Here is a 57,671-nt window from a genome sequence, read left to right as displayed (position 1 = left end):
GAAATACATTGTATAGATTTCATAGGCAAAATAGATAATCCTAATGTCACTAAAATATCTGAAAGTATGAATATGACTAGAGGCGCCATAAGTAAAATTTGCAAAAAACTTTTAAATAATAATCTTATCCATAAATATAAAAAACCTGAGAATGATAAAGAGATATATTTTAAATTAACAAAATCAGGTGAAGAATTATATAAACGTCATGAAATAAAACATAGGGAGTGGGAAGAAAGAAATAATAACTTTTTTAAAAATGTAGATAAAGAAGAACAAGAAATTGTAGATAGTTTTTTAAAAAAATTTAATAGCTATTTAGATAAAATAATAGAATCAAAAGGAGATATATAATATGAATTTACATTTAAAGGAATTTAATATTCCAGAAAAAATATTAAAATGGGGAGATTCTCAACCAGCACATCAAAGACAACATATAGGAACTCATATAGATTGCTATAATCTATCAAAAATAGAGCTACCGTCAAAAATAGATGTTAAGGTAATAGATGCTAGAAAATTAGATATTATAGACATTAATATATTAGATAATATATCGATTAAAGAGGATTCTTTTGTAATATTTAGAACAGGATATCTAGAAAACTATGAGTACGGAAGTGAAGAGTATTTTAATTCTAAATCAAGTCCATACTTAACTAATGATCTTGTAGATAAATTACTAGATCTTAATGTAAAATTAATAGGGATTGATTTAAGTGGAATACAGCATGGAAAACATCACGTAGCCATAGATAAATATGTTGAAAATAAAGGAGCTTATGTGGTAGAAAATATATGTAATTTAGATAAAGTTGATTCAGAATTTAAGGCAGATTTAAAATGGTTTCAATTAGAAGGTGCTACAGCCATAAAAGTTCAAATTGAAACTTTATAAATAATATTAAAAACCGCTAATTAACCCTTAACAGTTAATTAGCGGTTGTCCTATTTTTATATAATTCTTATTTACTATTTATACTCTTTTGCAAGTTTTTCAAAAGCAGGCATAGAGTTCTTTATTTGTTCAGTTGTAACACAATAAGAAATTCTTACATAGCCCGGAGCTCCAAAATCATCAGCAGGAACTATTAATAATTCCTGCTTTTTAGCTTTTTCATAGAAAGCATAAGCATCTGGTTCCATTGATTTAACAAATAGATAAAATGCACCATCTGGTTTTACACATGTATAACCTAATTTAGTTAGTCCATTATATAATAAATCTCTATTTTTCTTATAAACTGAGATATCAGCAGTTTGGCCAATACATTTTGCAATTACTCTTTGGAATAAACTTGGAGCACACACATATCCTAATGATCTACCTGCTCCACATACTGCAGCATATACGTCTTGCCAGTTTTCCATTTCATTAGATACAACTATATATCCTATTCTTTCTCCTGGTAATGAAAGAGATTTACTAAATGAATAGCAAACGAATGTATTAGCGTAGTATTTTGTTAAATAAGGAACTTCAATATCATCATAAACTAATTCTCTATAAGGTTCATCTGCAATTAAATATATTGGATGACCATATTCATTTGATTTTTCTTCAAGTACCTTACAAAGTGATCTAATACTTTCCTCAGATATAATAACCCCAGAAGGATTATTAGGAGAATTAATAAGAACAGCTTTAGTTTTAGGTGTTATTGCTTCAATTAAATTATTTATATCAATTTGAAAATTCTCTTCATTGGACTTAACTACAACAGGTGTTCCACCAGCATTTTGAATAAATACACGGTATTCAGGAAAAAATGGAGTGAAAACAATAAATTCATCTCCTGGAACAGCTAATGCCTTTAAAGATATACTAAGTGAAGCTGCTGCTCCAACTGTCATATATATGTTATCAGGGCTCAAGTTTGTAGAATATTTATTGTTAATAGAATCTGAAATTGTTTTTCTAACACTAAGATCTCCTTGGGCTGATGTGTAGCTGTGCAAACGTATAGAATCTTCTTTTTCTAATAACTCTTTAATAGCTTCATTTACACAATCTGGTGCTGGAATACTAGGATTTCCTAAGCTAAAATCGTATACATTTTCTGCGCCTATTTCTTTTTTTCTAGTTGCTCCGTATTCAAAGATATCACGTATTATAGAGCGTTTTTTTCCAAGATTAAGCATTTCATTTGAAATCATTTTAATTTCCCCCTAAAAACAATATAGTTTGAACTTATTATCTTTAACATCTTTTATAAGATATTAGTTCCTTAAATTTTTAAATATTTTTCATCATCTATTTATTTTACTTTATAACACTTTCCCCTGGTATAGAATTTTTGAATTTTCTGACATTTAACAAAATATCCATACCTCTTCATATTTATAAAAGCTCCGTCTATTTTAAATATAAAAAATTATATTTAAAATAGACTTTGCTTTCATGTGTAGATATATATTGAGAAAGAGATAGATGATTTTTATACAAATTCTACATTTCTACATGTTTGTTATTATTATAACATATAAAATTGATTTTGACTAATTTTTTATTAGTTTTATGTTGAAATTTAACAATATATATATAAATATAATACTAATAATTTAATGTCTGGTAAAATGTAAAGCTTTTTTCTCAGTAAATTTTAATAACTATAAGATAAATTGATTGAAGAGTTTATTGATTATTATATTAATATTAGAGTTATTTAATATTAATGTATATTTTCAAATATTATAATGAAATTGGCTTAAATGAGCCAATATTTGCAGGCATGGTTAACACTTATACATATGATTTAATAGAAGAATTTTAACAATTAAATATAATAAAGTATTTAAAATTTTTTTATGTAATTACAAATAGTTAATTATGATTAAAAAAAAGAAATATTCATAATATTATTAAATATTATTAAATTATTACTTTATTTTTGTTAAAAGATTATTACAATAAACTATGAAATTATGTTTTCGACAGGGAAATTAATAAATTTATTCCATATAAGTAAACCTTTGAAAAGATACATAATATATCTTTTATATTTATATTGGTTAGGTAACAAGCTACTAAGCTTGCTACCTAATCAATGGTTTTCTAATCCCAGAAGCTTTGATGTTATTCTTTTTAATCCAGCGGCAAGGTTACCATGTTTAGGAAAGAGTATCTAATATTTAGTTCACACAAAATTATTTATACAGTATTATATGTTTTTATAGTTCAGCTATAACTCTAGATGTAAGGCCCGTTACACCTTTTATATTAAGAGGAAAAGTGTACATGGTGAAAGAATTATTTTTAGCTTCTGACCATAATAGATCAAGATTATTCATATTTTCAATAATAAATACATTTCTATCCGCACAATACTGATCTATGTACCTATGCTCAGAACCTTTTTTTATTCCAGTTGTATCTATACCTATCATACTAATTTTTTTGTTTATTAAATAATCAATTAATTCTTTAGAAAGCTCAGGATAATCTTTTAAGTATTCAGATGTTCCATATCCTGTTTCTTTTAAGTATCCAGTGTAAAAAATAATAAAGTCATTTTCTTCAATTTCATTTAAGTCTATATCATTTAAAGAAATCTCATTATTTCTTATGTGGCATACATTAAATATTTTTCCTCTTCTTTTTATATAATCAAGAGGAAATTCTTTATCCATAACATCAAAATGTGTTGCTAAATGGCCTATAGAACCAAATGCTTTATCTTCATTTATTGCTTTTTTTAGAGTTGAAGAAAGTAATTCCTTTCCAATTTCTAATGTTAAATCAATTTTCATTTTTAAAACCTCCATTAAATTCACAGTAGTTTCCCAGGAAACTACTTAATAGTATCACAAAATAGTTTCCTTGTAAACTATTTAGATATAATTGAATAAAAATTTTTTTCAATTATAATATATATGAGTAAATAAGAAACAAAAAGAGGAGAGTAATTTATGATAATAGAAGAGAAAAATAATAAATTAGTAGAATTATTTGAAAAAGTTATTTCTTTTATAAACCATTTAAGTGAAATAGAAAAAGATCAAGAGAAAAATTTAATTGAAGCAATTTTAAATATAAAGGAAGATAAAGAAGAAGGAGATAAGGAATTTAAAAAAATAACAGATAATGATATAAAAGAAATATCCTTATCTGAGTTCCACGTTATAGAATGTATAGGTAAAAATAATATGTCTAATAATATATTCATAGCGAAAGAGCTTAATATGACCAAAGGTGGTATATCAAAAATAAATTCAAAACTTCTTTCAAAAGATATTATTAAAGCAGATAAGATTGAAAATGATAAAAGAGAAATTTATTATAGCTTAACAGAAAAAGGTATAGTTTTGTTTAAACTACATGAGTATCTTCATAAAAAAGAACAAGAAAAGTTAATGAAAATTTTAAGTAACTATAAACAAGAAGAAATAACTACTATTTTAAAATTTTTAGATGATTTAGAGAAAGTTATATAATCTAAATTATTTATCTAAATAAGGAATGTTTGTTGTTGATAGATTTTAAAAAGTACAATAAAAAATATAAGTAAAATGTACAAGAGTATACTTATAAATATAAAAAAGTATAAAAGCATTGTAAAAACTAATTAGGTAATAAATTTCATAGTTTTTTCAATTTATAAAATATACTAAAGGACAAGCTATGTAAAAATATTAAATTAACTAAATGAATTTGATATAATCTAAATATGCATAAATCATCTATTAATATAAAAATTATTTTTTTAATAATTAGGAGATAAATTAAATGAAAGATTTATTTACAATTGGAGAAATATCAAAATTATTTAATGTTAATATAGGAACATTAAGATATTATGATGAAATTGACTTATTTAAGCCAATATTTATAGATAGAACTAATAGTTATAGATATTATTCAACAGATCAATTTGAACAATTAAACACAATAAAGTATTTAAAAGCTCTTGGAATGTCATTAAACACAATAGATTATCATTTAAAGAAACGTAGTATTGATAATATTATTGAGTTATTTGAAAAACAGAAAAAAATTACGGAAGAAAAGATAAAAGAATTAGAATTTACAAAGCAAAAAATTCAAAACAGAATAAATCAAATTAACTATGCAAGGCAATACCATAACTTGGACGTGGTTCGAGAGATTGAATTTGAAGAGAGAAGTATTGTTTTATTAAAAGAAAAAATAAAATCCAATAATGATTTAGAATTATCCATTAGACATTTAGAGAATAAGACTAATAAAAATGCTTCTATTTTTAACGGGAAAATAGGAGTATCAATCTCTATAGATAAATTGAAGAATAGAATACTTGATGAATATGATTATATTTTTTTATTTACAGAAGGGGAAAGATATAATAAAAATCTGATAAAAGTATTACCAGAAGGTACTTACATTAGTGTTCGTTTTACTGGAACTCACGAAAATTCTCCAGTATATTATGATAAGCTTTTAAAATACATTGAAGAAAAAGGATATACAATCATTGATGATTCAATAGAAATAACGTTAATTGATTTTGGATTAACTACTGAAAAATCAGAATTTATAACGGAAATTCAAATATTAATAAATAAATCTTGACACTCTAGTAACTAGAGACTTTATAATTTGTAAAATAGATAAATTGTTAATCTATAATAACAATAGTGAAATCTATTTAATTATTATACTTAGTATTTTAGTTGTAGTTTTTAAAGGATAATTAAACTTAAAAGATAATTATACATATTGATATTATTTTGTTTTTGTTAAATGTCATTACAATGAACTAAATTATATTTTAAGGGGGATAATTATGAAGTTTATAGTAGCAAAAGAAGTTTTTGAGAATCTGGATAATGTATGTTTCGGTATTGTGGTAGCTAAGGGAATTAATAATAAAGAGAGTATGGAGGCTACTCAGCTTTTAAAAGATAGTATAGAATTAATTGAAACAAAATTTAAAGATAAAAATGTAAAAGAAACAGAAGAGATGGTGTATTATAGAGAAGCATTTTTGAAATTAGGTATTAATCCTAATAAATTTAAAAGCTCCATTGAAGCAATAACTACAAGAGTAGCAAAAAAGAAAGGATTCCCTAATATAAATCCAGTTGTGGATATAGGAAATGCAGTTTCATTAAAATATCTAGTTCCGCTAGGTGCTCATGATATAGATACTGCCAAAGAAGACATTTGTCTTAGATTTTCAAAAGAAGGAGATACATTCCTTCCTTTTGGTGAAAATGAATTGGAACTTTTAGGAGAGGATGAACTTATTTACTCTGTAGGTAACAAAGTAAAAACAAGAAGATGGATATGGAGACAAAGCGAACAAGGTAAAATTACTGAAGAGAGCAGGAATATATTTTTCCCTATAGATGGATTTAAAGATAAAAACTATAATAATGTAATTGATGCAAGAAATGAACTGGCAGAAATATTAAAAAAGAATTTCAATTGTGAAATAAAAGTAGGATTTGTAGATATAAATAATACTGAATTTGAATTTTAAATAATAAATATAAGGGTTTAACTTTTAAGTTTACGACCGTTTCAAATTTATAGATATAAGTATAAGCATAAAGAGATTAGGGGAGAGAATTCTAATCTCTTTATGCTATATTGGAGATGCATTTTATTTTCTTACTAAATTTTATATGAATTTTAGAGTTTTTATATTTATAATTACTTAGGGAGTAAATTATTAATGTTTCTCCCTAAGATACTTATGAATAAATAAGATATTAAAATTTATAAAGAGCTAGGAAAATAATTGTGATAATAGAGTAACTTTAAGGAAGTAAACGAGTTCTATCTCTTGTAATTAATGCAGCTTCCCTAACATTTTCTAATCCTAAAAGCCTTGCTGTCAATCGCTCTAAGCCAATGGCAAGGCCACCATGCTTAGGCATGCCATACTTGAAAACAGATAAATAACTCTCATAATCCTTAGGATTAAATCCTTTAAATTTCATATTGTCTATTAACATGTTATAGTCATGAATCCTTTGGCCCCCTGTAGTAATCTCTATACCTCTAAATAACAGATCAAAACTGTGAGTGCCATCTTCACCTAGAGGCATAGTATACATTGGTCTCTTCTTTCTAGGATAGTTAGTTAAAAATATGAAATCACTATTTAACTTTTCCTTTGCATACTTACAGATTAGTTTTTCACTTTCTGGATCTAGGTCATAAGTTAAGTTATTTTTATTATATTCCCGACTTAATATACCTAATGCTTCCTTAAATGTAATTTTAGGTATTCCGCCTTGAATCCTTGGTAATTCTGCCTCCAATAAATTAAAATATTCTCTACATTCATTATTAAGCTTCTCTAATATGAACTTTAATAGCCTTTCTTCAATTTCCATGATATCTTTCTCATCTTCTATAAATCCAATTTCTAAGTCCATACTAATATATTCATTTAGATGTCTATTAGTATTATGCTCTTCTGCTCTATAGGCATGACCTATTTCAAATACTCTTTCAAATCCAGCTCCTACCATCATCTGTTTGTAAAATTGAGGGCTTTGAGCTAAATAAGCAGTATTTTCAAAGTATTTTACCTTAAATACTTCTGTACCACCTTCAGCTCCTTCCCATACAATTTTTGGAGTATAAATTTCTGTAAATCCTTCTTTATTTAAAAATTCTCTAAATCCATTTACTATTGAGTTTTGAACTTTAAATATTGAATTAACTTTACGATGTCTTAAGCTTAACACCCTGTTATTAAGCATAGTATCTAAATTAATCTCTAAATTTTCTTTGTTTATCTCTACTGGAAGTTCATCTAAAGCAGCATTTATAATTTCTAGATTTTCTACTTGTATTTCAAAAGGATTTAAATTATTAGTACTTTCTTTAACAGCTCCTGTTATTGATACTATGGATTCTATCTTTACCTGGGATAAATCCAATTTATTATTATCTACAATACATTGAACCAATCCTGATCTATCTCTTATGATTAAAAATGTTATATCTTTCAACTTTCTAATTTTATGAATCCATCCTTGGAGATTTATTTTTTTATTCATAAAATTTTTCAATTCACTTATTAATGTTCGTTTCATATTTATTACCTCCTAAATAAAATAAGCCCCTTGAGTAAAAACCCAAGGGGCAAAATAATTTGCGGTGCCACCCTTTTTAACAATGTTTATACAAAATTAGAATAGGTATCACATATAGAATGAGCTCAAATTTCTATATAAAAAAAGCTCTCGCTCCTTGTAGGAGTGAAAGCTTGTGTTCACGGTACCATCCTAATTTAACAACGTATTAATACTTTGTTATCTCTATTCCCTTTAACGGAGGAAAGCCGGCTTACTCTACTTAATATTTCTGTTCAAATAAGCATCTCCGGGATGTCTTTCAATATTATTTTTCTCATAGGCTCACACCAACCCTACTCGCTGTGGATACTAAATAAATATCTACTCTTCCCATCAAAGATTTTAATCTTTATATTACTCTTTAATATTTGTTTTGTCAATAGAAGTTATTTATAATATCAATTAAGTTTATTGACAAATAAGGATAAATAATTATAAAATAATATTGAACAGTATTTAATATTATTACAGTGTTTAATTATATTTGTAAATGAGAGGTGGAAAATGAAAAAAGGCTTTAAAATTATGAAAAGAGTTTTTCTTAGCTTTATAGTGTTATTAATTTCAGTAATGTTATTATTTTCTTGGTTTATAAAAGGAAATAGTAAGGATTATGGTGAGAATTCTAAAGTATTGAAGTCAGATAAGGTAAGTAATAAAAAGGCTTTAGTAGTATATCAACCATCTAAAAGTAAGTTAACTAAAAAAATTGCGGAACAAATTGCCAGGGGGATAAAAGATGAAGGCTATGAAATTACTATTAATTATCCTGGAAAGCATATGGCAGAGGATATTTCACAATATTCAATTATAGTTTTTGGATCACCAGTTTATGTTGGAGAAACATCATCTACTTTAGCTGATTATATGAAATCTATAAAAGATTTTTCTAATAAAAAAATACTTTTATTTGCTACTGGAGCTCAACTAGAAAATAATGAATTGGACAAAATGGAGCAAAATCTTAGCAAGATAAAAGCTACAGAAAAAGTAGGGTTTAAAAAGGGAATAGATGATGAAAGTAAGGCTTATGAAATAGGGAAGAAAATTGCAGGAGAATAAATTATGAAAATACCAAAATGTACGCCTAATGTTTTAACTGGATTACGTATAGTATTAACTTTTATATATCTATTGCTCTTGGATAATTTGAATTTTTATAGTAATAATAGATTATATTTTGCATCTGCTGGAATAGTATTTTTTTTAATATGTGTAACAGATTTTATAGATGGAAAAATTGCAAGAAAAATAAAGGCGGAATCTCTTTTAGGAAGTTTTTTAGATGTAACTGCAGATTTTATTTTTATCATATCTTCACTAGCTCTTTTAAATCTTAATAGTAGGATTCCTATATGGTTTACAGTGCTTACGTTAATTAAATTTATGGAGTTTTTTATTACATCTTACATTATTAAAAAGTACTATAATGTTTCTAATAATCTCTTTCAATTTGATTATTTTGGTCGTATTGCTGCAATGAACTTTTTTTTAATACCTGGAATGGTTTTATTGACTTATATAGGATTGGATATTATCTATATAAATATGCTTATATGGATAACTTTAATATTGGTTATTATATCCTTTTCAGTAAGATGTACAAAAGTTATAAAGTGCTTAAGTTAAGAAAAAGTAATATCTTCTAGTGCACTAAATAGTTTCTTGTATTAGTTGTAAAGTATTTAAGTTATCCAGGTGCGTAGCAGTGATTAGATTCTACTTTTATAGAAAATCAGATATCCTAAATCTTAAGTAGAGAATCCAAATCTTAAGCAGAGACTCCAAATCTATGATTTGGAGTGAGTCGCTTACACAGAGAAAATATTGGGTGTGAGATGCTTAATAGAGTATTAATTTGGTGTAGGTAAATGAATTACATGAGCAGGATTGAAGGATTGAAAATGGCAACAGCGAGATAAATAACTATAATGAAGGAGGAGTTTATGGGTATTACAGAAAGAAGAAAATTAGAAAAAGAAATCATAAGAAAAAAAATAATAGATACTGCCAGTGAAATATTAGTTGAAGAAGGGTACGAAAATTTATCAATTAGAAAGATAGCAAATAAAATAGAATATTCTCCAGGTATTATCTATCATTACTTTAAAGATAAATCTGAAATAGTAACTTTTGTTGTACAGCAGGGGTATGGCAGGATATTAAGAAGCATAAATGAAGTTCCAGTAGATACTGAAAATCCAGAAAAGACCATAGAGCAGGGATTAAGAAAATATATTGAACTTATGTTACAGTATCCAGAGCAATTTAGAACAGTTTTAATGAATGATATTAAATCTATACAAGAAAAAGTAAATATGCTTCATGAAGGTGTTTCAAAGGATAGAAAGAGCATACAACAGCTTTGTAGATTAGTAGAGCTAGGGATTGAAAAAGGCAAGTTTAGAGATATGGATATAGAGCTCACTGCACAAATAATATGGACTTCAACTCATGGACTTTTGTCTAGGTTGATATTAGAAAAAAATATATCAAAGCAGCAAAGGGAAAGACTTATAGATCATCATTTTCAGATTCTTATAAGTGGATTGTTAAAATAAAGGGGAGAATAAGAAATGAAAACACTTATTGTTTATGGAACTAAACATGGCATTACGGAAAAATGCAGTAATTTTTTAAAAGACAAAGTTAAAGGAGAAGTTGTAACTATAAATATAAAAAAAGAAAATATGCCAGATATAACCGAATTTAATAACATTGTTATTGGTGGATCAATTTACATGGGACAGATTCAAAAGGAAGTAAAAAATTTTTGTATGGAAAATATTAATGCGTTAAAAGAAAAAAGAGTGGGGCTTTTTATATGTGGACTGAATGAAAAAAATGTAGAGTCACAGTTAAACAATGCTTTCCCAAAAGAATTATTAACGAATGCTGTTGCAAAGGAATGTTTTGGTGGTGAATTTATATTTAAAAATATGAATTTTTTTGAAAGATTTATAGTGAAAAAGGTTGCTAAAACCCATAAGGATATATCAAAAATTTCAGAAGAAAATATTAATAAATTTGTTCAGTTAATAAATAAAATAGGATAGATTTTTGCGATTATAATAATAAATATTGAGTATAAATTTCACCTATAGATAATAATAAATCTATAGGTGGAATTTTATACTGGCTATAGTAATTAAAAATAAAGGGATTAACGTAATTTTTTCATTTACATCTATTTTTCAAGTATATTCTTAAGTTCCATTAAATTAAAAATCTCATAAGTAGGTTTTATTCCTGTTTCATTCACAATTTTATTAGGATTAAACCAGCAGGTGTCTATACCAAAATTTATACCACCTAGTATATCAGAGGTTAAGCTGTCACCAACCATCAAAACATTGCTTTTATCTGTATGTTTCATATTATTTAGAGCGTGTTCAAATATCTTAGGATTTGGTTTTGATACTTGGATCTCTTCAGATATTACTATATCTTCAAAGTATTTTCCTATAATAGATTTTCTGATTCTGTTATTTTGAACATCCTTAAGACCATTAGTAACTATAGAAAGTCTATAATTTTTATGTAAACTTTCTATAAGATTTATGCTATCATTATACAAAAATGATGCATGGGATAAATGTTTCATATATGATTTTGCAAAATCATACTCATTAAATTTAATATTTAATTTATTGGACAATCTTTTAAATCTTTCAATTTTTAATTCTTCTTGGGTAATAAGTCCATTTTCAAGCTCTTTCCATATAGCTTTATTTATATCCTTGTACACTTTTAAATGATGGTTTTCATCATATTTCATATTAAATTCCAGCATAGCATTTTTAAAAGCATCTCTTTCAGATTTTTTAAAATCAAATAAAGTTTCATCTGCATCAAATATTATAATATTGTATTTCATAATAATCCTCCTGATACGTCTAATTTTTTAATTATAACATACAAATTTTTTATAAAAAATCTTAGATTGTTGAATAAATTAATGCATTTGGATATCGTCATATAATTTAAGATTTTTTGTTTGTATTTATAAGGTCTTGTCATTCTTGCTAATATCTCTTTAAAAAAATAGTTATGATAAGTATAATGTCATTTATAAGAGACAAGTTTATATATATAAATTACTCCTATGTTTTGGTTTACAATAGGTTATAAATAAATTACAATAATTATATAGATTTTAATATGACATATGTCATGTTAAGGAGGACTTATGAAAAAAATTTTGAATAATGACCTTTTAAAGCATTATATTGATAAGCATAATATAGAAAGTATATTTGATAAGGATATATTAAAATATGCACAACTTCATTTTTATGAAAAAGAGGAATATATATTAAAAGCAGATTCTAATCTTGAATACTATTATTTGATTGTAGATGGGAAAATCAAAATTTCTTATCCCTTTGAAAACGGTAAATCAATGCTTTTAAAGTTTTATAAAGACTTTAATACTATAGGAAATCTAGAGTTTTTAAAAAATATTCCAATACTTTGCGACGTTGATGCAGTAGGGGATACTTATTTGATAGCAATACCTTCAGATATACTTAGAAAAAAGTATTTAGATAATATAAAGTTTTTATACCACTTAATAGACTCTTTAAGCGAAAGCCTTTATGAAACAATTAATAATAGCTCATACAATTTTGTATATCCGCTCATAAATAGATTATCTAGTTATCTAGTTGAACATATAGAAGATAAAAACTATATAATTTTAAATTCATCATTCTTAGAAATTGCTCAATTCCTCGGAACAACCTATAGGCATTTAAATAGAATCTTTAAAGAGCTTGAACTAAAATCAATTATAAAATGCGAGGGTAAAACAATATATATATTAGATGAGGAAAAACTTCGAGAATTATCTAAAAACGTGTATATAAAATCTTTATAATGTTAGGATATTGTAGTAAGTATGAGTAAAGGTGATCAATAGAATAATAGATGATGCCATTGAAATATGGAATTATAATCCAATGGAGAATTTCAATAATATTATTGAAATATGTTATAAAATAGATGACGAAGACTTTTTATTATCAGCATTATAAGACTCCGGATTTATAGTAAAGTAATTATAGATAACGTTATTAAGATAGACTTAATAAAATAGGACCTACCATAAAAAAGTAAGTCCTTGTTACGTCTTTTAAGAATATTGCTTTTGTTCTAATATAGTAGATTTGGCACCTTATTATTTTGCTAAAACCCCATTAGCCTCTTAACATTAACACAGTTTTCTTTAGAGGTGAGCAGCTCTAAAAGTTTGAAAGCTACATGGAAAGCAGTTGAAGGATTGTAGGAAGTAATTATATTTTTATCTATAACAATAGATGTATCAGCAAGAACATTTGCACCAAATTTAGATAATTGATTTTGTCTTTTACCATTTCCTAGATTGTAAGTTGTGGCATTTCTATCAACTAGCACTCCACTTTTCCCAATAGGCAGCGCACCAACACAAATAGAAGCTATTGTTTTTCCTGATTTGTCAAATTCTCTGATTATGTTTAGAAAATCTTTGTTATAAGCATCTTCATAAAATCCTGCTTCTTCAAATCCACCTGGTATTGCAAGTGCATCAAATTCATCAATATTAACTTCACTGACATGCATTTCAGGAATTACTGTGAAATTAAAGGTACATTTTAATTTTTCTCTAATCCCAACAGTTATTAATTCTGTAGTACCATCACCTTCTAATTTATTCCATCCTATAACATCTGCAAAAACACTTGCCTCTACGGCTTCAAAACCATTGGCAAGAAGCAATAATACTTTTTTCATACTTTAATACCTCCTCTTAATTATATATTTCATATTTGCTTTTCTTAAGTATAATCCCATATATATCATCAGTAAAATTGAAATAAATGAAGTGAATAATCGAAATATATGATATTATAATGTCTATATGTTTAAAGCATCGAGGAGTGAGATTAATGGAGATTAGGCATTTGCAGACATTTATAACTATAGTTGAACTTGAAGGATTTACAAAAGCAGCAGATTATTTAGGATATGCTCAATCCACTATAACAGCTCATATTCAAATTTTAGAAAATGAATTAGGAGAAGTTTTATTTGATCGTTTAGGTAAAAAAATTGTTTTAACTAATGTAGGTAAAGAATTGGTTCCATATGCTAAACAGATGTTACAAGTATATAAAGAAATTAAAAATATAACATCAGAAAAAAGAGAGATATGTGGTGATTTAATTATTGGAGCAGGGGAATCGCTATCTATATATCGTTTAGGGAAAATTTTAAAAGAATACAAAAAGAAGTTTCCAAAGGTGAATATCATTTTAAAGAATTCAATTTGTAGTGATTTAAGAAATAAATTGCATAGTGGAGAGTTAGATATTATCTTTACTATTGAACCTGAGATTATGGATAGATATTTAATTATTAAAAATTTAAAAGATGAAAATATGGTTATTGTTGGTGCACCAGATGCAGACTTAGAATTTTTATCAACAAATTATAAAGGTGGAATGGCAAGAGAAAGTATCATATTTAGTGAAAAAGGATGTAGTTTTAGAATAGCTTTTGAAAAGTATCTAAAACAGAAAAAAATAAAATATGTAAATCCTTTAGAATTTTCAAGTATAGAAGCTACTAAAAAGTGTGTAATGAATGGTCTAGGCATTTCACTTTTGCCTTTTTATGCAGTTAAAAATGAGATAAAGGAAGGAAGTATTAAGACAATAGAAGTAAAAGAACCATTTGATAAGTTTAGAACTCAACTTGTGTATCATAAAAATAAAAGTATATCCCTGCCAATGAGTAAATTAATAGAAATTGCATTAAAAAATTCTGCTAATTGGAAATAAATTACAAAATGGATTTATAATTTTATTAAAAATCATAGAAATGAGGTGAGCTAATGGATATTGAAAGAATTATAAATACATATGGGAGTTATGTTTTCAACTATGCTCAAAAAGAAAAACCAAGATATTAATTGGGAAAAGGCTTAGTAAGCTTTTGTGCTAAAAGACATAATGAAGTAGAATCTTTAAATAATAGAGATTCTACTTTTTTAAAAAAATTAAATGTTAGAGGAAATGTATTCATACAAATACCTTATGAAATTTATAAATTCATTTAAAGAAATGAATGGATTAGGATTATTTTGATAAAGATTTTCAATACCTATTGAAATAATACATCAATGGTGATATAATATCATTGCATTGGAGTTAGTATTGCTAACTTATTTATTTTGTACGGGCGTTAGCTTAGGCTAACATAAAAGAAAACTTCAAATTATAACACTTCAGGTGATAATTTAATACATTAACTTTTCAAGAGATGATGTTTTATGAAAATATACATACTAAAAAGATTAGCCATGAGTAACTATCTTAATGGGAGGTGATTGTCATGACATTAGCGATGGCAAGAGAAGGTGAAGTAAATCAAATAAAGAAAATAACGGGTCGAGATAACGTTCGGCAGTTTCTTGCAAAGCTGGGTTTTGTAGAAGGAGAAAGCGTTACTGTCATATCAGAAATATCAGGAAACATGATAATAAATGTAAAAGATTCAAGAATAGCTATTGGTAAAAGTATGGCTAATAGAATTATTATTTAGAAGGGAGAAATTATTTATGATGACATTAAAAGATGTTGAGTGTGGTAAAAAAGTAACTGTAGTAAAGCTCCATGGAAAAGGAGTTGTAAAAAGAAGAATTATGGATATGGGAATAACTAAAGGGGTTGAAATTTTTGTTCGTAAATTGGCACCTTTAGGAGATCCAATAGAAGTAAATATTAGAAATTACGAATTAACACTTCGTAAAGCCGATGCGGAAATGATAGAAGTAAAGTAAAAAAATAAAATATATACCTTTTAGGAGGGGATTAAATGGAAAATATAAGAATTGCTCTTGTAGGAAACCCCAATTGTGGTAAAACTACAATGTTCAATTATTTAACTGGTAGTTCACAGTATGTAGGTAACTGGCCTGGAGTAACTGTAGAAAAAAAAGAAGGTAAATTAAAACAGCACAAAGATGTAAAAGTAATAGATTTACCTGGAATATATTCACTTTCACCATATACTTTAGAAGAAGTTATAACAAGAAACTATCTTATTGGAGAAAAACCAGAGGTTATTATAAATATAGTAGATGGTACAAACCTTGAAAGAAATTTATATTTATCAACTCAAGTAATGGAGCTTGGAATTCCTGTTATAATAGCCCTAAATATGATGGACATTGTTAGAAAAAATGGAGATATCATAGATAAGGACAAGTTAGGTAAATCTATGGGGTGCACTGTAGTTGAAACATCTGCTTTAAAGGGTGATGGATGTAAAGAATTAATTAATAAAGCAATAGAATTAGCTAAATCACATAAAGAAAATGTAATTGAGCATGCTTTCTCAAATGATGTGGAAAAAGTGTTGTCTGATATTGAGAATGAAATTTATAATCAAGTTAATAAAGAACATTTACGTTGGTTTGCTATAAAATTATTTGAAAATGATGAAAAAGCAATTGAACAAGGAAATATTTCAAAATCTTCAAAAGATAAAGTTGGAACAATTGTAGCTAATTTTGAAGATAAATTGGACGATGATGGCGAAAGTATCATAACTAATGAACGTTATAATTACATAAGTAAAATAATTACTAAATGTGTAGTTAAGAAAAACAAATCTAAGTTAACTACTTCTGATAAAATAGATAAAATAGTTACTAATAGAGTTTTAGGACTACCTATATTTGCAGCTATTATGTACCTAGTTTATTATTTATCTATCTCAACAATAGGTACTGGAGCTACAGACTGGGTAAATGATGTTTTATTTGGTGATATTATACCTCCAGCAGTAGAAGGATTCCTTACATCTATAGGAACTGCTGATTGGTTAGTTTCTTTAATAAATGATGGTATTATTGCTGGTGTAGGAGCTGTACTTGGATTCTTACCACAAATGATGGTATTATTTTTATGTCTTGCGATTTTAGAAGATTGTGGTTATATGTCACGTATAGCTTTCATAATGGATAGAATATTCCGTAAGTTTGGTCTTTCAGGTAAGTCATTTATTCCTATGCTTATAGGAACAGGTTGTGGAGTTCCAGGAATTATGGCATCAAGAACTATTGAAAATGAATCAGATAGAAAGATGACTATTATTACTACTACATTTATGCCTTGTTCTGCAAAACTCCCAATAATAGCTTTAATTGCAGGAGCATTATTCCCAGGGGCAGCTTGGGTAGCACCTTCAGCATATTTTATTGGAATCGGAGCTATTATATGTTCTGGAATAATTTTAAAGAAAACAAAAGCTTTTGCAGGTGAGCCTGCTCCATTTGTTATGGAATTACCAAAATATCATGTGCCTGGTGTAAAAGGCGTACTTATCCATATGTGGGATAGAGCGAAATCCTTTGTTAAAAAAGCAGGTACTATAATATTCCTTGCTTGTGGATTAATATGGTTCTTAAAGAGTTTCAATTGGTCATTAGCAATGGTAGAAACTCCAGATTCAATGTTAGCTTCAATGGGTAAAGTAATAGCTCCTATATTTAATCCATTAGGATGGGGAGAGTGGAAAGCAGCAGTAGCCACTATTACAGGATTAATTGCAAAAGAAAATGTAGTTGGTACATTTGGTATTTTATATGGTGCTGGAGAGGTAGCAGAAGATGGTGTAGAAATTTGGAAGACTCTACACGGATCATTTACACAATTATCTGCATACTCATTCCTAATATTTAATTTATTATGTGCTCCATGCTTTGCAGCAATTGGTGCAATTAAACGTGAAATGGGTAATGCTAAATGGACTTGGATAGCTGTTGGATATCAAACTGCATTAGCCTATGGAGTAGCACTTACATTTTACCAATTAGGATTACTTTTCACAGGAAAAGGGTTTGGAATTGGAACATTAGTTGCTTTAGTATTATTAGCATGGTTCTTATATATGTTATTTAGACCACAAAAAGATTTCTCTAACTCAACTAATATAAAAGGTGATAGGACAGAAAATATTAGCGCATAGCGCGTAAGGAGATAATAATTATGGCTACATTTATAATTGGTACATTAGTAATAGGATCATTTGTTCTTGTTGGACACAAAGTTTATAAAGATAAGAAAAGTGGAAATTGTTGTAGCGGAAATTGTTGTGACTGTCACAGTTCATGTAAACCTACTAAATCAAAATAAAAAATATAAAAGAATCTATTTTCTAAACACTTGAAAAATAGATTCTTTTTTTTATTTTCCCTAAGTAATAATAGTGATGATGAATTTAATATAATTTTATTCAAATTGAGCATAGTTGTCTAGCAGTTATATAAGAGAACCTAAAAATATGAAATGGATATTTTTAAGGGGAAGGTGAATATATAAGTAGGGAAATATTGTCATGGGGGTATACTATGACAGGAAAAATTATAGAAATAATTCTTAGGAGCATTTTTACATATATTATTCTTAGGAAGAATAATGGGAAGAAAATTAATATCAAATATAACATTTTATGATTTTATTTATAATGTAGAGGAAGTTTTCTATGCTGGCTTAAATTCATCAGAAATTTTATATATTTCAACAAAAACAAAACAATAAGAATCACTAAAGAGAAATAGTGGGATTTCAATTTATGATGATTCTTATGTTTTGATTGATGTATAATTTAGGCTATGTAATCAAATCTGTTTACCCATCAAAACCATTTCATCATATGATTGTAAGCCTCTTTTCCTATAAAATCCTTCTGTACTATCATCTTTTGATGTAAGTAAAATAATTTCAGTTATTCCCTTACCTTTTAAGCGATTTTCAAATTCTTGAAAAATTTTTGTACCAAGACCTTTGCTACGTACATCATTTCTTACACAAAATTCTTTAATATTGAACATTATACCATTATAGTACTGTTCTTCACTGCCTAAAATCATTCCACAAATTAATTTATCTTCATATGCTACAAGTCCATAGGAAGATTCACAGTTTACCATTTGATATAAGCGTTTTGAGGCAGTTTCAATTGTCCACTCATCATTCCAAGGTGGAGAATTAAATGTAGCAACATACATATCTGCAAGTTTTTTTATATCCGATATTGTTATCTCCTTAAAATTCATAGCTAGTCCTCCTTTAGGTCTTATTTAAATTATATTGTTTTTTACTTTATCATTATGTTAATTTAACTAATGGTAATTATATCATATTCATATGATTGCAGATGATTATTTTAAGAAAAACAATTTGTATTTACAAATTGTTAATATCCATTCATTTGATTATTTAGAAATTTTTTTATGATTTTATGTTATAATTTTATAAGAACTTCATCTTTTTTCTTTGTTTTATTTTTGTTTAAGCAGTAATTTTAAAATTAAATAAGAATAAAATCTAGTAACATTAGATCTTAATGGAGTTACTTGCTAAATTCACATCAAAGATATTTATTTTGAAAAAGTGTATATAAGGTTTGTTATAGATTTGAAGATTAAATTTTTGAAGGTTGCTAATTAGTTTAAGTTTACTAATAATGCAATCTTTCTTGCTATATTAGAAAGTTTAACAACTATGAAACAAGTAATAAAAATTTTAAAAACTTTTCTCTGATAAAATTAATTAGGTCATAGGGGGATATACATGAGAAATAGAAGACAGAAAAAACTAATATTAAGAAGAGTTAATTTTATAATAAGCATAGTTATAATTTTATGTACTATACAGATATTATCAAATAAATATAACAGAAGTATAGAATCTAAAAGAGCACAAGCTGTTAGTGAAAATAATAAACAACAAACTATTAAAAAAAAAGAAACTAATAGTAAGAATAATAAACAACAAATTTCAAAACAAAGTTTAGTATTAGTAAATAGAGATAATAAACTAGATGAAAGTTATCTACCTCATGATCTTATTGTGCCTAATATAAGATTTTTAGGGAATAGAAATTTTCAAATAAGAAGACTAAGGAGAGTGGCTAGTGAAGCTTTAGAAAATCTTTTCCAGGAAGCTAAAAATGAGAACATAATATTATTAGGGGTATCAGGATATAGAAGCTATAATTATCAGGTAAACGTTTATAATAATTCGATTTATAGAAATGGACAACAACATGCGGATAAGTATGTTGCACACCCAGGAACAAGTGAGCATCAAACAGGTTTAGCTATGGATGTAGTTTCAACTGAGTATACTAACTTAGATGAAAATTTTGTTAATACTAGAGCATATAAATGGCTTAAAGAAAATTGTTATAAGTATGGATTTATAATTAGATATCCAAAGGAAAAAGAAAATATTACTGGTTATAATTTTGAGCCTTGGCATATAAGGTTTGTAGGGATAGAGGCGGCTACAGAAATTATGAATAAGGGTATTACTTTAGAGGAATATTTACAAGCAAGTAATGATTAATAAATAAAAAAGATGCTATTTTACAAAGAAAATTTAATAGTTTTATTTTTATAATAATTATTATTAGAACTTTATGTTTTATAGAGGGCTCAGCAGATAAAGATAGCAATATATAATATGTAAATATCATAACAAAATCTGAAAAATGGACAAGCTATTCAGCCAAAGAAAGTTAGAATTGAAGATAAAAAAGAAAGTTTATTAATAAATAGATTAGATGAAGCTTATTAATATTATTGCATAACAAAATATATTTCTAGCCATAATAAAAAATAAGTACAATAAAATAAAGGAGATAGATGTCATGAAAAATAAACCAGATGATAGAAGAGATAATGTAGATAAAATTCAATATAATATTACTAAGACTATTCAAAACTGTGAGCTTGCAGATGAAATGATTGCAAAAACAGATGATGAAAAAACGAAAAAAACTCTAATAGAAAAAAACCAAAGAAGAAGAGAAGCACTTGATGGTATGAGAGAAGAAATTAAAGATGAAGCAAGAGATAAGAAAAATGGATATATGTAATTTTTTATAATAAAAATTAGTAGCTTTTTACTTACAGTAGTAGGGCTACTATTTTTTATTTTCAATTATATTAATAGAAAACAACTATTTTAAATATATTAGGATAAACCTTCATATTATCTTCAAATTAAATTGATATAATCTCTTTAAAATAAACAGTAAATTAATAAGTTTAGTATAATTTTAAGATAAGAATTATGTTAGATAAGAGGTGAAATATATGAGTAGCATTTTAATAATTGAAGACGAAAAAAGAGTTTCTGAGGTTTTAAAAGCTTATCTAGAGAAAGAAGGATATAAAGTATATTGCACTACAAAAGGATTAGAAGGCATAGAAATATTTAAATCAATTGATATACAATTAATAATTCTAGATTTAATGCTGCCGGATATCAGTGGGGAAGAAGTGTGTAAAATAATACGACAAAGTTCAGATGTGCATATTTTTATGTTAACAGCAAAAGGAGCTTTAAATGATAGAATAGAGGGCTTAAATATTGGTGCAGATGAATATTTGATTAAGCCATTTAGTCCTAGAGAACTTACAGCGAGGGTCAACGCTCTTTTTAGAAGGTTAAGTGCAGATAATAGTACTTCAAATTTAATTTTTGATGACGGAAAGTTAAGCATTGATTATGATAAGAGGGTTGTAAAAGTTAATGGAAAAGAAGTTTCAATTACTCCAAATGAGTTTGATATACTGTATGCCCTTGTTTCAAACAAGGGAAAAGTGTTATCAAGAGAACAACTCATAGATAAAATATTTGGTATTGATTTTAATGGGTATGATAGAACTATTGATGTTCATATAAAAAATATTCGTAAGAAGATAGAAGAAGATACTAAGAATCCTAAATATATTGTTACAGTTATGAAGGTAGGCTATAAATTTGGTGGTGAGAATTAAGTGCATACAATAAGAAAAAGATTAAGTATTTTATTTGTTATTTGCTCAGTAGCAGGAATATTGCTTGTTACATTGTTTGTAAATTCAACTATAAATAACAAATTTGATGCATATATGATGGATGTCCAAGATAAAAGATACCAAAGAATAGTATCTTACTTTGAAGAAATATATAAAGCACAAGGAAAGTGGAATAAAAATTCTGGCGTTGAGTTGATGCATGAAGCTCATATGGGAAATTATTGTTTAACACTTTTAGATATTAATAAAAAAACTATATGGGGTATGAACCCAGAGGATATAAGATTAAATACAATGCCTGTAAAAGATAGAGGTGTTTATAATACTAAGACTTTTGAAATTAAATCAGAAGATAAAGTAGTTGGATATGTGGGGATCGGACAGTATTCCTCTTTACTATTATCTGAAGAAGATATAAGTTTTAAAACATCTATAAATAAAAGTATTGTTGCTAGTGGAATTCTAACTCTTGCTATTATAATTACCATAAGTCTTTACTTTTCCAAACAATTCTCAATTCCAATTAAGGAGGTTGCTAATTTGTCTGTAAATTTATCGAAAGGAGATTTCGATGGGAAATCAAGTGTTGAAAGTAATATTGAAGAGCTAGAGAATTTAAGAGAAAGTGTTAATATACTAGCTGAAAAATTAAAGTATCAAGATTCTCTAAGAAGAAGATTAGTTTCTGACATATCTCATGAAATTAGAACACCACTAAATGTATTGCAAAATAACCTAGAGGCAATGATAGATGGGGTTTTACCTGTTACAGAAGAAAGATTAAATTGTTTGAATGAAGAAGTAGTTAGATTTGGTAGATTATTAAATAACTTAAATGTATTAAAAGAGTTTGAATCTGAGAGTATTAAGCTTAATTTTAAAAAAATATTCTTAGATGAATTAATTGCAGATATATGTAGCGATTTTTATGCAATAGCGGAAAACAAGAATATTAAACTGCAATACCATATGGAAAATCATGAGGATTATAGTATAACTGGAGATAGAGATAGATTAAAACAAGTATTTATAAATTTACTTTCTAATGCTCTTAAATTTACAGAAGATGGCGGAGAGGTACTAATTAAAATATATAAAAGTGATAAAAAAATTGTTGTAGAAGTTAAGGATAATGGTGTAGGAATTAAGAAGGAAGATTTGCCTTTTATATTTGAGAGACTTTATAGGGGAGACAAGAGTAGACACCAATTTGAAGGAAATGGTATAGGTTTAACTATTGTAAAAAATATATTGCAGCTCCATTATGCAAGTATAGATCTTGAAAGTGAAGAAGGTGAAGGAACTACCTTTAAAATTTATTTTCATAAAAATGTAGATAGCTAAAATATATATAGGCATGGTTTTTTATAAAAAATAAAATGAGATTAGGAACTTCAATATTTGATTTAATGATTTTTATATCAATATCTATATTTATAATTTATTTTGTACAAGTATATTGCTTAAATCAACATTTTTTAGAAGTATCATGAAGAAATAAGATTTAGGTATTATATTTTTGTAGGTAAACAAAATATATAAAGTATACGAAATAGAAACGTAATAAATTTTTATTTGTTTACAAGATACCTCTGATAGATTGAAGGATAATTGCAATTAAATCATTTATTAGTGGACAAAATAGAGGAGTAATAGATATTTTGGAAAATATTATTCAGAAATAAGCTACGGGAGGAAGTTTAATGTGTTCAAGTTTTTAAAAAAATTTCTACAAAAATTAGAACAGGAAAATGGTAAATCTTTTGGTAATAATAAGCTTGATTGTTGTGATTTAAATAAGTCAAATAATAATAGAAAAACTGATAATAAGAGTAAGTAGAGAAAAAGTGAGAAAAGAATCTTAATATAGAAGGCATTACTTGCACAGCCTGGGATAAGATAATTGAAGAAAGTTTATTATCTCAGCAATATTCACACTGTGAATAATTTCTTAGTATGGTGGGGAATGTAAAATATGAAATAGGTTTTATTAAGTGTGAAGACTTTGCAAAAATAAAAAATAAGAAGATTGCTATTTTTATTTTTGTTGAAGTACCTATTCTTATGTATAAAAAAGATACATTTTACTAATTGATATAGTATATGTTAATTTTACAATAAGAAAAGAAGGAGAAGATAAGTGTATGTTAATAGAGGAACATATTCCAAAGGATAAAGGCATTGACAACACTTTCGCTTTGTTACAGGAGGGGTATTTATTTATCAAAAACAGGGCCGACAGGTATCAGTCTAATTTGTTTGAAACTCATTTATTTGGACAAAAGGTAATATGCATGACTGGTAAGGAAGCTGCAAAGTTGTTTTACAAGGAGGAACTGTTTCAACGAAATGGTGCAGCACCTAAGCGGGTACAAAAAACATTGTTTGGCGAAAATGCAATCCAGACTATGGATGATGAAGAACATACTCATAGAAAGCACCTTTTTATGTCACTAATGACTCCAGTATCTCAAAAGATATTAGCTGAACTTGTAATGGAGAAATGGAAATCTTCTATTGATAAATGGGAAGATAAGAAGGAGATTGTACTTTTTAATGAGGCAAAGGAAATTTTATGCCAGATATCATGTCATTGGGCAGGAGTTCCATTACATAAATCAGAAATAAAAAATCGGGCAGAGGATTTTAATTTAATGGTTAATGCTTTAGGGGCAGTTGGACCACAGTATTGGAAAGGAAAAATGGCTAGATCCAGAGCGGAAAAGTGGATAACAGGGACAATCAAAGATGTTCGTTCTGGTAAGTTGGATGCAGAAGAAGATTCACCACTATATGCCATGGCTTTTCATAAGGATCTTGATGGCAATCAAATGGATACCTCAATGGCAGCCATAGAACTTATTAATGTACTGCGTCCTATTGTTGCTATTTCAACCTTCATTACTTTTGCAGCTTTAGCTTTATATAAACATCCAGAATGTAAAGAAAAATTAATTTCAGGTGGCGATAGCTATCTTGAAATGTTTGCACAGGAAGTTCGACGATACTATCCTTTCGCTCCTTTTCTTGGTGCAAGAGTGCGAAAGGATTTTATATTGAATGAGTGTGAATTTAAAAAAGGAATGCTAGTGTTACTCGATATGTACGGTACAAATCATGATTCACAGATATGGGAAAAACCTAATGAATTTTATCCAGAGAGGTTTAAAGAATGGAAAGGAAGCTTATTTGATTTTATTCCTCAAGGTGGAGGTGATCCTGTCAAGACACACCGTTGTCCAGGAGAGGGGATTACCATGGAAATTATGAAAGGAAGCTTAGATTTTCTTGTTAATAAGATTGAGTTTCAGGTTCCAAAGCAGGATTTAAGCTATAGTCTAATAAAAATACCTACATTGCCTAAAAGTGGATTTATTATGACTAATATTAAAAGAAAATTTTAAAATGATAACAATTTAGGAGGAATTACTTTGGATTGGAATTCATTTATGGAAGGAAGTAAAAATTTATCAGTATTTGCTTTAGCTTTAAGAGCTATTATACTTTATATTGCATTAATTATTGCAACTCGTTTGATGGGTCACCGACAAGTAGGGATTTTATCAGGACATAATTATTTGGTAGCTGCTGGAATTGTGAGTTTAGCTGCTATTAGAATGTTAAATCCACAATCTTCACTTACGTCTGGGATAGTAATTATTTTTGTTTATGCCTTTGTAAATATATTTTTATCTTATCTAGATATAAAATGGCCTAATATAATCGATCGAAAACCAACAATTCTTATGAAAGACGGAATAATACTAAAGCAAAATATGCTTGATTGTCATGTAACACTGGATAATCTGCTAGGACAATTAAGACTAAAAGGAGCTCATAATCTATCAGAAATTGATTCTATTGTATTGGAGCCATATGGGAAAATAAGTGTTATTAAAAAACCTGAATCGTTACCACTTACAAGAAAACATATGAACTTACCACCTAAAATAGTAGGAGTACCTACAATTATTATTTATGATGGAAAAATAGATGAAAAAAATCTTCATGCTATGGGGTTAAATCAGGATTGGCTAATTACAAAATTAAAAGAGAAGGGTATCACCAATTCAAAAGATATATTTCTAGCTACACTTGAATCAGATGGAACTGTTTATATAAGTATATAGTAAAGAAGGAATGATAATGGAACTATTAAAAGAGATTTTTGGAACTGTTGAAGAAATCAGTCCCTTTGTATTTGCTTTACGCAGTATCGTAGTTGGATTTTTGTTATTTGTAGAAGGTAAAGTTTTGCCACACAGAGCTGGTGGTCAGTTTGCAGGCTACGACTTTGCATTTTTCTGGATGATGGGTGGAATAACAGCAGCCCCTTTATTTGAGGCTAAAATAAGTTTTATTAATACTGTTGTTGTAATTGTTGTAATATACATTCTTCATTATCTTATATCTTATATTGCTGTAAAAAATAGAACTTTTGCAAAAGTTGTTTTAGGAAAATCAATACCATTAATATCAAGTGGGAAGATCCTCAAGCCTAACATGGCAAAAGCTTTTTTGCCATTAGAATTGCTACTGGCTGATATGCGGAGTATAGATGTTCCTAATATTAATGAGGTGGAAGCTGCAGTTTTAGAAACCAGTGGCCATGTAAGTGTTTTAAAAAAATCAGATTATCAGCCTGTAACTCCAAAGGATTTAAATATTCAAACTATAGGTGGTGGACTTCCAACTCTCCTTATAAATGAAGGGAGAATTGTAGAAAAAAATTTGAAAGCATTAGGATATGATGAAAAGTGGCTTAAGAATGAATTACTTAAAAAAGGTATTATAGATGTAAAAGATGTTTATGCTGCATTGATTGATTCGACCGGAGAATTATACTATTCTGTTATCACTGAAAAATAAGGAGGTTATAAAAATGCTTACTGAACAAGAAATAATGAATAATGCCTTTAAAGAAATGCAATTTCATGAAGAAGGTATGGCAAAAAAATATGCCAATGTTTCAGAACAAATTAATGATCCAAAGTTAAAGCAAATCTTAAAAGGAATGGAGCAAGGATCACGTAATAACTATAATACATTATCACAAACTATGTCAAAGTTTTCAATTGTTTAAATTTAAGGTGTAACTATATTTAGATGTGTTATCTATATTAAAGAGGAGTGATATTATATGAATAATATGGACTTTTTACATGATTCTCTACAAGATGAAATGATGCTACAGTCTATGTATAATAAATATATGATGGAGATTAGTAATCCAGAAGTACGTCAGCTTTTTACTCAATTAAGAGATTCAAAAATGAAAAATATTTCTCAGTTACAGCAAGAGATTAAAACTATGATGGAGCAAGGAAAATCTTAATTCGAAGGAAGTATAAGTAGTTTTATAGTTAATTTTCTTTCACATATTGTACTAGGAATAGTAGTTATTTATGTTATTTCTAAATCAAAAGTAGAAGTAAGTGATTAGTTATTTTTATTTTTGAAGTTGATGACTATAATTTATTAAATTTAGTATATGAGATAATACGGAGTCTGAATAAGACTCCGTTTCAAATTTCTAAATATTTTAAAGTTTTATTTTTTTAAATATTACTACTATAAATAGAATCTTGCATATTTAGATTTACACTTATACTCTTTTAGGACAGTACCTTTATTTTAAGTAATAATTTTAAATTTCTAGTATACTAAATTATTTATAAACAATAGTTGTAAACATACCTCCTGTTGGGTCTGTCATATTGTTGGACATGTGGTGTGGTATGTGACAATGGAAGGGCCATATACCGGGATTATTAGCAAAAAACTCTACATCGTAAGTTTCTCCTGATGATACATGAATTGTACTCTTTTTTATTCTATTGAATGGGTGAATTATGTTTCCATCTGAAGCTGATACATAAAGTTGATGGCCATGAATATGAATTGGATGTCCATTTTCCATAGTATTTCCTAATCTTATTCTCACTGTTTGCCCGCAGCTAACTTCTAGTGGAGTAACAAAAGGGAAACATCTTCCATTCATGGTGAAAAAGTTAAAATCATGTGAAAGTGGATCAATGCCATACTTACCTTTTTTTACTTCTCCCATCTCTAGTCCTTCTACTTTAAATTCTTGAAGCATAATAAAATAGTCTTTATCTACTTGTGAATATGGATCTAATACTATTAATCCTCCTTCTAATCCCATCATTTGTTGTTTGTGACTAATATGATGAGTATGATACATATGTGTTCCTGGTGGATTAATTATTTTAAATCTGTAATCAAAATATTTTCCCGGTTCAACTTTGGGGGAAGGTTGTACATCTGGTACCCCATCCATAATATTAGGTACGTCTAAACCATGCCAGTGAATACTAGTTGGTTCGGATAAATTATTATACACTCTAAAATTGACATAGTCTCCTGGATGAACTTTAATAGTGGGTCCTGGTGTAGTTCCATTGTATCCCCAAGCTTTAATAAATAATCCAGGAAGTATTTCTCTTTCTACCTCTTCTGCCACAAGTTCAAAGTACTTAATTCCCTTTATCTCCTTATACTTTAAATCAGAAAGATCAGGTGTAATAACCATTAGCTAATTCTCCTAAAAAATTACTTTTATTTTATTAGTTTATGTTATATTTTATGAAGAGTTATTACTTTTTTTTATTTTTATTATCATATTTAATTTCTTCATATGTTCTACATAGCTTCATAATATAATATAAACATAGTAAATTAATCAATAATCCATCCTTATAATTGGTTAATAGCTATTTTTATGAATAGAATTTCTTAAATTTGCATTCATGTTCCACACTAAAGGGCTGTGTCAAAATGATTAAAATATTTTGACATAGCCTGTTTTTTATTTTTTAATAGTATAATTAATAAGCAATAACAAATAATTTTTTACTATTATTATTAATAATTTTAGTTATATGATAAATTAAGACAGCCATAGTATAGTAAGGTAGATAGATAAAAAGAGAAGTATGATATTAAACACTTCTCTTTTTTATTTAAAAAATATTCTTGTTTACTCAAGATGTTTTTCTCGTATTTTTTCAATATCAGCAGACTCTAAATCATCAACCACTTCAATTATCCCTAAAATTACATTATCTTTTAATATTCCATAACTACCAGTTTTTTTAGGACTAAACTCTACTTCATTTACACCTTTTTTTCCGGTAAATGAAAAGACTTCATTACGAGTTTCTAAATCTAAGATTATATATTTACCTTCAGCATTATCGAAATCATTTAAATTAAAAGTTAATTTAGTTTTTGAACTATTACCTGTAACAGCTATTAATGGCTGTAATTCAGAACCAATACCTTTAAACGTTGCACTTTGGTATTCACCAGATGGCAGAGCTTTATTAATTAACTTTTCAGTTGGCACTAGAGCCATATTGTTGCCATAGATGCTAGATTGCTCTGATTGGGAAGATTCATCTACTGGTACAGCACAGCAGCTAGGACCTGTGCTCGCAGGAGGTAATGATGGATCAGTTTTTGATGTATCTACGGCATCAAGGTTATCTACAACTTTAATTACACCACTTATCATTCCCATCCAACAGCTAAAATTTATATCTTTGTCACCAGGGGTAAACTCTATAATATTCTCTCCTTTTTTTATTTTAAATTCTTTTTCCATTATAGATTGAGCTATAAGGGCATTATTACATGAATTAAGTTGTTCTCCATTAATTATCCACTTAACAGGTATTCCCTTTTGCACATAAAAAGCATTAGGTGTGTAACCATTGTTATTAGCAGTCATTTTAATAATTTGAACGCCATTTTCTAAAGTTGCTTTAGCAACATTTGTATTAGAAAAATCATCTGAACTTCTAGTATTGCTAGCCAGAGCTTTCATAGGATTAATATTTATACCAGCAAGAGTAAGACCTCTGTTACCCATTATAAACCCAAGAACTATAATAAGGACTCCACTAAATTTAAGCAACTTTTTAGTATGACCTTTACTTAAAAGACCTGATAATGCACCAAAGGTTAGCATAAGTGGTACTGTTCCTAAAGAAAACATAAACATTGATAAAGCCCCTTTTACTGCACTTCCTGTACCTAGAGCAAAAAGCTGCATAGTTTGAAGAGGTCCACAGGGCATAAATCCATTTAAAAGACCAACAATAAATGGAGATCCAGATTTGTTTTTAACTTTACATGCAAAGTGAGGTAACTTAATATGGAATTTTCTAAATATATTAAATCCAGCCATATTAAAACCCATCATAATCATAAATATACCAGCAAATATTTGCAGGGCTGCTTTTGTAGTAATAGAAAGTGAAAATACTGAACCCAGGGCACCAATTATCCCACCAAGTAGAGTGTAAGATATAACTCTTCCTAAATTGTATAAAACTGCTGGTTTCATAGCTTCGAACTTATTATTACTTTCACTAGATAAACTTTGTGAAAGCATAATTCCACCACACATACCCACACAGTGAATTGATGTTAGAATTCCTACTACGAAAAGAATCATATAGGAAGCATTACTTAGCTTTTCTTCCATATCAAAACCACTAGTCTTTAAGCTTAAGAGTATAATAACTGTAGCTATTATAAGAATTCCCATAAATTTATAATCATTAGAACTTTGTGTGCTGTATCCAGCATTTTTTATAGTGGATTTAATTTTAGTTTGGTTGCATAATTTATCATCATATAAAACTTCAACAAACTGTTTTGTATAAGAAGCTTTTGTATGTAATACTCCCTTTAATTTTTTAATAGCTTTTTCAACTCGATTTTCACAAGAGGTACATGTCATATCATATACTTTAATTCTTTCTTTTTTAATACTCATAGAATTCCTCCTAATATGTACTTATAAGATAAAGCAAATTTATACTTTATTTATTATAATAAAAGCTTAGACGATTTTTATTTTATTAAGTAAAATACTAATAGTAAACTTGTATCTTTAGAAACTAAACTTTTATTATAAATAAGAGTATATAAGAAATATATGTTGATTATATGAAGAAAATTAATTAGAAAGTAAATAATATAATTATAAGTGATATATACGCCTTATTAGTGGTACCGGAGTTGTTGAAAAAATAAATCTAAATTATATTATTATATTCTTGTTGCAGAAATTATCATTGTAGTATACCAATATTATTTTAACATTTTAGGTTTCTACATATATTCTTCATATAAATAATATACAATTTATCTATAGTACAAATGCTTTTTAAATTAAGTTAAATATATTGGAGGGACAAGTATGAATTGTCATGGAGATAACAAAGGGAAACATGGAACTCATAAGCATAGTCCATTAAAGCATATGTTGCATATGGTTATTTGCTGTGGATTACCTATAGTTGTTGTAGGACTTTTACCACTTATATCAAGAATTAGTCCTAGTGCTAGTGGTATAATTGCAAAGATGGTGCCATTTTTATGTCCAATAATGATGATTGCAATGATACCAATGATGTTTGGTGGAAATAAGAAATCAAGTTGTTGTAATAGTGAAAATAATAAAATTGACAATATAAAGTTAGCTGAACTAAATAAACCTGAGGAATAATGAAACTATTTATATATAGTTAACTAGCTATTATATGGGTATCTATTGATGTTGAGAGCCCTATGATTCATAAGAAATCATAGGGCTTTTAAAATTTCTGAGATATTTTGTATTATTTAGTTGATTTATATTCTAATGTTTAATGTAGTCTTTAGTACTCATATCTTTAATGAATAGATTATTTGTTAGAAAATCTTTACGAATTGTAAGAATAACATTGTACTCCTTTATCAAAACGAAATATTACTAATACACTATTAAATACTTCATAATTGCTCCATAATTTAATCTTATAATAAATACATACACAAGGATAAAAAATATAATTAAAAATTAGATTAATAATATTAATGGAAAACAAGAATGTTTTCTATAAGATATTATAAATATATTATAGGAGGATAAGAAAAAATGTTTAGATGTGGATTTGGTAGATCAGCCTTTACAGGTGGATGGTCAACATGGATGATTGTACCTATGATATTTAAACTTTTAATAATTATAGGTATAATATATGCAGTAGTAAAGCTATTTAAGAGTCATATGGTTAATAATAATAATGCTATAAAAATACTTAATGAAAAATATGCTACAGGAGAAATTAGCGAAGAAGAATATTTAAAAAGAAAAAATATAATGTCTAAATAGTAAAATTATATACTTAAATAGCTAGAGGTTATTCTCTAGCTATTTTGATATAATAAAGGTAAGAGTTAATTAATATTTTGTTTGCTAAAAAGAATCATTTTTTAGTTAAATAATTCATTAAATTGTGTGATAGTTCTTGTACATAGTATAAGAATTCTGAAGCTGAAGAGTTCTGATATATACTAAGTTTATAAACATTAAGAATATTAGCAATAATAGCAATGGTATAGAATTTAAATATAGATGATTAGGAGAGAAGATATGAAGAAACTCTTTAAAATATTAGTTGTAGATGATGAAGAAAGGATATTAGATGTGGTAAAAGCTTATCTAGAAAAAGAAGGTTATGAAGTGATAACTGCAATGGATGGTGAAGAAGCGATTAAGTTATTTAAAGAAATATCATTTCATTTAGTTATATTAGATTTAATGCTACCAAAGTTATCTGGCGAAGAGGTCTGTTCAAAGATAAGAGAATCTTCTAATGTTCCAATTATTATGCTTACAGCAAAGGTAGAGGAAGAGGATAAGCTAGAAGGTCTTTCTATAGGAGCAGATGATTATCTTACAAAACCTTTTAGTGTAAGGGAGCTTGTGGCAAGAGTAAAGGCTCTTATTAGAAGAGCATATAGAGGAAAGTATCCATTGGCAGAGCATTTAATACTTAATGATGGAGACTTAGAAGTTGACATAAGAAAAATGAAAGTATTAAAGAAGGGAAAAGTGGTTACATTAACACCTTATGAGTTTAAAGTGCTGGTTTCATTATTAACTAATCCAGGACAGGTTTTTACTAGAGAACAGTTAGTTGAACAAGCTTTTGGATATGATTATGAAAGTTTTAATAGGACTGTAGATACTTATATAAAAAATATAAGACAAAAGATAGAAGATAATCCTAAAGCACCTAACTATATTACTACTGTATATGGAGTTGGGTACAGATTTGGAGGAAAAAATTAATGAAAATGTCTTTAAAGAAAAAACTTTCTTTAGGATTTTTAATTGCGGTTATAGGTTCAATAATAATTGCTAGTTCCATATCTAATTATATGATAAATAACAGATTTAATGAATATTTGGTTCAAGAACATAAAAATAAAATAAACAAAATTATAGTGGCAATTGAAGATATGTATAAAGAAGATAAAGGCTTTCAAGCACTAAAGTATGATGAAATAAAAAGATATGCAGTTTTAAATGAACTTTATATAGAGATAAAAGATAAAAAGGGTAGCAAGATATTTACCTCTGGGGATGACCATCTTAAACATAGGAGTATGATGAATTCTATGATGGGGCATAGAATGGGTAATATGATGGGGAAAATGAAAAATTTAGATTTAGGGGATTATAAGGAAGAAGAACAATGGCTTAAAAAGAACAATGTGACTTTTGGAAAGATAACTATTGGATATTTTGGTACTTCATATTTAAGCAATGGAGCATTAACATTTAAAAGAACTTTAAATCATTCCTTTATTGTATCTATGGTCATAACCTTTATTTTAGGACTTATACTGAGCTGGATTTTATCAAAACAACTTTCAAAACCTTTGGTTAAAATAAAAGAAATAGCTAATACAATGAGAATGGGCAATTTAAATATAAGGTCTAATATAAAAAGTAATACAACAGAAATTCAGGAATTATCAAATTCTATAAATTATTTAGCAGAAACACTACAACAACAGGAGGCTCTTCGTAAAAGATTGACTTCAGATATGGCTCATGAAATAAGAACTCCAATTACGACTTTAAAAACTCATGTTGAGGCAATAATAGATGGCATATGGGAGCCTACAGAGGAAAGATTGCAGGTTTTTTATGAGGAATTAGAGCGATTAACAAATCTTGTGAATAATTTAAGGAATATTTCTAAATTAGAAAAAGCCGAAACAGTTGTAAATAAAACTAACCTAAATATTACAAAGGAAATAGAAAAAGTTGTAGAAACATTTAATCCCTTATATGAAAAAAGCGGCTTTAAAATAGTTACTAAACTGGAGAAGGATGTATATGGTTTTATAGATAAGGATAAATTAAAGCAAATTATGCATAATCTTTTATCTAATTCACATAAATATTTAAATGAAGATGGATTAGTAAGGGTTTCATTATCAAAGAAAGAGGATAAGATATTTATAAAGGTTGAAGATAATGGAGAGGGGATTCCAAAGGAGGATTTACCTCATATATTTGAAAGATTTTATAGAAGTGATGTGTCAAGGAATAAAACTACAGGGGGTACAGGGCTTGGCCTTACCATAACAAAAACTTTAGTAGAAGCACATGGTGGGCATATTAGGGTAGAAAGTGAGCTTGGAGTTGGAACCAAGTTTATTATAGAGATAAAAACTACTCTTTAGATTCAAGTTTATTGTAAAAATATTTTTATTATTTTGTCCTATAATTTTATAAAGGATCTATCTTTAATAGTGCAACAAAGTGTTGCACTATTGTTTTTTATGTCTTATTGACTCTCATCTTACAGGAGGAAGTATTGTTTAAATGTAATCAATATTTTATTGTAGTATGAGGTTCTCATTTCTAAATTCAATAGGAGTTTTATTATTAAATTTTTTAAAGGTTGAACTAAAATAATTTTGATTATTAAATCCAACAGAAAGAGCAATTTCTAATATAGATAAATCATTTTTTGTTAGAAGCTCTTTACTTTTTTCTATTCTAATTTCATTTACAAGCTGGGAAAAAGTTTTCCCCGTTTCTTTTTTTAATATAGAACAAAAATAAGATTTATTTATTTTTAAATGTCGAGATATATCATCTAAGGATATATCATCACTATAATTCGCATCTAAAAGATCCATAGCCTTTCTAATATGGAGACTATTTGGCATTTTACGTGTAAGAACTTTTTCTTTAATGTACCTACTATCTAAAGCTATATTTCTTAAAAGAGAAATCAAATGAGGAATACAGCAAATAGGCTTATAGGGTATACCCTTGTTATTTCCTTTAGATGAAGAATATGGTCCTATGATATATACACCTTTATGAACAGTTTTAGGACAAATATAAAAAGCTGTAAAATTAACTTTATTTAAACCATTAGTACTTATAGTGTAGTAGCCATTCTTAGTCATAGAATCCTTATCTAATTTTTCATAGATGTTATTATCATCAAATAAATCTTGAAACATGTAATTATATCCTCTGGAATTTATTAAGTCGCCTTTGAAACTAAAAGACTTTATTGGGATATTTGTACATAAAAAGAACTTTTCGGCAATAGAACATATATGTTTATTCGCATCAGACAAGTATATCTCACTCCTTTAAAATTATCTAAATATAGTTATAAAAATCTAAATATAATTAAAGTTAAACAATAAATAAGGTTGTACAATGTGATTGATAATGAATATCAAAAACAAGTATATATGTGAATGATTATATCAATGAGCATTGGAGGTGTCAAATATAATGTTGTTTACATATAAGGCAGGTTAAAATGCAAAATTATACCATAAGATTTTTTTGAATGTTCCTAAAGGAGATGAAGAATGAAAAAGAGATATTTAATTTTAGCATTAATTATTCTATCTATTTGTTCAATATTTATTGGAGTAAAAGATATTAGCTTTGTAGATATATTTAATTCAGATGATGTAAAGCTTAAGGTATTATTAATAAGTAGAATTCCAAGACTTATAAGTATTATTGTAGTAGGAGGGAGTATGAGTATAGCAGGACTTATCATGCAACAAATAAGTCGGAATAAATTCGTATCACCAGATACAGCTTCAACTGTAGATAGTGCAAAACTTGGGATTTTGGTTGCTTTAATGATATTTCCTTCCGCAACTCTCACTGAAAAAATGATAGTTTCTTTCATATTTTCTTTATTAGGCACATTCTTATTTATGAAAATTTTAAAGAAAATAAAAGTTAAAAATTCTATATTTATACCACTTGTAGGTATAATGCTTGGGAATATAATAGATTCAATAACTACGTTTTTTGCATATAAATATAATCTTATTCAAAGTATTGCCTCTTGGCTTCAAGGTGATTTTTCTTTAATTATTAAAGGAAATTATGAGCTTATATACCTGAGTCTACCTATTGTAGTCATAGCTTTTATTTATGCTAATAAATTTACAGTAGCAGGTATGGGAGAGGATTTCTCTAAGAATTTAGGGGTTAATTATAACAGAATCATAAATATAGGACTTGTAATAGTAGCATTAATATCTTCACTGGTAGTTATTACTGTAGGAAAAATACCATTTTTAGGTCTTATAGTACCTAATATAGTTACTCTTTATAAAGGAGATAATTTAAAAAATAGTCTTTATAGTACAGCATTGCTTGGATCAGTATTTCTCTTAGGCTGTGACATACTAGGTAGATTAATTATTTATCCTTATGAAATATCTATAGGACTTGTAGTTGGGGTTATAGGAAGTACAGTATTCCTTTATCTCTTGTTTAGGAGGAATGGCAATGAAGTGTAGAAGACGAGTAGTTTTATTAGGTGTTTTTTCTATAGCTCTTATAGTATTATTCATATTTACAGGAATAAGTAAAGGCAATTATGATTATGTTCTGCCAAGGAGATTTCTAAAGGTATTAGCTATATCTTTAACTGCAGGTTCCATAGCTTTTTCTTCAATGATATTTCAAACTATAACTAACAACAGAATATTAACTCCTAGTGTATTAGGATTAGATTCCTTATATATGTTTATACAAACTTTTGTAGTATTTATCTTTGGAGCTAATAGTATGGTTGTTATGAGTAGCAATTTTAATTTTCTTATATCCGTCAGCCTTATGGTGGTGTTTTCAATGATTTTATACAAATTTTTATTTAAAAGAGAGGATAAAAATATTTTCTTTTTACTTTTAACAGGATTAATATTTGGAACACTATTTCAAAGTTTAGCAGCTTTTATGCAGACAATAATTGATCCTAATGCATTTTTAGTAATTCAAGATAAGATGTTTGCAAGTTTTAATAAGGTAAATACTGATGTTATCCTTATATCTATTATAGTAATTTTACTCGTTATAGCCTATATATATGATTATGTGAAAGTTTTAGATGTAATGCTTTTAGGAAGGGAGCAGGCAATAAATTTAGGTGTTTCCTACGATAAAGTTGTTAAAAAAATGCTTATAGTTGTTTCAATATTAGTATCTATATCTACAGCATTAGTAGGGCCTATAACTTTTTTAGGGTTACTTTCTGTAAATCTTACCTATGAGTTTATAAATACCTATAAGCATAAGTATTTAATTATAGGTTCTGTATTTATAAGTATTATAGCTTTAGTCGGAGGACAATTTATTGTTGAAAGATTTTTAAATTTTGGTACAACCTTAAGCGTAATAATAAACTTCATTGGAGGAATCTATTTCATGTATTTACTGTTAAAGGAGAGTAAACTATGATAGAAATAAAAAATGTAACAAAAAGATATGGACATAAGAAAGTTATAGATGACGTGTCTTTAAATATAGAAAAAGGAAAAATAACTTCTTTTATTGGTCCTAATGGAGCAGGAAAGAGCACTTTGCTTTCTATAATAAGCCGTCTTATCACTAAAGATGTAGGACAGGTGTTTATAGATGGGACAGAAGTTTCTAAATGGGATAATAAAAGCTTAGCAAAGAAAATATCTATATTAAAGCAATCCAATCATACAAATATAAGGTTAACGATTAAAGAATTAGTGAGTTTTGGAAGGTTTCCTTATTGTAATGGTAATCTTTCATCAGAGGACTTAAAATATGTTAATGATGCTATAGCCTATTTAGAACTTAAGGATATAGAAAATAAATATTTAGATGAGCTAAGTGGAGGTCAAAGGCAAAGAGCTTATATAGCTATGATAGTTGCTCAAAACACAGAATATATACTTTTAGATGAGCCTTTAAACAATTTAGATATGAAACATTCAGTGCAGATTATGAAAATTTTAAGGAGGTTGGTTAAGGAGCGAAATAAAACAGTTATTTTAGTCATACATGATATTAACTTTGCCTCTTGCTATTCAGATTATATAGTTGCTCTAAAAAATGGAGTTGTAGCAAGTGAAGGCAATACTCATGATATTATAGATAAAAATATTTTAAGTAATATATATGAAATGGATTTTAATATAAAAGATATAGAGGACCAAAGAATTTGTATATATTTCTAATTTAGCTATCTATATATTATATTATCTTAATTAGTTAGAACTAATAATTAAAATAAATTATTGAGGTGAATTAAATGAATAAAAAAGTATGGACAATAGTAGGAATTTTGATAGTATTTATTGTGGGTGGAGCTTTGTTTTTTAAACCTAAGGAAAATAAAAAACAGGAAGCAAGTAGTGTAGATATCAAGATTACTCATAAGCTTGGAGAGGCAACTTTAAAAAAGAATCCTAAAAAGGTAGTAGTTTTTGATTATGGTACTTTAGATTCTTTGGATAAAATGGGAATAGAAATAAAAGGACTTCCAAAGTCAAATATACCAAGCTACTTATCAAAATATAAAGATGATAAGTATGTAGATGTAGGTACTTTATTTGAACCTAATTTTGAAAAGTTAAATGAGATTAAGCCAGATGTAATATTTATATCAGCAAGACAGTCTAAGGTATATGAAGAACTTAATAAAATAGCTCCTACAATACAGCTTAATACAGAGAATGGGAAATATATGGAGTCAGTTAAAAGTAATTTAGAGAAATTAGGGAAAGTATTTGATAAAGAAGATTTTGTAAAAGATGAAATTAAGAAACTTGATGATTCAGTAAAAGATATAAACAAGAAGGCTAGTGAAAGTGGGAAAAAGGCTTTAGTGATTTTAGCTAATGATGGAGCATTAAGTGCTTATGGAAAAGGATCAAGATTTGGGATTATACATGAAGAACTTGGATTTCCACTTTCAGATGAACATATAGACACAGCAGTTCATGGTCAAAAGATATCCTTTGAATATGTTGTAGAAAAAAATCCAGATTATATCTTTGTTGTGGATAGAGGGGCTGTTGTTCAAGGGGGACATAAGTCAGTGAATAAAATATTAGAAAATGATCTAATAAAAACTACAAAGGCATATAGAAATAACAAGATTATTTCATTAAATCCAGAACTTTGGTATATATCATCAGGTGGTATAGTATCTACTACTGAAATGTTAAAGGAAATAAAAGAGTCTATCAAGTAGTGAAAGCTTATAGATATAAGTGTAATATATTAGAAGTATTTTATATAAACTAGAGATTGACAAATAACCATTATGGACCTATAATTGAAAATAAATTTCAGTATCATAGTTGCTTGGATAAAATATTAGTAGAAAATTTTATTTTAATATTTTATCTAGTAAAGAAATTTAGATATAGCAGTTGAGAAGGGAGTAATGGGGATGGAATTGTGTACAGCTAAACAATATGAAATAAAAAGTTCAAAAGCTAATGATTGCTGCATTTGTGATGGCTTTAATAAAATTTACAATAAAGGCTGTGGACAATATAGTTATCAAATTCCCCAAGAGCTAGGAAGTGGACATTTAAAACAATTATTAAGTTGTGAAAATGCTCGTATTATGGAATTTGATATGAACTTGCTAAAACAAGTGGAACTTAATGGTACTTCGGGAGTGCCTCACATAGATATGCTCTTTTGTCTTGGTGATGATCTACAGTGGGAGTTACCCCAAACCGGTAAAAGATTTGAGATGCTGTCCGGTGAAAGCTATATGGGTACTAGTGAAGAAACTGTGAAAAGATGCATTTATCCTGCAAAGTGTGATGTTAAATTGATTGAAATTAAAATGCCTTTGAAGAAAATGAAAGATAATATTGATAAAATTTGTAAAGACTCTGGTTTTTATAATTATTTTTCAGAAAAAGTATGGTGTGATAATTTAAAAATAACACCTTCTATTAATGCAATTTTACATCAAATGTTAAAATGTCCTTATGAAGAATCCTTAAGATATTTATATATGGAAGGAAAACTTATGGAACTTGTGGCTGTATATTTAAATGAGGTTATGTATCAGAGTAAAGGAATTTCAAAGAATATAAGTTTATCTAAAGATGATGTTAAAAGTATTTATAAAGCAAAGGACATACTGGATAGCAGCATTACTCAGAAAATTACATTAAGTTATCTTTCCAAGGAAGTTTGTCTTAATGAATTTAAACTCAAAAAAGGATTTAAGGAATTGTTCGGAATGCCCGTGTATACATATCTTTTAGATAAAAGATTGGAACTTGCTAAGCTTTTTTTAGAGGAGAAAAAATTCCGTGTTAGTGATGTAGCTAATCTTGTTGGATATGGTAATATGAGTCATTTTGCAGCAGCTTTCAGAAAAAAATATGGGGTGAATCCTAGTGAATATGTAAAAGATATTTCAAAATAAATTATTAATTTTTACTGCATACATGCTATTGTATTGCAGTATTTTTCTTGTTAGAAAATCCTAATTTGAGCGAACATAATACCGATTTGAGTAGAGATGAGATAAATAAAGTCTTATAATTGATAATGGTAATCAATTATAAGACTTTACTTTTTATAAATTTTTATTTTGGAGGTATTATTATGGAAACAGAAGTAAAAAACAATAACCGACTAACGGTTAAAAATTTAGCTACCATAGGTATATTTAGTGCAATTATGATTGTCGTATTTATTGCGTTTTCAATGATTACAGGGGCATCTTTATTTTTTAATATGATATTTAATTCGGTGTTTGTAGCTTTTATTTTAGCTCCTTTTTATGTTTACATGTGTATGAAGGTGGGTAAGCCCGGTGTGGCATTGATTTATAATCTTATTCATGCCTTGCTTGTTTTTCTTATGATGGGTCCTTTTATGGCACCTTGGTTTATTGTAGGGGGAATAATTGCAGAGCTAAGTATGCTAGGAAAAGATAGCTACAAAAGTGTAGCTAGAGTTTCTGTAAGTTGGGCTATTACTATGTTAGTTAGGGCAACCCATGGCATGGCAGAGATATGGTTTTTCAAGGATGCTTATATTTCAAGTGGTGTTAGTCCAGAACAGGTGGTTGTTCAGACGAAATACTATACTTCTGCTCCCTGGGTATTATTTAGTTGTGCTGCAACTATTGTAATGGCTATATTAGGTTGTAGGCTAGCTAAGAAACTTATGGGAAAACACTTTAAAAAAAGTGGCATGATTTAGTAATGAAATTGGAATTTGATTTTCGTGCAAAAATTATAATATTATTTTTAGATATGTGTCTTGTGGCAATACTGAAAAGTAATATTATAATTTATAGCATGCTTTTTATATTAACTATTTACTTAATCATACAGGGATATTTAAAAAGTGCCATTAAATTATTTTTAATAGCAGCATTTGTTATTATACTAAAAATACTTTCTATGGGGCAGGGAATTACAATATTGTTACCCGATATGTTTTTATTTATGATTATTAGAATTATTTCTATGGTAATGGCAGCGAAACCTATTATAGCCATGCCTCCTGGAGAAGCTGTTGCAGTATTTAAGAAGATGCGTGTACCTGATTCTTTTGCTTTGCCTGTGACCTTTATGTTAAGGTTTATTCCTACAGTAAGAAGTGAATTTCAAAGTGTATTTTCAGCTATGCGTCTTAGAGGATTACTTTCTTGGCGTCATCCTATGAGGAGTATAGAGTATATTTTTGTGCCTATTATGATACGTTCGTCAAAAGTTGCAGATGAGCTTGCTGCTTCAGCGGAAGCCAGAGGTATTGCTTGTCCTGGGAATCATACATGTAGAAGAGATATTTCTTTTAAAAGAAAAGACAGAATTTTATGTACTGTTGGGGTAATGGTTACTGCTTTATTGTTAATATGGGAAAAGATGGGGATGATCTAATGATAAGACTTGAAAATATAAGTTACTCCTATTCTAAAGAAACAGGAATTAGCTTAAAAAATATAAATTTAACTGTTAAAGCAGGAGAGTTTGTTGTATTAACTGGTAAAAGTGGATGTGGAAAAACTACCCTTACCAGAGTAATAAACGGCTTGGCAACAAAATTTTATGATGGAAGGCTTACAGGTAAAGTATTTATTAATAACAAGGATTTGAAACCAATACCCCTATGGCAGATTGGTAAAACAGTGGGTTCTATTTTTCAAGACCCTCGTAGTCAATTTTTTGCAAGCCTCACAGAAGATGAAATTGCATTTGGTTGTGAGAATTATGGACTTCATAGAAGTATTATAGAAAAACGTATAGATAATGCAATCGATAAAATAGGAGGTCAAGGTTTGATTGGAAAACAAATTTATCCAATGTCTAGTGGAGAGAAACAAAAGATTGCTATCGCTTCTGTTTATGCTGTAAATCCTTTTATTTATGTTTTTGATGAACCTTCAGCTAATCTTGATATGGAGTCTGTTACGAAACTTAAAGAACTTATGGCTATGCTCAAAGAGAAAGGTCATACTGTTATAGTAGCAGAACATCGTTTATATTATTTAACAGAATTAGTAGATCGTTTTCTTTATATGAATGAAGGTAGAATTATTTGTGAATATACATCAGAACAGATGAAAAATTTAAACTTTAATGAAGTAAAATATCTTGGTTTAAGGACAAGTTCCTTAGAATCTCTACCTTATGAAGGTGAAACTGCTCTGTGTAGTGGTAAGCCTTCCATGGAAACAGAAAATATTTATTTTTCATATAAGAAAAATAATATATTCTCAGACCTTACAATAAAAGCTTATGCTGGAGATATTATTGCTCTTATTGGACATAATGGTGTGGGAAAGACTACTTTATGTAAAATACTATGTGGATTAATAAAAGAACAGTCTGGTGATGTTTTATTTAAAGGAAAGCCTATAAAAATGAGAAAACGAAAAGATTTTGCTTATTTTGTGGGTCAGAACACAGATAGCCAGCTTTTTGGTGAAAGTGTGGAAGAGGAACTGTCGCTTAATAAACCTAATTATATTGAAAAAAGAGAAATTCAGAGGATTTTAAAAGAATATGATTTATGGGAGTACAAAAGTAGACATCCTGCTTCCCTTTCCGGGGGACAAAAACAACGTCTTACTTTAGCAGTTGCTGATATGATTAACCCGAATATTTTTATCTTAGATGAACCTACAAGTGGTTTAGATGGAGAAAATATGCGTAGGATTTCTTCTCATTTAAAAGATCTTTCAAAAAAGGGAAAAACTATTCTTGTTATTACCCATGATTATGAATTTGCCCTTTCCACCTGTAACCGAGCTATCAAAATCGCTAATGGGAGCTCAGAGTTGGATTTTCCTATAAAGAATAATTCCCAGAAATTGTTTTCCTGTATGTTAGATAGTAACGGTATAAGTGAATAATTAATTTATAGAAAAGAGGAATTGCAAATGGACAAAAAAAAGAAAGGCATTCCAAGGCTTTTGGAAATAGCTGGAGAAAGACAAGGGTTACTTATTGTCTCATCCATATTTTCAGCTATCAGTGCAATTTTAATGCTATTACCATATATAGCGGTTTATTTTATAATGGCGGAACTTTTAAAAAACGCTGCCAACCCTAGAAATGTTGATTCTACACAAATGCTGCATTGGGGCACTATTGCTCTTGTAGGATTGGTTGGGGGAATTGTTTTCATGTATATATCTGGGTTAATGTCCCATACAGCAGCATACAGGATATTATATAGCTTAAGGGTTCGTATGTCAGAGCATATTGGTAAATTACCTCTAGGCTATTTAAGTAATACATCAACGGGGATAGTAAAGAAAACCTTTGAACAAAACGTAGAAAAGATAGAAGCCTTTGTTGCTCACCAGTTACCAGATATGGTAAATGTATTTGTAACAATGATTATTACAATAATTATGATGCTAACTTTAAATCCATGGCTTACATTAGCAGCTATGATACCACTTGTTTTGGGGTTTTGGATACAAATGAAAAAAAGAAGTGGTAAGGCTGCAGAGGAAAGTGCAAAAAAATACTATAATGCCTTAGAGAGAATCAACTCATCAACTATTCAATATGTAAAGGGAGTGCCTGCTGTAAAGATATTTGGTAGAAATGTATATTCTTTTCGTAGATTCTATGATGATATGATATCTTACAGGGATTATTGTGTAAAGTATACAGATCAGTATCAAAATACCTATATAAGTTCAAAGGTATTATTAAATTCAACTTTAACATTTATATTGCCAGTGGGTATCCTTTTAATGGGAGGGAGATCAGGAGATCTTTCCTTTGCACAAACTATTTTATTTTTTATTATTTTAGCACCAGGAGTTGCGTCACCTATGTTACGTTTTATGACTTTTGCATCTTCATTAGGAGATATTTCTGAGGGAGTTCAGCGTATTGATAAGATTTTTGCTGAGAAAACTATTTGTGAGTCAAAGAACCCTAGGATACCTTCCTCTTATGATATTGAGTTTGATAATGTGTCCTTTTCTTATGAGTCTGAGGACACATCCACTAGGAAAGAAGCATTATCAAAAGTAAGTTTTAAGGCGGAAAAAGGTTCATGTACAGCACTTGTAGGACCTTCAGGTTCTGGAAAATCTACAGTGGCTAATCTTATTCCACGTTTTTGGGATATTCAAAAAGGTCATATTAGAATCGGTGGAATAGATATTAAAGAAATCTCTACAGAGAATTTGATGGATTTAGTTTCCTTTGTTTTTCAAGATACATTTTTATTTCATGATACCTTATATGAAAATATCCGTGTAGGTAGACCAGATGCTACAAAGGAAGAAATATTTAAGGCTGCAAAAGCTGCTCAGTGTCATGAATTTATTACAGGACTTGAAAAAGGTTACGACACTATCGTTGGTGAAGGAGGTACTCATCTTTCAGGGGGTGAGGAACAAAGGGTATGTGTGGCAAGAGCAATTTTAAAAAATTCTCCTATACTAGTTTTAGATGAGGCTACTGCTTTTTCAGATCCAGAAAATGAGTATCACATGCAGCTAGCTCTAAGGGAGCTCATGAAAAATAAAACTGTTATCATGATTGCACATAGGCTAACAACTATTAAAGATGCTGAAAATATAGTGGTTATGAAAGATGGAACTATTGTAGAGGCTGGCACTCATGATGCTCTTGTAAATAAAGATGGATTATATAAAAGGCTTTGGAATTCATATACAGTGGCCTCTAATTGGGGTATGAGCAAAGGAGGGATTTAGAATGAAAATTTTCACAAATATTACAGCAGGACATCCAGAAAAACTTGTAAAACCTGTTATTTATACAATTTTAGCAAATGTCATAGGTATGTTGCCTTTCGGCTTTGCAATAGGCGCTATTCAAATAATTTTTCAACCGTTTGTAACACCAGGAGTACCTCTTGATATAGGAAAGTTATGGATAGTTGTAGCAGGCCTTGCTTTATCCATGGTAATTATGTTTTTAGCAGAAATCCCTGCTTATAGACATGCTTATAGGGACGCATACATGACAGCTGCTGAGGGGAGAGCAAATCTTGCAGAGCATATGAGAAAGTTACCACTAGGATATCTATTTTGTAAGGATGCTGGAATGCTTGGAAACATGATGATGGGGGATTTTACTATGGTAGAGAGTGGTATGAGTCATGTTGTTCCAAAATTAATGGGTGCCTTAGTGACACCAGTATTAGCCTTTATAGGCCTTGCTTTTATGGATTGGCGTATGTCCCTTTCTATGTTTGCTGCAATGCCAGTAGCATTGCTTATTATCATAGGTACTTCCAAATTGCAGAAAGTATTAGGAAGAGAACTAACAGAGGCAAAAGTAGATGCATCTAATCGTCTACAGGAATATTTAACAGGTATTCGTGTCATTAAGTCTTGTAACATGACTGGAGAACACTTTCAGCATCTAGAGGGTTCTTTTTACAACTTAATGAAGAAGAGTATCAAAATGGAGGGGCTTTTACAATCTATTGTGTTAACAGTAACCCCTTTACTTAGGGCAGGACTTACAGTGATGATCTACGTAGGTAGTTATCTTTTAATGGGTGGTACTCTAACTATTATGACACTAGCAACCTTTTTAGTTATAGGTACAAGAATATTTGAACCTCTTTCCGAAGCTATTATAAATTTAGCTGAGCTTCGCTATGATGCTCAAGCAGGTGAGAGAATTATAAAATTTATGGAAGAACCCGTTATGTCAGGAGAAAAAGATCCACCACTTTCAAATGATATCGAGTTACAGCATGTTGATTTTAGCTATGATAATGTAAAGGTACTAAAGGATGTATCAATTAAGATGAAAGAGGGTACATTAACAGCTTTAGTAGGACCCTCTGGTAGTGGGAAAAGTACTGTACTAAAATTGGTTGCTAGATTCTATGATCCACAACAGGGAAAAGTACTTTTGGGTAAAGAGAATATGAAAGAGATGGATCCAGAAAGTTTACTTAAAAGGATTTCCATGGTCTTTCAGGATGTATATTTGTTTCAGGATACCATAGGAAATAATATTCGATTTGGTCGCGAGGATGCAACTCAAAAAGAAGTAGAAGAAGCTGCAAAAAAAGCTTGTTGTCATGATTTCATTATGAAATTGCCACAGGGATATGATACAGCAGTGGGAGAGGGTGGCTGTACTTTATCTGGTGGTGAAAAGCAGCGTGTTTCTATTGCAAGAGCCATGCTTAAAGATGCCCCGGTAGTATTGCTAGATGAAGCCACTGCATCCTTAGATCCGGAAAATGAAATGGATGTACAAAAGGCTATAAATCAATTAATTAAAGGAAGAACTGTAATTGTTATTGCTCATAAATTAAAGACTATACGCTCTGCAGATAACATTATTGTATTAGATGATGGCAAAGTAGTAGAGCAGGGCAAACATGAAGAGCTAATTAAATTAAAGGGACTTTATGCTCGTTTGTGGAAACTTCAACAGGTATCTTAAGAGTAAAATAAATTTATTTTGAAATTTTATAAGTATATAAAATTAAATAGTGCTATAAAATAAAAGTCCATTGAAAGACAAACATTAATTTTAGTCTTTTAATGAACTTTTATTTTTTATGTAGCTTTTTATATAAAAGAGATAATTATTATATGATTTTTAAGGAATATATATATATGAATTTTATATAAGACATTATATGTTATTATTATTTTATTTTAAGCATAATATTAATAATAAACTTATGTTTTTCTTCTAGTATATCAACTATTCCATTATATTTTTTTGCAACAGTTTTTATGTTAGAAATTCCTATACCATGATTATTTTTATCAGTTTTTGTACTGATAATTTTATTTTCAACATATTGAACTTTATCTGCAGTACTATTAGAAGTTTCAATTATTAGATACATATTTTTTATGTAAGATTTTATATATATTTTTTTTTGAATATTACTATCTGTAATTCTCATACACGCTTCAAGGGCATTGTCCAATGCATTACTTAAAATAACACATAAATCTACGGGCTCTAATAAGGTTTCTTTGGGTAATAGGAAATCACATATAAAATCTATTTCATTAGCCTTAGCAATGTTATACTTTTCATTTATAACTGCATCAGATATGGAATTACCTGTTTTTATTTTAAAATCAAGTTTGCTTATGGTTTCATTAATATTTATAAGGTACTTTTTTATATCTTCAATATTATTATTAGCAGCTAAATTTCTCAAACAAGAAACATGATTATTCATATCGTGGATTATGCCTCTTATACCTTTATAAAGCATTTCTATGTTGTTGCTATGAGCAAGCTGTAGTTTAAATTGTTGTTCCATAAGAAGGTTTTTCTTTTCTTCTAATTGGCCTTCAAGCATTTTTTTAAAGGTATAGGCCATAATTAATAATGATACTAACAAAGCAAAACTTATAAAGGGTAGAGTATAATAAATTTTAGGAAAAATATAAGGTAAATAGTATCTTTTATTATCAATATTAATAGGTTGAATGATATAAAAAATAAGTCCTAAACTATAAATTGATAAACAAGGAATCAGTAAAAATAAGTTTTCATATAATTTTATTGATTTTTCTTTCAAATTTAGAAATTTACAAATGTTTTTTAAAAATACAAATAGTATAGTATAACGTATAAGATCATTAATAATGTTGGTCATAAAACTAATAATCATATGTTTATTAAAAGATACATTAATGTTATGAATAATAGGCAAAATTGTAAAATCAAAGGTTAAAAAAGTTAGATTAATAAGTAGTAATGCTGCTTCTTCAACAATAACAGCATAAAATTTCATTAAGAAATTACCATTACATAAAAAACATATAATTAGTAGCCAAATTATATTATTTATAATAATACTCCATAGTAGGGAGCTTGTTTTCATCATATAAAAATCAATAGCTGTTACTAATAATGCACATAAAGTAAAATGCCAAACTTTACTTTTAAAGCCTAAAAAATTTTTATAGAAATAGTATTTGATTGTATAGAGAAAAATCATTGTTAAATATCCTGATAAAAATTGAGAAATCTGTAATATTTGTTGTTTTTCCATAATTACTGAACCTCATTTTTTAAATAATACATAAATGCTTTTGAAAAATCATCTAATCTATATTTTGAAACATATATTTTTTCAGAGTTTATTAGGGTTATAAATACATTATCATAGCTTTCAACATACTTTAAATTTACAATATAACTTTTATGACATCTAAAAAAATTACATCCATAAAGTTCTTTTTCAATATCAGATATTTTATGGTAATATTCAATAATATTGTTTTTAGTATGGATTCTTAACTTTCTATGTTGTGATTCTATATACATTATATCTTTAAGAAAAATTTTAGTAGCTTGGCTAATTGTTTTAGCAATAATAAACTCATCTTTTTTATCAAACTGCAATAAAGCTGAATATAAAACATCTTTAAGTTTATTTTCATCGATGGGTTTTAAGATGTAGTGAAAAGCATTTACATCAAATGCATCAAAAACATAATCTTTAAGTCCTGTTATAAATATAATAATTGCTTCTTTATTTATAAGTCTAATTTTTTTTGCAACTTCTAGACCTGTTAATTTATCCATTTTTATATCTAAAAAATATATATCAAAAACATCTGTTGATGATATTAAATCCTCTCCATTATCAAACTGAAATATTTTATACTGTTTATTTTTTAAACGTAAAGCTTCAACAATAATACCTACTATTTCTTCTCTTTGATATTTTTCATCATCACAAATAGCTAACTTTAGCATTAAATCACCTCTAAAATAAGTATACCATCTAATTAAGTCTATAAATAAAATTTTTATCGGATGACTACCCGCTCTAATACTCCCATTTTATTCAACGTGAGAGTAAAGAGCGGTTACGTCTCTGGATAACGATTTCCCCTAAAGGATAACGACTTCTAAGAAGTAAAACTCCTAAGAAGTCTGTTAATAAGGGGCTATTGCATTAAAAAATTTACATACAATATATTGTTTTGCAAATTTAAAGTTAACACAATATATTGTAGGATTTATTCTTAGTGCGACAGCCCCTTAGAAATCTGTTTATAGGCTAAAACTAGATGGTAATAAAATGAGTTTTAAGCGATTATATTAATTTGTTCTTTATTATCTTTAGATTTATTATCTCTAGCTTTATCAGGAAGATTGTCCTCATAATGCTTAATATTTTGTGCAATTTGTTGTTGCTTTATAAATAATTCATTTGAATTTTCAGAGGCTGAACTAGAATTTGCATCTTTACTTTGTTCATTATTATCAACTATATTATTAGAAGTATTATTTTCTGTATTATTATTGTTTATATTTTTTAAGTTGTTACCTAGTTCTTTATTAATATTTTCAAGACCATTTTTTATTTTATCAAGTTGCTTTTTCTTATTAACAGGGTCTAGTCCTCTTTTTTCATCTGTTTTTATTTCGCAATCTAAAACTCTTGCTGTACCTGACATTAAAGTTTTTTGAAAAGATAATGATTTAGCTTGTGATAGATTGCTAGAAAGATTTAAAAGATTGTCCATAGATTCATCTGTTTTCATATTCTTTTCTGAATATGTATTTGATGTCTTCTTAGAGTTTGGATTTTTCTTATTTTTGTCTTTATCTTTACTTTCAATGCCCATTGAATTACGTTGTTCTTCTAATTGAAGATCATTTATTTGTTTATCAATCTCTTTAATCTGTTTATCAATACTTTGAAGCTTTTCTTTTATAGTTAAAGGATCGTTACCATTTTTCAATCCTCTTTCCATAATAGAATTTTTACTTTCCATCAAATTTGATTTTTGTTCCATTAGATTTTTTAATATATCATTTTTTCGGGAATTTCCTGTAAAGGATGTGCCCTTATTACCTTTATTAATAAGGTTCTGTTTTTGAGATTTCTTGTTGTTAACAAAAGTTTTAGCATTAGATGGATAATTTAAATTTATTGAACCCATCTGATGTTTGAGTGAAAAAGATATATTCATAAATATGCCTCCTTTAATAGAATTTTTCAAGTTTTGTATGGTTTTTACACTTATTATATCGTAGAATATGGAATTAATTTCATTAGTTTGTAGCAACAAGTCTTTAAAATGTATTGAATAGATTTTATAAGTATGCTAGTAGTTATTTCAAAGTATTATAAAATGAAACCTAATTCACATATTTTACTATATGCTAATTTTAATTTAACAGATATAGGGAGTTTACAATGTTTATCTAGCTCTTATAGGAGAGGAGGGATTAGAATTGTTAGTCATGGAATAAAATATATTTAGTTTTAAAACATACACTTATAAACTTTTATATTTGCTATATTAAAACTAAATATATTTTGAGACAGCTTCTTTATATACAGGACTAATTACCTGATTCGTAAAATGCCATATTGAGCATAACTTTATTAGGATAAAAGCCTTCATTTGTTATTTTTAATATATAATTAGTATCATATTGTAATATTCTTTCGAAAAGTGTAGATTCTATAGGGGTTCCACCCTGACTAAATGAGAATTTTGGTATAAAGTTTTCTTCTAATATTACACCATTTTGTATGTTAGAAGCATTGTAATAGAAGGAAGTATCTGCTTTAATTTTAGATCTATCATCTAAATTTATTACAGGAATTTCTTTATTACCAGGGATAAAAGTAGGGCTTTTAATTAGTTTAATTCCTAATTCTTCTCTTTGGCTTATAATTCTTTGATTTGTTATGTGTGTAATAGTATTCTTACCTGTGGATATTTGTATATTAAGACTTTTACCTGGAAAAATAATCTTTTTACATGAAATAGTAAAAGCTTGACCAGCAAAAACAAAACCCAGCCAGTAGGGTTGATTTCTAAATTGATAACTAGAAATTGCCATATTAAATCACCTCAAATACTCTAATTGTTACAGGATATTCTTTAGTCTTTGCATAAATAGTTAAATCTTCATTTGGGTCAAGATCATATACAATAACTTCGGCAGGAACATTAAAAACATATTTTCCACTTTCAAGTGTAAAGTTTGGATCTGTAGAGTGGTAAATATAAGTAGCCGCATCATTAATAACCCACAATTGTCTTCTTCCAGGTAGATTTTTATCCTCAACTCTTAAGGGAGTGGCTTCAGTTGTAATTCTTACTTTTCCTATACGATTATTTTTATTCCAATATAGTGGGGGAATATCATCATAACGAAAAACATTCATAAATAGTGACCTCCGTAAAGTAATTAATAACTGATATATTTAAGTTATCCATACATATTATGATAATGTACAATAGGATGATACAATAGGGAAAATAGAAGTTAAAAGGAGATAAGGTAGGAATACAAAAGAATAAATTTTTATTTAGTTTTTTAGGATTAGCATTATTTGATATACAAAGATATTTATGATATTTTTATAATGGTAAAATAGGAAGATGGTATAAATAGAAAGGAAATGATTTTGATGGAGCATAAATATGTGATAGGAATCGATTTAGGTGGAACTAAAATTAGTGGAGCAGTTGCAAATTTAAATGGGGATATTATTTCACAGTATACTCTTCCAACAAAGGCAGAAGAAGGAGAGAAAAAAGTATTACAACGTATAATAGACATTGTAGAAAAAGTAATAGAAAAATCTAATGTAGATAATTTTATTTCTATAGGTATAGGTTCTCCCGGACCTCTAGATACAAAAGAAGGGGTAATTATAACTACTCCTAATCTTCCTTTTAAAAATTTTAATATAGTAAAACCCTTAGTAGAAAAGTTTAATATACCAGCTTATTTAGATAATGATGCTAATGTAGCTGCTATAGGTGAATATACCTTTGGAGCAGGAAAGGGAACAAATAATATGGTGTTTATAACAGTTTCAACAGGTATAGGAGGGGGAGCGATATTAAATGGCAGAATATATAGGGGTAGTACTTGTAATGCATTAGAAATAGGACATATGACTTTAGAAAAAGATGGCCAAAGATGTAACTGTGGCAATTATGGATGTGCAGAGGCATTAGCTTCAGGTACTGCCATAGCTAAATTAGCAAGTGAACAAGTAAGAAAAGGGGAAAAAACTTCATTATGTAGTTATGAAAAAGTAACTGCTTATGAAGTATTTAAGGAAGCAGAAAAGGGAGATATTGTAGCTAAAAGCGTACTTAATGAAGCTTTGAATTATCTTGGAATATGTGTTGCTAATATAATTACTTCTTTTGATCCAGAAATGATCATAATAGGTGGAGGAGTTTCAAAGGGAGGAAAGATAGTATTTGAAAGAATAAATAAAGTAGTAAAAGAAAGATGTTTTAAACATATGAGCGAAAATACTAAAATAGTGCTAGCAGCTTTAGGCAATGATGCAGGTGTTAAAGGCGCTATTGCATTGGCAATAATGGAAAGTAAATTTTGATGAATTTATTATAAAAATTAAGGTTTCAACTTTTATAAATTTATAGGTTAATTCTAAATATAATATAAAAAATACTATGAATAAAGGGTAAGTAAAATAACTCAAAATTCATAGTTTTTTATTATTTATTATAATCACAAATCATAAATTATAAGCATATTATGATTTATAGGGGAAATTTTTTATATGAAATTTATAATATGTTAACTATAATAAAGGAGTGGATTTTATGGCTTTTGTAGCAAATGTAAGAAAAATTCCCCAAGCGGATTTGTATGTTGCAAAACTTTATCCCAATACTAATTTTAACGGCGAATCTTTGCTAGGTTGTGGCAGATATTATAATCAAGATAATATCTACAGAATACTAATGCACTTTGATATTTCTGGTCTTCCATCTAATATATTTATTGATAAAGCTATATTAAGACTTTATGTCAAAATAAACATTGTTAATAATATTACAAAACCGATAACAATCCACAATCTGCTCCAACCATTTGATAAAAATACTGTCACTTACTCAAATCAACCATCATTTGAGAACAACCCTTATGCAACATTAAATATAAATGCAGAGATTAATCAATTTGTTGAAGTCGATATAAAGAATTTGTTAATAAAGTGGTACAATTCACCTACACTTAATTATGGAATGCTAATGAAAGGGTTAGAAACTCAGGCTAGCTTTATCGGTTTTTCTAGCACATTTGATAGTGATGATACTAAATTTCCTAATCTAGAAATATACTACGGATATAATGAAGGATTGAGTGAGTACCCTGCTGAAACAGTTGAACTATTATCAACAGATGATTTTGTTAATTCTTCATCTATTCCTCTTGGTCCTAGTATAGGTACTTTTGCAATAGAAAATCATGGGCTTGGAGCTATTAGTGTAAGGATTCAGCTTAGTTCTGATAATATAAATTGGATAGATAATAAACCTCCTTATATTAGTGATTATATTCTTTTGAAAGATGACAATATAATATTAACTACAACTGCATATATGTCTTATACTAGAATTTTAATTACTCATGCTAAAAGTTATCCTGTTGATGATGCTACAGTCACAATATATAAAACAATTAAGGTTTAAATATGTTTTATATTTGAAATAAAAATAAAATTATATATTAAAAAGTATTTTATTAGTGGTTTTTTTCAAATCAGAAGGAACTATCTCAAAATGAGATAGTTCCTTCTGATTTGAAGTTTATATTTGCATTTGAGCAATTATTTTTAAATTTGTTCCTAAATCTGATTTATATGCTATTCTAACATATCTTGAAAAAATCATAGGCACCAACGTAACTATTTTCCCTGGATTTACATCTGTAGTGACAACACTATCATCAGTATATCCATAATCTGCTTCATTTTCTTTAGGACTTATTTGTAATTTAATCTTTGCACTATTTGAACCGATATTTTTTACGAAAAAAGTAACTAGAGATTGTTGCATTGTTTCAAAGGGTGGAGTATATTGATAACTACTTAGAGCAGCAACATCTAAACTATATTCAGTAAATTTTTTCCCAACTAGAGTTACATTACTTGATAATGGCGGTGGACTATAGGTTTCAAGCCAGTTTAAAATATCTTCGGTTACTTCTATAAGTTCTTCATCTTTAGTAAATATTTTAGTAGGTTCAGTAAGCATTTTCATCACTCCCAATTATAGAAGACTTTATAAAATATCTTCTCCTACTTTTACAATTCTTTAATCTTTAGTAAATATTTTTAGTAGGTTAAATTATAGAAGACTTTCTAATATATTTGCTCCTTCTTTGTCAATAACTTCAAACATTTTTATTGATCTAATAATTTCTTTTTTAGCCATTTCTTTATAGTCATATTTAAAATATAATTTACCTAAATTTAGTAAAACTGACTGATCGCTTATCAAATTTAATAAATTTAAGGTTTTTTCAAATTTATTAAATTCTTTGTTTATAAGCATAACTTCGCATATTTGTAGAATAGCTGGAGTAAAATCTAACATAGTTTTATCCTCAGATAAAACATTAGTATTTTTGTTTGTAAATAAATTGAGCATTTCTTTATATACTTTTAAAGTAGTCCTGTTGTATTCAGATAGGTTACTTTTATTAAATTGATTTATTGCAACAAGTGCTAGATCATATTTATCTTTTATAATAAAACATAAAGATTTATACATCATTATTTGAAAATAATATAAATTTTTTTCATCTATGGTATCAATATATTTTATACACTCATCAATTTTACCAGAATATAGTAGAGATTTCACTTTGAATATTTTTAGATTTTCTGAAAATACCCCGGATTTTTCACTTTTGTTTATATACTCTAAGGCTGTTTCATAGTCTCCTTCCATATAAAATAAATCTGCAATTATAGGATATTCTCTTGGAAAATCAGTGAAGAAATTTTCTATAATTTCTTTCATTTCTTCTATATTAAATTTTTTTTCTTTTAGTATATGACATATATTATAAAGGGGAACTAAAAAATCTGGCTTTGCTTTAATAGTGTCAACAGAGTATTTATATGCAGTATCATAATCTTTTAGATCCATATAAATTTTTGATAGTTCATATTTAGGTCTAAATCCACCTACTCCATAAATGGATTTTAAAACTGAAGGTGGTTCTCCAATTCCTATACATTTTTCAAAGGCTTTTATTGCTAAAAGAGGGCTATTTTCTTCTTTTAATATAAGTCCTTTTAAATAATATAGATCAGTAAACTCAGGATAATATCTTGTTCCAATTTCAATGAATTCCAGAGCTTTATCATAATCTTTCAAAGTATAGTTTGATATGACTATTCTTTCTATTAATCTTGAAGCATATCCAGTGCTTGGGTCAAAATCATTATAAGATTTATAATAATTATCTAAAGCTGATTTTTTATCATCTAAAGCAAAATATTCATTACCTAAATTAAAATATGCAAATTTAATATCTTCACCTTTTTTTATTTGTTCTCTTAAAAGAGTAATATTTCTATTTCTTTTATCTTTAGATACAATATTTTTATTCAAATAACCATAGTGGTATATTCTTATATCATAGGTTTTACCTTTTACATCCTTTTCATAATTAACTAATTGGTTATGAACCTCACCTTCATAATGAAATCCATAATTGTTTTTAAATAGTCGTGGATTTAAGTTTATGGTTATATCTGTAGTGGTTACACTATATCCAGAGTAATTTAATGTTTCAAAAAAGTATATTGTATCTTCATTTAAATCTTTTTTTATAAGATTTTTAAATTTTTCTTTATCTTCACTGCAAAATTCATCATCGCCATCCAATATCAAAATCCAATTTTTTGAGGCATATTTTAAAGATTCATTTCTAGCAGCACTAAAGTCATTGCACCACTCAAAATAATGAACTTTTGCACCATATTCTTTTGCAATTTCTACAGTTTTATCTGTGGAGCCAGTATCTACTACTATTATTTCATCTACTAAATCTTGTACACTTTTTAGACATCTTCCTAAATTTTCTTCTTCATTTTTAACAATCATGCATAAACTTATATCATGACCCATTATATATTATCACCTCTATTTCAAAGAAACCAAGAAGTACCAAATGGTACTTCTCAGCTAATTTATTAATACCTACCATTAAAGAAGACTTGTACACTTTGGTTTGTAGTTGCAGCAGTTGTACAATAAACTTTTGTATAATGCATATAATAAGAACTGCTTAAAGCTTTAGCGGTTCCAACTGCTCCAACGGTAGCTGTTTCACCAACTAGAACATAGGTTCCGTTTTGTTCTGGACATACTGCTATGCTAACTGTTACTGGCATAGTTCCACCGGCAACCTTCTTAACATACCAGGTAATATCCTGCATTTTTGAAGTGTCTACTGCAGTACTATATTGTGGTGTAGCTAAAGCGATAGTAGAAACTGTTTCAGAAGTTTCATTGAAATATCTATCAGTAATGTTTACATTTATTGATCCACCTGTGATAGAACTTATTTTAGCAATAGTTCCGCTTGTCAATGAATTTAGTTGAGTAACATCAACAGTACCGTTAGTGATAGAATCTACTTTAGCGATAGTACCACTTGTCAATGAACTTAATTGAGTTACGTCAACAGTACCATTAGTGATAGAGCTTACTTTAGTAATAGTACCATTTGTCAATGAACTTAATTGAGTAACATCAACAGTACCATTAGTAATAGAATCTACTTTAGCGATAGTACCACTTGTCAATGAACTTAATTGAGTTACGTCAATAGTACCATTAGTGATAGAGCTTACCTTAGTAATAGTACCATTTGTCAATGAACTTAATTGAGTAACATCAACAGTACCATTAGTGATAGAGCTTACCTTAGTAATAGTACCATTTGTCAATGAACTTAGTTGAGTAACATCAACAGTACCATTAGTGATGGAACTTACTTTAGCAATAGTACCATTTGTTAATGAACTTAATTGAGTTACATCTACGGTTCCATTTGTCAATGAACTTAATTGAGTAACATCGACAGTACCATTAGTGATAGAGCTTACTTTAGTAATAGTACCATTTGTCAATGAACTTAATTGAGTTACGTCAACAGTACCATTAGTGATAGAATCAACTTTAGCGATAGTACCACTTGTCAATGAACTTAATTGAGTTACGTCAACAGTACCATTAGTGATAGAGCTTACTTTAGTAATAGTACCATTTGTCAATGAACTTAATTGAGTAACATCAACAGTACCATTAGT

The 57,671-nt window shown here is 28.0% G+C and carries 61 protein-coding genes and 1 other annotated feature (1 of these 62 running past the window's edge); of the genes, 44 read left to right on the top strand and 17 right to left on the bottom strand.

Annotated elements, in window-relative coordinates; translation table 11 throughout:
* A protein-coding gene (locus ACYUDJ_RS05515; protein ID WP_003489364.1) for a MarR family transcriptional regulator crosses the window boundary here: on the top strand, positions 1–354 show its 3' portion. The gene continues 117 nt to the left of window position 1, outside the view; 354 of the gene's 471 nt are visible here — the last part of the coding sequence; its start codon lies off the left edge, out of view; the stop codon is at positions 352–354.
* Between the two features lies 1 nt (position 355).
* A complete protein-coding gene (locus tag ACYUDJ_RS05510; protein ID WP_003489365.1) occupies positions 356–901 on the top strand; it encodes a cyclase family protein in 546 nt (181 codons plus the stop codon).
* A gap of 74 nt (positions 902–975) precedes the next feature.
* Here ACYUDJ_RS05510 and ACYUDJ_RS05505 read toward each other — a convergent pair whose 3' ends face one another.
* Both ACYUDJ_RS05505 and ACYUDJ_RS05500 read right to left on the bottom strand, forming a co-directional pair.
* Positions 976–2,160, bottom strand: coding sequence for a pyridoxal phosphate-dependent aminotransferase (locus ACYUDJ_RS05505; RefSeq protein WP_043031708.1), 1,185 nt, complete (start codon positions 2,158–2,160; stop codon positions 976–978).
* A gap of 1,014 nt (positions 2,161–3,174) precedes the next feature.
* Positions 3,175–3,753: a cyclase family protein gene (locus ACYUDJ_RS05500; protein ID WP_043031709.1), complete on the bottom strand. Its 579-nt coding sequence runs from the start codon at positions 3,751–3,753 to the stop codon at positions 3,175–3,177.
* A 159-nt stretch (positions 3,754–3,912) separates the two neighbouring features.
* On the opposite strand from ACYUDJ_RS05500, the gene ACYUDJ_RS05495 reads away from it, so the two are divergent.
* The 3 genes from ACYUDJ_RS05495 (at position 3,913) to ACYUDJ_RS05485 (ending at position 6,464) form a co-directional block, all read left to right on the top strand.
* A complete protein-coding gene (locus ACYUDJ_RS05495) occupies positions 3,913–4,437 on the top strand; it encodes a MarR family transcriptional regulator (protein WP_003489371.1) in 525 nt (174 codons plus the stop codon).
* A gap of 292 nt (positions 4,438–4,729) precedes the next feature.
* Entirely contained in the window at positions 4,730–5,551 is an 822-nt protein-coding gene (locus tag ACYUDJ_RS05490) for a MerR family transcriptional regulator (RefSeq protein ID WP_003489372.1), read from the top strand.
* Between the two features lie 214 nt (positions 5,552–5,765).
* Positions 5,766–6,464: a B3/B4 domain-containing protein gene (locus ACYUDJ_RS05485; RefSeq protein WP_003489374.1), complete on the top strand. Its 699-nt coding sequence runs from the start codon at positions 5,766–5,768 to the stop codon at positions 6,462–6,464.
* A gap of 280 nt (positions 6,465–6,744) precedes the next feature.
* On the opposite strand, the gene aspS is transcribed toward ACYUDJ_RS05485, so the two are convergent.
* Entirely contained in the window at positions 6,745–8,034 is a 1,290-nt protein-coding gene (gene aspS, locus ACYUDJ_RS05480; protein WP_003489376.1) for an aspartate--tRNA(Asn) ligase, read from the bottom strand.
* Positions 8,035–8,192: 158 nt separating this feature from the next.
* Positions 8,193–8,422 (bottom strand) — a binding site (T-box leader).
* A 158-nt stretch (positions 8,423–8,580) separates the two neighbouring features.
* Here aspS and ACYUDJ_RS05475 point away from each other — a divergent pair.
* The 4 genes from ACYUDJ_RS05475 to ACYUDJ_RS05460 all read left to right on the top strand — a co-directional run bounded on the left by ACYUDJ_RS05475 (position 8,581) and on the right by ACYUDJ_RS05460 (position 11,132).
* A complete protein-coding gene (locus ACYUDJ_RS05475) occupies positions 8,581–9,138 on the top strand; it encodes a flavodoxin family protein (protein ID WP_003489378.1) in 558 nt (185 codons plus the stop codon).
* 3 nt (positions 9,139–9,141) lie between these two features.
* Complete coding sequence (locus ACYUDJ_RS05470; RefSeq protein WP_003489379.1) at positions 9,142–9,705, top strand: CDP-alcohol phosphatidyltransferase family protein; 564 nt, start codon at positions 9,142–9,144, stop codon at positions 9,703–9,705.
* A gap of 317 nt (positions 9,706–10,022) precedes the next feature.
* The gene (locus ACYUDJ_RS05465; protein WP_042386380.1) at positions 10,023–10,637 is read left to right on the top strand and encodes a TetR/AcrR family transcriptional regulator; all 615 of its coding nucleotides are present in this window, start codon (positions 10,023–10,025) and stop codon (positions 10,635–10,637) included.
* 15 nt (positions 10,638–10,652) lie between these two features.
* Positions 10,653–11,132 carry a flavodoxin domain-containing protein gene (locus tag ACYUDJ_RS05460; protein ID WP_003489381.1) on the top strand — a complete coding sequence of 160 codons (480 nt, stop codon included), beginning with the start codon at positions 10,653–10,655 and terminating at the stop codon, positions 11,130–11,132.
* A gap of 131 nt (positions 11,133–11,263) precedes the next feature.
* On the opposite strand, the gene ACYUDJ_RS05455 is transcribed toward ACYUDJ_RS05460, so the two are convergent.
* Positions 11,264–11,953, bottom strand: coding sequence for a YjjG family noncanonical pyrimidine nucleotidase (locus tag ACYUDJ_RS05455; RefSeq protein ID WP_043031711.1), 690 nt, complete (start codon positions 11,951–11,953; stop codon positions 11,264–11,266).
* Between the two features lie 312 nt (positions 11,954–12,265).
* Here ACYUDJ_RS05455 and ACYUDJ_RS05450 point away from each other — a divergent pair, with 312 nt between their 5' ends.
* Positions 12,266–12,955 (top strand): Crp/Fnr family transcriptional regulator, encoded by a 690-nt coding sequence (locus ACYUDJ_RS05450; protein ID WP_003489383.1) that lies wholly within the window; start codon positions 12,266–12,268, stop codon positions 12,953–12,955.
* A gap of 31 nt (positions 12,956–12,986) precedes the next feature.
* Positions 12,987–13,112, top strand: a complete 126-nt coding sequence (locus tag ACYUDJ_RS05445; protein WP_003489384.1) for a hypothetical protein — start codon at positions 12,987–12,989, stop codon at positions 13,110–13,112.
* A gap of 151 nt (positions 13,113–13,263) precedes the next feature.
* Here ACYUDJ_RS05445 and ACYUDJ_RS05440 read toward each other — a convergent pair whose 3' ends face one another.
* Positions 13,264–13,848, bottom strand: a complete 585-nt coding sequence (locus ACYUDJ_RS05440; protein WP_003489385.1) for a DJ-1/PfpI family protein — start codon at positions 13,846–13,848, stop codon at positions 13,264–13,266.
* Positions 13,849–14,003: 155 nt separating this feature from the next.
* On the opposite strand from ACYUDJ_RS05440, the gene ACYUDJ_RS05435 reads away from it, so the two are divergent.
* From ACYUDJ_RS05435 to ACYUDJ_RS05405, 7 genes are all read left to right on the top strand, one after another.
* The gene (locus ACYUDJ_RS05435; protein WP_003489386.1) at positions 14,004–14,897 is read left to right on the top strand and encodes a LysR family transcriptional regulator; all 894 of its coding nucleotides are present in this window, start codon (positions 14,004–14,006) and stop codon (positions 14,895–14,897) included.
* 131 nt (positions 14,898–15,028) lie between these two features.
* On the top strand, positions 15,029–15,175 hold the full coding sequence (locus ACYUDJ_RS05430; RefSeq protein WP_003489388.1) for a hypothetical protein: 147 nt from the start codon (positions 15,029–15,031) through the stop codon (positions 15,173–15,175).
* A 275-nt stretch (positions 15,176–15,450) separates the two neighbouring features.
* Positions 15,451–15,660 carry a FeoA family protein gene (locus tag ACYUDJ_RS05425; protein ID WP_003489390.1) on the top strand — a complete coding sequence of 70 codons (210 nt, stop codon included), beginning with the start codon at positions 15,451–15,453 and terminating at the stop codon, positions 15,658–15,660.
* 16 nt (positions 15,661–15,676) lie between these two features.
* Positions 15,677–15,898 carry a FeoA family protein gene (locus tag ACYUDJ_RS05420; RefSeq protein WP_003489392.1) on the top strand — a complete coding sequence of 74 codons (222 nt, stop codon included), beginning with the start codon at positions 15,677–15,679 and terminating at the stop codon, positions 15,896–15,898.
* 35 nt (positions 15,899–15,933) lie between these two features.
* On the top strand, positions 15,934–18,090 hold the full coding sequence (gene feoB, locus ACYUDJ_RS05415) for a ferrous iron transport protein B (RefSeq protein WP_003489395.1): 2,157 nt from the start codon (positions 15,934–15,936) through the stop codon (positions 18,088–18,090).
* A 20-nt stretch (positions 18,091–18,110) separates the two neighbouring features.
* Complete coding sequence (locus ACYUDJ_RS05410) at positions 18,111–18,257, top strand: FeoB-associated Cys-rich membrane protein (RefSeq protein WP_003489396.1); 147 nt, start codon at positions 18,111–18,113, stop codon at positions 18,255–18,257.
* 282 nt (positions 18,258–18,539) lie between these two features.
* Positions 18,540–18,662, top strand: a complete 123-nt coding sequence (locus ACYUDJ_RS05405; protein ID WP_003489398.1) for a hypothetical protein — start codon at positions 18,540–18,542, stop codon at positions 18,660–18,662.
* Positions 18,663–18,742: 80 nt separating this feature from the next.
* Here ACYUDJ_RS05405 and ACYUDJ_RS05400 read toward each other — a convergent pair whose 3' ends face one another.
* Positions 18,743–19,180, bottom strand: a complete 438-nt coding sequence (locus ACYUDJ_RS05400; protein ID WP_003489400.1) for a GNAT family N-acetyltransferase — start codon at positions 19,178–19,180, stop codon at positions 18,743–18,745.
* A 517-nt stretch (positions 19,181–19,697) separates the two neighbouring features.
* Here ACYUDJ_RS05400 and ACYUDJ_RS05395 point away from each other — a divergent pair.
* The 10 genes from ACYUDJ_RS05395 (at position 19,698) to ACYUDJ_RS05350 (ending at position 27,269) form a co-directional block, all read left to right on the top strand.
* Positions 19,698–20,474 (top strand): M15 family metallopeptidase, encoded by a 777-nt coding sequence (locus ACYUDJ_RS05395; RefSeq protein WP_003489402.1) that lies wholly within the window; start codon positions 19,698–19,700, stop codon positions 20,472–20,474.
* Between the two features lie 304 nt (positions 20,475–20,778).
* Positions 20,779–21,006, top strand: coding sequence for a small acid-soluble spore protein Tlp (gene tlp, locus ACYUDJ_RS05390; RefSeq protein ID WP_003360992.1), 228 nt, complete (start codon positions 20,779–20,781; stop codon positions 21,004–21,006).
* 220 nt (positions 21,007–21,226) lie between these two features.
* On the top strand, positions 21,227–21,913 hold the full coding sequence (locus ACYUDJ_RS05385) for a response regulator transcription factor (RefSeq protein ID WP_003489405.1): 687 nt from the start codon (positions 21,227–21,229) through the stop codon (positions 21,911–21,913).
* Complete coding sequence (locus ACYUDJ_RS05380; RefSeq protein ID WP_003489407.1) at positions 21,914–23,278, top strand: sensor histidine kinase; 1,365 nt, start codon at positions 21,914–21,916, stop codon at positions 23,276–23,278. It abuts the gene before it with no gap.
* Between the two features lie 361 nt (positions 23,279–23,639).
* Positions 23,640–23,774: an LDCC motif putative metal-binding protein gene (locus ACYUDJ_RS05375; protein WP_003360996.1), complete on the top strand. Its 135-nt coding sequence runs from the start codon at positions 23,640–23,642 to the stop codon at positions 23,772–23,774.
* Positions 23,775–24,078: 304 nt separating this feature from the next.
* Positions 24,079–25,338 carry a cytochrome P450 gene (locus ACYUDJ_RS05370; RefSeq protein ID WP_043031712.1) on the top strand — a complete coding sequence of 420 codons (1,260 nt, stop codon included), beginning with the start codon at positions 24,079–24,081 and terminating at the stop codon, positions 25,336–25,338.
* Between the two features lie 27 nt (positions 25,339–25,365).
* Positions 25,366–26,064, top strand: coding sequence for a DUF421 domain-containing protein (locus ACYUDJ_RS05365; RefSeq protein WP_242651520.1), 699 nt, complete (start codon positions 25,366–25,368; stop codon positions 26,062–26,064).
* Between the two features lie 10 nt (positions 26,065–26,074).
* Positions 26,075–26,803, top strand: coding sequence for a DUF421 domain-containing protein (locus ACYUDJ_RS05360; RefSeq protein WP_242867294.1), 729 nt, complete (start codon positions 26,075–26,077; stop codon positions 26,801–26,803).
* Between the two features lie 13 nt (positions 26,804–26,816).
* Entirely contained in the window at positions 26,817–27,017 is a 201-nt protein-coding gene (locus tag ACYUDJ_RS05355) for a hypothetical protein (protein WP_003489416.1), read from the top strand.
* A gap of 57 nt (positions 27,018–27,074) precedes the next feature.
* The gene (locus ACYUDJ_RS05350) at positions 27,075–27,269 is read left to right on the top strand and encodes a spore coat protein (RefSeq protein WP_003489418.1); all 195 of its coding nucleotides are present in this window, start codon (positions 27,075–27,077) and stop codon (positions 27,267–27,269) included.
* Positions 27,270–27,602: 333 nt separating this feature from the next.
* On the opposite strand, the gene ACYUDJ_RS05345 is transcribed toward ACYUDJ_RS05350, so the two are convergent.
* Together ACYUDJ_RS05345 and ACYUDJ_RS05340 are read right to left on the bottom strand one after the other, a co-directional pair.
* Positions 27,603–28,487: a multicopper oxidase family protein gene (locus ACYUDJ_RS05345; protein ID WP_003489421.1), complete on the bottom strand. Its 885-nt coding sequence runs from the start codon at positions 28,485–28,487 to the stop codon at positions 27,603–27,605.
* Between the two features lie 447 nt (positions 28,488–28,934).
* On the bottom strand, positions 28,935–30,740 hold the full coding sequence (locus tag ACYUDJ_RS05340) for an urease accessory protein UreH domain-containing protein (protein ID WP_003489423.1): 1,806 nt from the start codon (positions 30,738–30,740) through the stop codon (positions 28,935–28,937).
* 426 nt (positions 30,741–31,166) lie between these two features.
* Here ACYUDJ_RS05340 and ACYUDJ_RS05335 point away from each other — a divergent pair, with 426 nt between their 5' ends.
* The 4 genes from ACYUDJ_RS05335 (at position 31,167) to ACYUDJ_RS05320 (ending at position 34,492) form a co-directional block, all read left to right on the top strand.
* Complete coding sequence (locus tag ACYUDJ_RS05335) at positions 31,167–31,475, top strand: hypothetical protein (RefSeq protein WP_043031716.1); 309 nt, start codon at positions 31,167–31,169, stop codon at positions 31,473–31,475.
* Between the two features lie 411 nt (positions 31,476–31,886).
* Positions 31,887–32,123, top strand: a complete 237-nt coding sequence (locus ACYUDJ_RS05330; protein WP_003491496.1) for an SHOCT domain-containing protein — start codon at positions 31,887–31,889, stop codon at positions 32,121–32,123.
* 261 nt (positions 32,124–32,384) lie between these two features.
* Positions 32,385–33,086: a response regulator transcription factor gene (locus tag ACYUDJ_RS05325; protein WP_043031717.1), complete on the top strand. Its 702-nt coding sequence runs from the start codon at positions 32,385–32,387 to the stop codon at positions 33,084–33,086.
* Positions 33,086–34,492 carry a sensor histidine kinase gene (locus ACYUDJ_RS05320; protein ID WP_043031718.1) on the top strand — a complete coding sequence of 469 codons (1,407 nt, stop codon included), beginning with the start codon at positions 33,086–33,088 and terminating at the stop codon, positions 34,490–34,492. The genes ACYUDJ_RS05325 and ACYUDJ_RS05320 overlap by 1 nt, the downstream gene beginning before the upstream one ends.
* A gap of 156 nt (positions 34,493–34,648) precedes the next feature.
* On the opposite strand, the gene ACYUDJ_RS05315 is transcribed toward ACYUDJ_RS05320, so the two are convergent.
* The gene (locus ACYUDJ_RS05315) at positions 34,649–35,407 is read right to left on the bottom strand and encodes a helix-turn-helix domain-containing protein (protein ID WP_043031719.1); all 759 of its coding nucleotides are present in this window, start codon (positions 35,405–35,407) and stop codon (positions 34,649–34,651) included.
* Between the two features lie 243 nt (positions 35,408–35,650).
* On the opposite strand from ACYUDJ_RS05315, the gene ACYUDJ_RS05310 reads away from it, so the two are divergent.
* The 10 genes from ACYUDJ_RS05310 (at position 35,651) to ACYUDJ_RS05265 (ending at position 47,008) form a co-directional block, all read left to right on the top strand.
* A complete protein-coding gene (locus ACYUDJ_RS05310; protein ID WP_003489433.1) occupies positions 35,651–36,604 on the top strand; it encodes an ABC transporter permease in 954 nt (317 codons plus the stop codon).
* The gene (locus ACYUDJ_RS05305; RefSeq protein WP_042386390.1) at positions 36,594–37,544 is read left to right on the top strand and encodes an iron chelate uptake ABC transporter family permease subunit; all 951 of its coding nucleotides are present in this window, start codon (positions 36,594–36,596) and stop codon (positions 37,542–37,544) included. Before ACYUDJ_RS05310 ends, ACYUDJ_RS05305 begins: the two co-directional genes overlap by 11 nt.
* A complete protein-coding gene (locus ACYUDJ_RS05300) occupies positions 37,541–38,296 on the top strand; it encodes an iron ABC transporter ATP-binding protein (protein WP_003489437.1) in 756 nt (251 codons plus the stop codon). Before ACYUDJ_RS05305 ends, ACYUDJ_RS05300 begins: the two co-directional genes overlap by 4 nt.
* Before the next feature lie 74 nt (positions 38,297–38,370).
* Positions 38,371–39,315, top strand: coding sequence for a siderophore ABC transporter substrate-binding protein (locus tag ACYUDJ_RS05295; RefSeq protein WP_043031720.1), 945 nt, complete (start codon positions 38,371–38,373; stop codon positions 39,313–39,315).
* Positions 39,316–39,516: 201 nt separating this feature from the next.
* Entirely contained in the window at positions 39,517–40,518 is a 1,002-nt protein-coding gene (locus ACYUDJ_RS05290; protein ID WP_042386392.1) for a helix-turn-helix domain-containing protein, read from the top strand.
* A gap of 182 nt (positions 40,519–40,700) precedes the next feature.
* A complete protein-coding gene (locus tag ACYUDJ_RS05285; RefSeq protein WP_042386393.1) occupies positions 40,701–41,303 on the top strand; it encodes an MptD family putative ECF transporter S component in 603 nt (200 codons plus the stop codon).
* Between the two features lie 2 nt (positions 41,304–41,305).
* On the top strand, positions 41,306–41,986 hold the full coding sequence (locus tag ACYUDJ_RS05280; protein WP_003489445.1) for an energy-coupling factor transporter transmembrane component T family protein: 681 nt from the start codon (positions 41,306–41,308) through the stop codon (positions 41,984–41,986).
* Entirely contained in the window at positions 41,986–43,461 is a 1,476-nt protein-coding gene (locus tag ACYUDJ_RS05275) for an ABC transporter ATP-binding protein (protein WP_243153682.1), read from the top strand. The genes ACYUDJ_RS05280 and ACYUDJ_RS05275 overlap by 1 nt, the downstream gene beginning before the upstream one ends.
* A gap of 27 nt (positions 43,462–43,488) precedes the next feature.
* Positions 43,489–45,291 carry an ABC transporter ATP-binding protein gene (locus tag ACYUDJ_RS05270; protein ID WP_043031722.1) on the top strand — a complete coding sequence of 601 codons (1,803 nt, stop codon included), beginning with the start codon at positions 43,489–43,491 and terminating at the stop codon, positions 45,289–45,291.
* A 1-nt stretch (position 45,292) separates the two neighbouring features.
* Entirely contained in the window at positions 45,293–47,008 is a 1,716-nt protein-coding gene (locus ACYUDJ_RS05265; RefSeq protein ID WP_003489451.1) for an ABC transporter ATP-binding protein, read from the top strand.
* Between the two features lie 208 nt (positions 47,009–47,216).
* Here ACYUDJ_RS05265 and ACYUDJ_RS05260 read toward each other — a convergent pair whose 3' ends face one another.
* The 5 genes from ACYUDJ_RS05260 to ACYUDJ_RS05240 all read right to left on the bottom strand — a co-directional run bounded on the left by ACYUDJ_RS05260 (position 47,217) and on the right by ACYUDJ_RS05240 (position 51,737).
* Entirely contained in the window at positions 47,217–48,590 is a 1,374-nt protein-coding gene (locus ACYUDJ_RS05260) for an ATP-binding protein (protein ID WP_003489453.1), read from the bottom strand.
* Positions 48,591–48,592: 2 nt separating this feature from the next.
* On the bottom strand, positions 48,593–49,300 hold the full coding sequence (locus ACYUDJ_RS05255; RefSeq protein WP_003489454.1) for a LytR/AlgR family response regulator transcription factor: 708 nt from the start codon (positions 49,298–49,300) through the stop codon (positions 48,593–48,595).
* A gap of 335 nt (positions 49,301–49,635) precedes the next feature.
* Complete coding sequence (locus tag ACYUDJ_RS05250; protein ID WP_042386397.1) at positions 49,636–50,526, bottom strand: hypothetical protein; 891 nt, start codon at positions 50,524–50,526, stop codon at positions 49,636–49,638.
* Between the two features lie 376 nt (positions 50,527–50,902).
* The gene (locus tag ACYUDJ_RS05245; protein ID WP_003489458.1) at positions 50,903–51,409 is read right to left on the bottom strand and encodes a hypothetical protein; all 507 of its coding nucleotides are present in this window, start codon (positions 51,407–51,409) and stop codon (positions 50,903–50,905) included.
* 1 nt (position 51,410) lies between these two features.
* The gene (locus ACYUDJ_RS05240; protein WP_003489459.1) at positions 51,411–51,737 is read right to left on the bottom strand and encodes a hypothetical protein; all 327 of its coding nucleotides are present in this window, start codon (positions 51,735–51,737) and stop codon (positions 51,411–51,413) included.
* 246 nt (positions 51,738–51,983) lie between these two features.
* Here ACYUDJ_RS05240 and ACYUDJ_RS05235 point away from each other — a divergent pair, with 246 nt between their 5' ends.
* Together ACYUDJ_RS05235 and ACYUDJ_RS05230 are read left to right on the top strand one after the other, a co-directional pair.
* Positions 51,984–52,931 carry an ROK family protein gene (locus ACYUDJ_RS05235; protein ID WP_003489461.1) on the top strand — a complete coding sequence of 316 codons (948 nt, stop codon included), beginning with the start codon at positions 51,984–51,986 and terminating at the stop codon, positions 52,929–52,931.
* Between the two features lie 229 nt (positions 52,932–53,160).
* Positions 53,161–54,033, top strand: a complete 873-nt coding sequence (locus ACYUDJ_RS05230) for a DNRLRE domain-containing protein (RefSeq protein WP_043031723.1) — start codon at positions 53,161–53,163, stop codon at positions 54,031–54,033.
* Positions 54,034–54,150: 117 nt separating this feature from the next.
* Here the strand turns inward: ACYUDJ_RS05230 and ACYUDJ_RS05225 are convergent, their stop codons facing one another.
* From ACYUDJ_RS05225 to ACYUDJ_RS05215, 3 genes are all read right to left on the bottom strand, one after another.
* Positions 54,151–54,597: a DUF6385 domain-containing protein gene (locus tag ACYUDJ_RS05225; RefSeq protein ID WP_139814313.1), complete on the bottom strand. Its 447-nt coding sequence runs from the start codon at positions 54,595–54,597 to the stop codon at positions 54,151–54,153.
* Between the two features lie 93 nt (positions 54,598–54,690).
* Positions 54,691–56,484, bottom strand: coding sequence for a tetratricopeptide repeat-containing glycosyltransferase family 2 protein (locus ACYUDJ_RS05220; protein ID WP_003489465.1), 1,794 nt, complete (start codon positions 56,482–56,484; stop codon positions 54,691–54,693).
* A gap of 65 nt (positions 56,485–56,549) precedes the next feature.
* A partial coding sequence (locus ACYUDJ_RS05215) for a hypothetical protein (protein WP_460289532.1) occupies positions 56,550–57,671 on the bottom strand: 1,122 nt, incomplete at its 5' end.

It is taken from the genome of Clostridium sp. CTA-6 (genome assembly GCF_054768115.1).
This window is presented reverse-complemented; position numbering and strand designations above follow the sequence as displayed.

Excerpts from the sequence above, each read along its gene's own strand:
- ACYUDJ_RS05490 (WP_003489372.1), top strand. The coding sequence starts at position 4,730 with ATGAAAGATTTATTTACAATTGGAGAAATATCAAAATTATTTAATGTT.
- ACYUDJ_RS05450 (WP_003489383.1), top strand. The coding sequence starts at position 12,266 with ATGAAAAAAATTTTGAATAATGACCTTTTAAAGCATTATATTGATAAG.
- ACYUDJ_RS05285 (WP_042386393.1), top strand. The coding sequence starts at position 40,701 with ATGGAAACAGAAGTAAAAAACAATAACCGACTAACGGTTAAAAATTTA.
- ACYUDJ_RS05310 (WP_003489433.1), top strand. The coding sequence starts at position 35,651 with ATGAAAAAGAGATATTTAATTTTAGCATTAATTATTCTATCTATTTGT.
- ACYUDJ_RS05300 (WP_003489437.1), top strand. The coding sequence starts at position 37,541 with ATGATAGAAATAAAAAATGTAACAAAAAGATATGGACATAAGAAAGTT.
- ACYUDJ_RS05255 (WP_003489454.1), bottom strand. The coding sequence starts at position 49,300 with ATGCTAAAGTTAGCTATTTGTGATGATGAAAAATATCAAAGAGAAGAA.
- ACYUDJ_RS05505 (WP_043031708.1), bottom strand. The coding sequence starts at position 2,160 with ATGATTTCAAATGAAATGCTTAATCTTGGAAAAAAACGCTCTATAATA.
- ACYUDJ_RS05485 (WP_003489374.1), top strand. The coding sequence starts at position 5,766 with ATGAAGTTTATAGTAGCAAAAGAAGTTTTTGAGAATCTGGATAATGTA.
- ACYUDJ_RS05320 (WP_043031718.1), top strand. The coding sequence starts at position 33,086 with ATGAAAATGTCTTTAAAGAAAAAACTTTCTTTAGGATTTTTAATTGCG.
- ACYUDJ_RS05345 (WP_003489421.1), bottom strand. The coding sequence starts at position 28,487 with ATGGTTATTACACCTGATCTTTCTGATTTAAAGTATAAGGAGATAAAG.
- ACYUDJ_RS05240 (WP_003489459.1), bottom strand. The coding sequence starts at position 51,737 with ATGAATGTTTTTCGTTATGATGATATTCCCCCACTATATTGGAATAAA.
- ACYUDJ_RS05420 (WP_003489392.1), top strand. The coding sequence starts at position 15,677 with ATGATGACATTAAAAGATGTTGAGTGTGGTAAAAAAGTAACTGTAGTA.
- feoB (WP_003489395.1), top strand. The coding sequence starts at position 15,934 with ATGGAAAATATAAGAATTGCTCTTGTAGGAAACCCCAATTGTGGTAAA.
- ACYUDJ_RS05440 (WP_003489385.1), bottom strand. The coding sequence starts at position 13,848 with ATGAAAAAAGTATTATTGCTTCTTGCCAATGGTTTTGAAGCCGTAGAG.
- ACYUDJ_RS05260 (WP_003489453.1), bottom strand. The coding sequence starts at position 48,590 with ATGGAAAAACAACAAATATTACAGATTTCTCAATTTTTATCAGGATAT.
- ACYUDJ_RS05510 (WP_003489365.1), top strand. The coding sequence starts at position 356 with ATGAATTTACATTTAAAGGAATTTAATATTCCAGAAAAAATATTAAAA.
- ACYUDJ_RS05475 (WP_003489378.1), top strand. The coding sequence starts at position 8,581 with ATGAAAAAAGGCTTTAAAATTATGAAAAGAGTTTTTCTTAGCTTTATA.
- ACYUDJ_RS05460 (WP_003489381.1), top strand. The coding sequence starts at position 10,653 with ATGAAAACACTTATTGTTTATGGAACTAAACATGGCATTACGGAAAAA.
- ACYUDJ_RS05245 (WP_003489458.1), bottom strand. The coding sequence starts at position 51,409 with ATGGCAATTTCTAGTTATCAATTTAGAAATCAACCCTACTGGCTGGGT.
- ACYUDJ_RS05370 (WP_043031712.1), top strand. The coding sequence starts at position 24,079 with ATGTTAATAGAGGAACATATTCCAAAGGATAAAGGCATTGACAACACT.
- aspS (WP_003489376.1), bottom strand. The coding sequence starts at position 8,034 with ATGAAACGAACATTAATAAGTGAATTGAAAAATTTTATGAATAAAAAA.
- ACYUDJ_RS05295 (WP_043031720.1), top strand. The coding sequence starts at position 38,371 with ATGAATAAAAAAGTATGGACAATAGTAGGAATTTTGATAGTATTTATT.
- ACYUDJ_RS05410 (WP_003489396.1), top strand. The coding sequence starts at position 18,111 with ATGGCTACATTTATAATTGGTACATTAGTAATAGGATCATTTGTTCTT.
- ACYUDJ_RS05455 (WP_043031711.1), bottom strand. The coding sequence starts at position 11,953 with ATGAAATACAATATTATAATATTTGATGCAGATGAAACTTTATTTGAT.
- ACYUDJ_RS05465 (WP_042386380.1), top strand. The coding sequence starts at position 10,023 with ATGGGTATTACAGAAAGAAGAAAATTAGAAAAAGAAATCATAAGAAAA.
- ACYUDJ_RS05425 (WP_003489390.1), top strand. The coding sequence starts at position 15,451 with ATGACATTAGCGATGGCAAGAGAAGGTGAAGTAAATCAAATAAAGAAA.
- ACYUDJ_RS05340 (WP_003489423.1), bottom strand. The coding sequence starts at position 30,740 with ATGAGTATTAAAAAAGAAAGAATTAAAGTATATGATATGACATGTACC.
- ACYUDJ_RS05395 (WP_003489402.1), top strand. The coding sequence starts at position 19,698 with ATGAGAAATAGAAGACAGAAAAAACTAATATTAAGAAGAGTTAATTTT.
- ACYUDJ_RS05270 (WP_043031722.1), top strand. The coding sequence starts at position 43,489 with ATGGACAAAAAAAAGAAAGGCATTCCAAGGCTTTTGGAAATAGCTGGA.
- ACYUDJ_RS05435 (WP_003489386.1), top strand. The coding sequence starts at position 14,004 with ATGGAGATTAGGCATTTGCAGACATTTATAACTATAGTTGAACTTGAA.
- ACYUDJ_RS05235 (WP_003489461.1), top strand. The coding sequence starts at position 51,984 with ATGGAGCATAAATATGTGATAGGAATCGATTTAGGTGGAACTAAAATT.
- ACYUDJ_RS05400 (WP_003489400.1), bottom strand. The coding sequence starts at position 19,180 with ATGAATTTTAAGGAGATAACAATATCGGATATAAAAAAACTTGCAGAT.
- ACYUDJ_RS05225 (WP_139814313.1), bottom strand. The coding sequence starts at position 54,597 with ATGCTTACTGAACCTACTAAAATATTTACTAAAGATGAAGAACTTATA.
- ACYUDJ_RS05305 (WP_042386390.1), top strand. The coding sequence starts at position 36,594 with ATGAAGTGTAGAAGACGAGTAGTTTTATTAGGTGTTTTTTCTATAGCT.
- ACYUDJ_RS05500 (WP_043031709.1), bottom strand. The coding sequence starts at position 3,753 with ATGAAAATTGATTTAACATTAGAAATTGGAAAGGAATTACTTTCTTCA.
- ACYUDJ_RS05230 (WP_043031723.1), top strand. The coding sequence starts at position 53,161 with ATGGCTTTTGTAGCAAATGTAAGAAAAATTCCCCAAGCGGATTTGTAT.
- ACYUDJ_RS05250 (WP_042386397.1), bottom strand. The coding sequence starts at position 50,526 with ATGAATATATCTTTTTCACTCAAACATCAGATGGGTTCAATAAATTTA.
- ACYUDJ_RS05470 (WP_003489379.1), top strand. The coding sequence starts at position 9,142 with ATGAAAATACCAAAATGTACGCCTAATGTTTTAACTGGATTACGTATA.
- ACYUDJ_RS05360 (WP_242867294.1), top strand. The coding sequence starts at position 26,075 with ATGATAATGGAACTATTAAAAGAGATTTTTGGAACTGTTGAAGAAATC.
- ACYUDJ_RS05325 (WP_043031717.1), top strand. The coding sequence starts at position 32,385 with ATGAAGAAACTCTTTAAAATATTAGTTGTAGATGATGAAGAAAGGATA.
- ACYUDJ_RS05405 (WP_003489398.1), top strand. The coding sequence starts at position 18,540 with ATGGGAAGAAAATTAATATCAAATATAACATTTTATGATTTTATTTAT.
- ACYUDJ_RS05350 (WP_003489418.1), top strand. The coding sequence starts at position 27,075 with ATGAATAATATGGACTTTTTACATGATTCTCTACAAGATGAAATGATG.
- ACYUDJ_RS05355 (WP_003489416.1), top strand. The coding sequence starts at position 26,817 with ATGCTTACTGAACAAGAAATAATGAATAATGCCTTTAAAGAAATGCAA.
- ACYUDJ_RS05385 (WP_003489405.1), top strand. The coding sequence starts at position 21,227 with ATGAGTAGCATTTTAATAATTGAAGACGAAAAAAGAGTTTCTGAGGTT.
- ACYUDJ_RS05280 (WP_003489445.1), top strand. The coding sequence starts at position 41,306 with ATGAAATTGGAATTTGATTTTCGTGCAAAAATTATAATATTATTTTTA.
- ACYUDJ_RS05290 (WP_042386392.1), top strand. The coding sequence starts at position 39,517 with ATGGAATTGTGTACAGCTAAACAATATGAAATAAAAAGTTCAAAAGCT.
- tlp (WP_003360992.1), top strand. The coding sequence starts at position 20,779 with ATGAAAAATAAACCAGATGATAGAAGAGATAATGTAGATAAAATTCAA.
- ACYUDJ_RS05335 (WP_043031716.1), top strand. The coding sequence starts at position 31,167 with ATGAATTGTCATGGAGATAACAAAGGGAAACATGGAACTCATAAGCAT.
- ACYUDJ_RS05220 (WP_003489465.1), bottom strand. The coding sequence starts at position 56,484 with ATGGGTCATGATATAAGTTTATGCATGATTGTTAAAAATGAAGAAGAA.
- ACYUDJ_RS05275 (WP_243153682.1), top strand. The coding sequence starts at position 41,986 with ATGATAAGACTTGAAAATATAAGTTACTCCTATTCTAAAGAAACAGGA.
- ACYUDJ_RS05265 (WP_003489451.1), top strand. The coding sequence starts at position 45,293 with ATGAAAATTTTCACAAATATTACAGCAGGACATCCAGAAAAACTTGTA.
- ACYUDJ_RS05330 (WP_003491496.1), top strand. The coding sequence starts at position 31,887 with ATGTTTAGATGTGGATTTGGTAGATCAGCCTTTACAGGTGGATGGTCA.
- ACYUDJ_RS05495 (WP_003489371.1), top strand. The coding sequence starts at position 3,913 with ATGATAATAGAAGAGAAAAATAATAAATTAGTAGAATTATTTGAAAAA.